General features: G+C 27.0%; 56 protein-coding genes and 1 other annotated feature (2 of these 57 only partly in view). Of the genes, 13 read left to right on the forward strand and 43 right to left on the reverse strand.

Translation table 11 applies throughout. From position 1 onward, the window contains the following. On the reverse strand, window positions 1-832 hold the 5' portion of the coding sequence (locus ACN6I1_RS14065) for a sensor histidine kinase (protein ID WP_419742251.1). The gene continues 440 nt to the left of window position 1, outside the view; 832 of the gene's 1,272 nt are visible here — the first part of the coding sequence; the start codon lies at window positions 830-832; its stop codon lies off the left edge, out of view. 74 nt (window positions 833-906) lie between these two features. After that, entirely contained in the window at window positions 907-1,701 is a 795-nt protein-coding gene (locus tag ACN6I1_RS14070; RefSeq protein WP_419742252.1) for a nitroreductase family protein, read from the reverse strand. 320 nt (window positions 1,702-2,021) lie between these two features. Here ACN6I1_RS14070 and ACN6I1_RS14075 point away from each other — a divergent pair, with 320 nt between their 5' ends. Continuing rightward, entirely contained in the window at window positions 2,022-3,251 is a 1,230-nt protein-coding gene (locus tag ACN6I1_RS14075) for an aminopeptidase (RefSeq protein WP_021428103.1), read from the forward strand. A 48-nt stretch (window positions 3,252-3,299) separates the two neighbouring features. On the opposite strand, the gene ACN6I1_RS14080 is transcribed toward ACN6I1_RS14075, so the two are convergent. Further along, window positions 3,300-4,253 (reverse strand): carbohydrate kinase family protein, encoded by a 954-nt coding sequence (locus tag ACN6I1_RS14080; protein WP_419742253.1) that lies wholly within the window; start codon window positions 4,251-4,253, stop codon window positions 3,300-3,302. Between the two features lie 315 nt (window positions 4,254-4,568). Here ACN6I1_RS14080 and ACN6I1_RS14085 point away from each other — a divergent pair, with 315 nt between their 5' ends. Next, window positions 4,569-5,294, forward strand: coding sequence for a tRNA 2-thiocytidine biosynthesis TtcA family protein (locus ACN6I1_RS14085; RefSeq protein ID WP_419742254.1), 726 nt, complete (start codon window positions 4,569-4,571; stop codon window positions 5,292-5,294). A gap of 46 nt (window positions 5,295-5,340) precedes the next feature. Here the strand turns inward: ACN6I1_RS14085 and ACN6I1_RS14090 are convergent, their stop codons facing one another. From ACN6I1_RS14090 to ACN6I1_RS14110, 5 genes are all read right to left on the reverse strand, one after another. Then, complete coding sequence (locus ACN6I1_RS14090; RefSeq protein ID WP_419742255.1) at window positions 5,341-5,967, reverse strand: YIP1 family protein; 627 nt, start codon at window positions 5,965-5,967, stop codon at window positions 5,341-5,343. 21 nt (window positions 5,968-5,988) lie between these two features. Beyond that, complete coding sequence (locus tag ACN6I1_RS14095; RefSeq protein WP_035118586.1) at window positions 5,989-7,227, reverse strand: ABC transporter permease; 1,239 nt, start codon at window positions 7,225-7,227, stop codon at window positions 5,989-5,991. A gap of 2 nt (window positions 7,228-7,229) precedes the next feature. Beyond that, window positions 7,230-7,910: an ABC transporter ATP-binding protein gene (locus tag ACN6I1_RS14100; RefSeq protein WP_220795805.1), complete on the reverse strand. Its 681-nt coding sequence runs from the start codon at window positions 7,908-7,910 to the stop codon at window positions 7,230-7,232. After that, on the reverse strand, window positions 7,903-8,952 hold the full coding sequence (locus ACN6I1_RS14105) for an efflux RND transporter periplasmic adaptor subunit (RefSeq protein WP_419742256.1): 1,050 nt from the start codon (window positions 8,950-8,952) through the stop codon (window positions 7,903-7,905). Before ACN6I1_RS14105 ends, ACN6I1_RS14100 begins: the two co-directional genes overlap by 8 nt. Window positions 8,953-9,471: 519 nt before the next feature. Continuing rightward, entirely contained in the window at window positions 9,472-10,956 is a 1,485-nt protein-coding gene (locus ACN6I1_RS14110) for a phytoene desaturase family protein (RefSeq protein WP_419742257.1), read from the reverse strand. Window positions 10,957-11,142: 186 nt separating this feature from the next. Between ACN6I1_RS14110 and ACN6I1_RS14115 the strand changes: the two genes are divergently transcribed. Beyond that, window positions 11,143-11,793 (forward strand): superoxide dismutase, encoded by a 651-nt coding sequence (locus ACN6I1_RS14115; protein ID WP_419742258.1) that lies wholly within the window; start codon window positions 11,143-11,145, stop codon window positions 11,791-11,793. A 16-nt stretch (window positions 11,794-11,809) separates the two neighbouring features. Here ACN6I1_RS14115 and ACN6I1_RS14120 read toward each other — a convergent pair whose 3' ends face one another. After that, complete coding sequence (locus ACN6I1_RS14120; RefSeq protein WP_195947978.1) at window positions 11,810-12,466, reverse strand: YitT family protein; 657 nt, start codon at window positions 12,464-12,466, stop codon at window positions 11,810-11,812. Window positions 12,467-12,719: 253 nt separating this feature from the next. Here ACN6I1_RS14120 and ACN6I1_RS14125 point away from each other — a divergent pair, with 253 nt between their 5' ends. Next, window positions 12,720-13,931: a glycine C-acetyltransferase gene (locus ACN6I1_RS14125; protein ID WP_419742259.1), complete on the forward strand. Its 1,212-nt coding sequence runs from the start codon at window positions 12,720-12,722 to the stop codon at window positions 13,929-13,931. 28 nt (window positions 13,932-13,959) lie between these two features. Continuing rightward, complete coding sequence (locus ACN6I1_RS14130) at window positions 13,960-14,934, forward strand: L-threonine 3-dehydrogenase (RefSeq protein ID WP_419742260.1); 975 nt, start codon at window positions 13,960-13,962, stop codon at window positions 14,932-14,934. A 72-nt stretch (window positions 14,935-15,006) separates the two neighbouring features. On the opposite strand, the gene ACN6I1_RS14135 is transcribed toward ACN6I1_RS14130, so the two are convergent. The 9 genes from ACN6I1_RS14135 to ACN6I1_RS14175 all read right to left on the reverse strand — a co-directional run bounded on the left by ACN6I1_RS14135 (window position 15,007) and on the right by ACN6I1_RS14175 (window position 23,121). Beyond that, complete coding sequence (locus ACN6I1_RS14135; protein WP_419742261.1) at window positions 15,007-15,621, reverse strand: DUF488 family protein; 615 nt, start codon at window positions 15,619-15,621, stop codon at window positions 15,007-15,009. A 180-nt stretch (window positions 15,622-15,801) separates the two neighbouring features. Continuing rightward, on the reverse strand, window positions 15,802-16,521 hold the full coding sequence (locus ACN6I1_RS14140) for a DeoR/GlpR family DNA-binding transcription regulator (RefSeq protein WP_419742262.1): 720 nt from the start codon (window positions 16,519-16,521) through the stop codon (window positions 15,802-15,804). 208 nt (window positions 16,522-16,729) lie between these two features. Beyond that, window positions 16,730-17,071: a zinc ribbon domain-containing protein YjdM gene (locus ACN6I1_RS14145; protein ID WP_021428057.1), complete on the reverse strand. Its 342-nt coding sequence runs from the start codon at window positions 17,069-17,071 to the stop codon at window positions 16,730-16,732. Between the two features lie 158 nt (window positions 17,072-17,229). After that, complete coding sequence (locus tag ACN6I1_RS14150) at window positions 17,230-18,003, reverse strand: sulfite exporter TauE/SafE family protein (protein WP_419742263.1); 774 nt, start codon at window positions 18,001-18,003, stop codon at window positions 17,230-17,232. An 83-nt stretch (window positions 18,004-18,086) separates the two neighbouring features. Then, on the reverse strand, window positions 18,087-19,049 hold the full coding sequence (locus ACN6I1_RS14155) for a YbgA family protein (RefSeq protein WP_419742264.1): 963 nt from the start codon (window positions 19,047-19,049) through the stop codon (window positions 18,087-18,089). A gap of 37 nt (window positions 19,050-19,086) precedes the next feature. Continuing rightward, window positions 19,087-19,779, reverse strand: a complete 693-nt coding sequence (locus ACN6I1_RS14160) for a PilZ domain-containing protein (protein WP_419742265.1) — start codon at window positions 19,777-19,779, stop codon at window positions 19,087-19,089. A gap of 114 nt (window positions 19,780-19,893) precedes the next feature. Next, a complete protein-coding gene (locus ACN6I1_RS14165; RefSeq protein WP_419742266.1) occupies window positions 19,894-21,681 on the reverse strand; it encodes a CotH kinase family protein in 1,788 nt (595 codons plus the stop codon). A 45-nt stretch (window positions 21,682-21,726) separates the two neighbouring features. Continuing rightward, window positions 21,727-22,416 carry a DUF4956 domain-containing protein gene (locus tag ACN6I1_RS14170; RefSeq protein ID WP_142729597.1) on the reverse strand — a complete coding sequence of 230 codons (690 nt, stop codon included), beginning with the start codon at window positions 22,414-22,416 and terminating at the stop codon, window positions 21,727-21,729. A gap of 18 nt (window positions 22,417-22,434) precedes the next feature. Next, window positions 22,435-23,121 (reverse strand): polyphosphate polymerase domain-containing protein, encoded by a 687-nt coding sequence (locus ACN6I1_RS14175; protein WP_419742267.1) that lies wholly within the window; start codon window positions 23,119-23,121, stop codon window positions 22,435-22,437. A gap of 177 nt (window positions 23,122-23,298) precedes the next feature. Between ACN6I1_RS14175 and ACN6I1_RS14180 the strand changes: the two genes are divergently transcribed. Next, window positions 23,299-26,604: an SdrD B-like domain-containing protein gene (locus ACN6I1_RS14180; protein ID WP_419742268.1), complete on the forward strand. Its 3,306-nt coding sequence runs from the start codon at window positions 23,299-23,301 to the stop codon at window positions 26,602-26,604. Window positions 26,605-26,739: 135 nt separating this feature from the next. Here the strand turns inward: ACN6I1_RS14180 and ACN6I1_RS14185 are convergent, their stop codons facing one another. Then, a complete protein-coding gene (locus ACN6I1_RS14185) occupies window positions 26,740-27,129 on the reverse strand; it encodes a hypothetical protein (protein ID WP_419742269.1) in 390 nt (129 codons plus the stop codon). Window positions 27,130-27,446: 317 nt separating this feature from the next. Between ACN6I1_RS14185 and ACN6I1_RS14190 the strand changes: the two genes are divergently transcribed. Continuing rightward, complete coding sequence (locus ACN6I1_RS14190) at window positions 27,447-27,962, forward strand: NAD(P)H-dependent oxidoreductase (protein WP_419742270.1); 516 nt, start codon at window positions 27,447-27,449, stop codon at window positions 27,960-27,962. 51 nt (window positions 27,963-28,013) lie between these two features. Here ACN6I1_RS14190 and ACN6I1_RS14195 read toward each other — a convergent pair whose 3' ends face one another. Then, window positions 28,014-28,460, reverse strand: a complete 447-nt coding sequence (locus ACN6I1_RS14195) for a MarR family winged helix-turn-helix transcriptional regulator (protein ID WP_150841716.1) — start codon at window positions 28,458-28,460, stop codon at window positions 28,014-28,016. 128 nt (window positions 28,461-28,588) lie between these two features. After that, a complete protein-coding gene (gene brnQ / locus ACN6I1_RS14200; RefSeq protein WP_419742271.1) occupies window positions 28,589-29,884 on the reverse strand; it encodes a branched-chain amino acid transport system II carrier protein in 1,296 nt (431 codons plus the stop codon). Window positions 29,885-30,225: 341 nt separating this feature from the next. Here brnQ and ACN6I1_RS14205 point away from each other — a divergent pair, with 341 nt between their 5' ends. Then, window positions 30,226-31,653 carry an MDR family MFS transporter gene (locus ACN6I1_RS14205; RefSeq protein WP_419742272.1) on the forward strand — a complete coding sequence of 476 codons (1,428 nt, stop codon included), beginning with the start codon at window positions 30,226-30,228 and terminating at the stop codon, window positions 31,651-31,653. 112 nt (window positions 31,654-31,765) lie between these two features. Here the strand turns inward: ACN6I1_RS14205 and ACN6I1_RS14210 are convergent, their stop codons facing one another. The 3 genes from ACN6I1_RS14210 to ACN6I1_RS14220 form a co-directional block, all read right to left on the reverse strand. Then, window positions 31,766-32,596, reverse strand: a complete 831-nt coding sequence (locus ACN6I1_RS14210) for an aldo/keto reductase (protein WP_419742273.1) — start codon at window positions 32,594-32,596, stop codon at window positions 31,766-31,768. Window positions 32,597-32,727: 131 nt separating this feature from the next. Beyond that, window positions 32,728-33,135: a bacteriohemerythrin gene (locus ACN6I1_RS14215; RefSeq protein WP_419742274.1), complete on the reverse strand. Its 408-nt coding sequence runs from the start codon at window positions 33,133-33,135 to the stop codon at window positions 32,728-32,730. 199 nt (window positions 33,136-33,334) lie between these two features. After that, entirely contained in the window at window positions 33,335-34,390 is a 1,056-nt protein-coding gene (locus ACN6I1_RS14220) for an ABC transporter substrate-binding protein (protein WP_419742275.1), read from the reverse strand. Between the two features lie 277 nt (window positions 34,391-34,667). On the opposite strand from ACN6I1_RS14220, the gene ACN6I1_RS14225 reads away from it, so the two are divergent. Beyond that, window positions 34,668-35,342, forward strand: coding sequence for a zinc-ribbon domain-containing protein (locus ACN6I1_RS14225; protein ID WP_419742276.1), 675 nt, complete (start codon window positions 34,668-34,670; stop codon window positions 35,340-35,342). 139 nt (window positions 35,343-35,481) lie between these two features. Here the strand turns inward: ACN6I1_RS14225 and ACN6I1_RS14230 are convergent, their stop codons facing one another. From ACN6I1_RS14230 to ACN6I1_RS14245, 4 genes are all read right to left on the reverse strand, one after another. Next, window positions 35,482-36,843 carry an MATE family efflux transporter gene (locus ACN6I1_RS14230; protein ID WP_419742277.1) on the reverse strand — a complete coding sequence of 454 codons (1,362 nt, stop codon included), beginning with the start codon at window positions 36,841-36,843 and terminating at the stop codon, window positions 35,482-35,484. A 16-nt stretch (window positions 36,844-36,859) separates the two neighbouring features. Then, the gene (locus ACN6I1_RS14235) at window positions 36,860-37,300 is read right to left on the reverse strand and encodes a MarR family winged helix-turn-helix transcriptional regulator (protein WP_220796676.1); all 441 of its coding nucleotides are present in this window, start codon (window positions 37,298-37,300) and stop codon (window positions 36,860-36,862) included. Between the two features lie 157 nt (window positions 37,301-37,457). Beyond that, window positions 37,458-37,814, reverse strand: coding sequence for a phage holin family protein (locus ACN6I1_RS14240; RefSeq protein ID WP_278548839.1), 357 nt, complete (start codon window positions 37,812-37,814; stop codon window positions 37,458-37,460). 231 nt (window positions 37,815-38,045) lie between these two features. Next, window positions 38,046-39,380: a WD40/YVTN/BNR-like repeat-containing protein gene (locus ACN6I1_RS14245; RefSeq protein ID WP_419742278.1), complete on the reverse strand. Its 1,335-nt coding sequence runs from the start codon at window positions 39,378-39,380 to the stop codon at window positions 38,046-38,048. Between the two features lie 371 nt (window positions 39,381-39,751). Between ACN6I1_RS14245 and ACN6I1_RS14250 the strand changes: the two genes are divergently transcribed. Beyond that, window positions 39,752-41,131, forward strand: coding sequence for a GntP family permease (locus ACN6I1_RS14250; protein ID WP_419742279.1), 1,380 nt, complete (start codon window positions 39,752-39,754; stop codon window positions 41,129-41,131). A gap of 70 nt (window positions 41,132-41,201) precedes the next feature. Here ACN6I1_RS14250 and ACN6I1_RS14255 read toward each other — a convergent pair whose 3' ends face one another. The 4 genes from ACN6I1_RS14255 to ACN6I1_RS14270 all read right to left on the reverse strand — a co-directional run bounded on the left by ACN6I1_RS14255 (window position 41,202) and on the right by ACN6I1_RS14270 (window position 45,666). Then, entirely contained in the window at window positions 41,202-41,768 is a 567-nt protein-coding gene (locus ACN6I1_RS14255; RefSeq protein WP_419742280.1) for a tryptophan transporter, read from the reverse strand. 145 nt (window positions 41,769-41,913) lie between these two features. After that, window positions 41,914-42,170, reverse strand: a binding site (T-box leader). Window positions 42,171-42,309: 139 nt separating this feature from the next. Further along, on the reverse strand, window positions 42,310-43,836 hold the full coding sequence (locus ACN6I1_RS14260) for a M4 family metallopeptidase (RefSeq protein ID WP_419742281.1): 1,527 nt from the start codon (window positions 43,834-43,836) through the stop codon (window positions 42,310-42,312). 564 nt (window positions 43,837-44,400) lie between these two features. Next, window positions 44,401-45,153, reverse strand: coding sequence for a hypothetical protein (locus tag ACN6I1_RS14265; protein ID WP_419742282.1), 753 nt, complete (start codon window positions 45,151-45,153; stop codon window positions 44,401-44,403). Between the two features lie 78 nt (window positions 45,154-45,231). Next, window positions 45,232-45,666, reverse strand: a complete 435-nt coding sequence (locus ACN6I1_RS14270) for a MarR family winged helix-turn-helix transcriptional regulator (protein WP_419742283.1) — start codon at window positions 45,664-45,666, stop codon at window positions 45,232-45,234. A 159-nt stretch (window positions 45,667-45,825) separates the two neighbouring features. Here ACN6I1_RS14270 and ACN6I1_RS14275 point away from each other — a divergent pair, with 159 nt between their 5' ends. Beyond that, the gene (locus tag ACN6I1_RS14275) at window positions 45,826-46,311 is read left to right on the forward strand and encodes a DUF2798 domain-containing protein (RefSeq protein WP_419742284.1); all 486 of its coding nucleotides are present in this window, start codon (window positions 45,826-45,828) and stop codon (window positions 46,309-46,311) included. 50 nt (window positions 46,312-46,361) lie between these two features. Here ACN6I1_RS14275 and ACN6I1_RS14280 read toward each other — a convergent pair whose 3' ends face one another. From ACN6I1_RS14280 to ACN6I1_RS14330, 11 genes are all read right to left on the reverse strand, one after another. Next, window positions 46,362-46,874, reverse strand: coding sequence for a DUF3189 family protein (locus tag ACN6I1_RS14280; protein WP_419742285.1), 513 nt, complete (start codon window positions 46,872-46,874; stop codon window positions 46,362-46,364). 152 nt (window positions 46,875-47,026) lie between these two features. Then, window positions 47,027-47,785: a nitroreductase family protein gene (locus tag ACN6I1_RS14285; RefSeq protein ID WP_419742286.1), complete on the reverse strand. Its 759-nt coding sequence runs from the start codon at window positions 47,783-47,785 to the stop codon at window positions 47,027-47,029. Between the two features lie 45 nt (window positions 47,786-47,830). After that, window positions 47,831-48,277 carry a MarR family winged helix-turn-helix transcriptional regulator gene (locus tag ACN6I1_RS14290; RefSeq protein WP_419742287.1) on the reverse strand — a complete coding sequence of 149 codons (447 nt, stop codon included), beginning with the start codon at window positions 48,275-48,277 and terminating at the stop codon, window positions 47,831-47,833. 341 nt (window positions 48,278-48,618) lie between these two features. Then, a complete protein-coding gene (locus ACN6I1_RS14295) occupies window positions 48,619-49,272 on the reverse strand; it encodes an NAD(P)H-dependent oxidoreductase (RefSeq protein ID WP_419742288.1) in 654 nt (217 codons plus the stop codon). Window positions 49,273-49,349: 77 nt separating this feature from the next. Next, the gene (locus ACN6I1_RS14300) at window positions 49,350-50,099 is read right to left on the reverse strand and encodes an MBL fold metallo-hydrolase (protein ID WP_419742289.1); all 750 of its coding nucleotides are present in this window, start codon (window positions 50,097-50,099) and stop codon (window positions 49,350-49,352) included. Between the two features lie 136 nt (window positions 50,100-50,235). Then, window positions 50,236-51,384 (reverse strand): toxic anion resistance protein, encoded by a 1,149-nt coding sequence (locus ACN6I1_RS14305; RefSeq protein WP_419742290.1) that lies wholly within the window; start codon window positions 51,382-51,384, stop codon window positions 50,236-50,238. Between the two features lie 27 nt (window positions 51,385-51,411). After that, on the reverse strand, window positions 51,412-52,557 hold the full coding sequence (locus ACN6I1_RS14310; RefSeq protein WP_419742291.1) for a 5-bromo-4-chloroindolyl phosphate hydrolysis family protein: 1,146 nt from the start codon (window positions 52,555-52,557) through the stop codon (window positions 51,412-51,414). A 244-nt stretch (window positions 52,558-52,801) separates the two neighbouring features. Then, window positions 52,802-53,377, reverse strand: coding sequence for a YdeI/OmpD-associated family protein (locus ACN6I1_RS14315; protein ID WP_419742292.1), 576 nt, complete (start codon window positions 53,375-53,377; stop codon window positions 52,802-52,804). Between the two features lie 48 nt (window positions 53,378-53,425). Further along, window positions 53,426-53,905, reverse strand: coding sequence for a 23S rRNA (pseudouridine(1915)-N(3))-methyltransferase RlmH (gene rlmH / locus ACN6I1_RS14320; protein ID WP_419742293.1), 480 nt, complete (start codon window positions 53,903-53,905; stop codon window positions 53,426-53,428). A 15-nt stretch (window positions 53,906-53,920) separates the two neighbouring features. Next, window positions 53,921-54,715, reverse strand: coding sequence for an MBL fold metallo-hydrolase (locus ACN6I1_RS14325; RefSeq protein WP_021434319.1), 795 nt, complete (start codon window positions 54,713-54,715; stop codon window positions 53,921-53,923). 86 nt (window positions 54,716-54,801) lie between these two features. After that, a complete protein-coding gene (locus tag ACN6I1_RS14330) occupies window positions 54,802-56,265 on the reverse strand; it encodes a M1 family metallopeptidase (RefSeq protein ID WP_419742294.1) in 1,464 nt (487 codons plus the stop codon). A 98-nt stretch (window positions 56,266-56,363) separates the two neighbouring features. Between ACN6I1_RS14330 and ACN6I1_RS14335 the strand changes: the two genes are divergently transcribed. Further along, window positions 56,364-57,422 carry a DnaD domain protein gene (locus tag ACN6I1_RS14335; RefSeq protein WP_257440250.1) on the forward strand — a complete coding sequence of 353 codons (1,059 nt, stop codon included), beginning with the start codon at window positions 56,364-56,366 and terminating at the stop codon, window positions 57,420-57,422. 25 nt (window positions 57,423-57,447) lie between these two features. Then, a protein-coding gene (locus tag ACN6I1_RS14340; protein ID WP_419742295.1) for an ATP-binding protein crosses the window boundary here: on the forward strand, window positions 57,448-57,671 show its start. 772 nt of this gene lie beyond the right edge of the window; the window shows 224 of its 996 coding nt (coding positions 1-224); it begins with the start codon at window positions 57,448-57,450; its stop codon lies off the right edge, out of view.

The raw sequence follows: 57,671 nt of genomic DNA on the forward strand, positions 1-57,671 counted from the left end.
ACCATGTTAAATTGAATAAATCTAGCTCCTTACTCAAGCATTCAATATGTGAATAAAAGAATTTCTTTAATCCATCTAAATCATTGGATTCTATATGCCCACACATAGATAGCATTATATTTTTATAATCATGCCTAAATTTTTTCATTTCATTAGTTGCATATTCTAATTTTTTATTATATTCATCTATTTCTTTAATTCTTTTTTGATTATTTATTAACATAATAAGAAATATAGTACATAAAAAAGTTATAAAATATATAAATGGCAATACTCCATTTCTATCCATTTCTAATCCCAATGCACAAACAACATTTGTTTGACTATTTGTTTCAAAATATATACAAATAGATAATATACTCGTTAATACTATTAATACTTGAAGTTTAAATCTATCTAATATGCTAAATTCTTCTAAATTATTTATAAATGTATTATTTAAAAATCTAGAAACCATTACAATTATTATATATGTAATAATATAATAACAAATTAAATAAATATAGTTTCCTAATTTATATATATTTACCCCAGTTAAAAATGCAATCATATTATAACAAAATATATTAACCGTTATGTATAGAACCGTGGACATAAGAGGTATTGCTATAGTTAATAATGTTTTTTTTGTTATTTTATAAACTACAATAGCATTTATAATATTTAATCCATATAATGGTGAAATTTTTAAATACCTGGCTGTTACAGACAATCCTATATATAAAATAATAAAATAAGCAGTTAATTTTATTTTATTTCTCTTAAAATCGTAAAGATTTGTGAAACTTAAATAGACCCCTATACTTGTCAAAAGCATATAAAAATGAAACATATCCCCATATACCTTTCTATTAAATTTTACAAAATTAAAGAGTAACCCTATATAAAAATAGAGTTACTCCTTAATTATACGACACTTATATAATATTCTTTTCTTAATTTGTCTTTAACGTCTAATTTTACATATTTAAAATCTATATTATGATATTTACATCCAATTTCAAAATGCTTTAAAGCTATCCCCATATTAATTTGATTCATGTTTTCATCTGAATCTTTTTTCATATATATATCAAGAGATCCATTATTTTGATAAAATCTCCATGGTTGCGAATTTTTGTATGATGGCGCTATTCTTACACATTCAATTATATTAGTCCATTTTTCGTCTACATTCTTAGCAATCTTTTTCATTGGTTTTCTATCTATATTTTCATTTTCTTTTCTAAACAATTCATTTCCATCTGGAAATCCTATAGCTATTAACATTACTGGCTTTTCATTTTCTTCTAAGTGTACAAAGTCTAATATAGACTCTTTATTAAAATTATCATCTAACCAGCTGGCTGCTAATCCCATTTCTGTTAATTTTAAAATTAACTCTTCTCCAGCAAATCCCACACTATCTAAATATTTTATTGGAGTTGGTTTTTCACCTTCCCCATCTTCTATTTCTTCTACTTCAGGAAATTGAACTGTTAAAACTATATAGTGAGGAGCAACTAGCCTATGTCTCTTTTTTATTATAAATTTCAAGCTGTCCCCTTTTAAAATAGGATGGGCCTTAATCTTTATTTCTTTATTTAAACTATCCATGTCTTCACATAAATTTCGAACTTCTTCAAACATATTTATGCTTAATCTTTTTGTAGAGTATTTTTTTATAGATTTTCTATAAAAAATAGCATCATATAACTGCAATCTAATTCCTCCTGTCTACAAATATAATAAATATTATTATATCAAAATATATAGTTTTATACTATCTTTCATTGTTCTCAAAATAGTTACATTATTTACTTTATTTTTTAAAATCAATCCGTTTTTAAAATTTAAATTTATGGGTATTTAAAAATAATATTGTTAAAATAATAAGTTTGAATAGTCTTTTATTTTAGAATAGTACAACTTTTTTAAATCGAAAAAAAAACTATAAATGTATTACCAAAATGATGTTATACTTAGGCTAAGAAAGACTTATTCTTATTTTAAATACAATTATTTTGAAAGGATGTGCCTTTATGAATTTAGAAAAAAACTTAGAAAAATATGCTGAGCTATCTGTTAAGGTAGGAGTTAATATACAACCTGGACAAACGTTATTAGTTAGATCTCCTATTGAGTGTGCTCCATTTGTAAGAAAAGTTGTAAAACAAGCTTATGACCTAGGAGCAAAGGATGTACATATAGAATGGTCAGATGAAGAGTGTACTCTTATAAAATATTTAAATGCTCCAGATGAAACTTTTAACGAGTTCCCAACTTGGGTTTCTGATCAATACGTAAAAATAGCTAAAGAAGGTGGAGCTTTCTTAACTGTTTACGCTCAAGATCCAGATTTATTAAAAGATGTAGATCCTCAAAAAGTTGCAAACTTCCAAAAGGCATCTGCTGAAGCTTTACAAGAGTGGAGATCTTATACTTTATCTGATAAATCAAAATGGAGTATAGTTTCTGTTCCTACAGCAAACTGGTCTAAAAAAGTATTCCCAGGAGTTTCTGAAGAAGAAGCTATAGATAAAATGTGGGAAGCAATATTCCATTGCACAAGAGTTGACCAAGAAGATCCAATAGAAGCTTGGAATCAACACAATAAAAACTTAAAAGTTAGAATGAGCTTCTTAAATGATAGCAAATTTAAAACTTTATACTTCAAATCTGGTAAAACAGATATAACTATGGAATTACCTGAAGGACATATATGGGCAAGTGGAGCTTCAAAAGATCCAAACGGAGTAAACTTCAACCCAAATATACCAACAGAAGAAGTATTTACTTTACCTCATAAATTTGGTGTTAATGGTGTAGTTGCAAGTACTAAACCTCTTGTTTACGGTGGAAATGTTATAAACAACTTTACATTAACATTTAAAGATGGAAAAATAGTAGACTTTACTGCTGAAGAAGGATATGACACTTTAGCTAAATTAATAGATACAGATGAAGGTTCTCACTACCTTGGAGAAGTTGCTTTAGTTCCATTTAAATCTCCTATATCAGATACAAACATAGTATTCTATAATACTTTATATGATGAAAATGCTTCTTGTCACTTCGCTATAGGTACAGCTTATAAGAGTTGTGTTGAAAACGGAGTTAACATACCACAAGAAGATTTAGATAAGCATGGTATAAACTTCAGTATAACTCATGTTGACTTCATGATAGGTTCTGCTGATATGAACATAGTTGGTGAAAAAGCTAACGGTGAAAAAGTTCAAATATTCCAAGATGGAAACTGGGCATTCTAATTAATGCATAAAAAAGGGCTATCTATTTTAGATAGTCCTTTTTTAATTCTAATATGTTTTTTCCGTCCAATTAAGTTTTTCTATATGTTCTAAAACAACATCATCGCTCATTTGTGGGTGTATAGTATCTTCATGAGCTATAGTTAAAACAGACATAGCTACTGCATATTTAACTGTATCTTTTAAACTTACGTTTCTCATGTAACCATATCCTAGCCCAGCTACAAATGAATCTCCAGCTCCTGTAACATTTACAACAGGAACATTATTTGCCTTTATAGTTCCTTCTTCAATTCCGTTATTATAATATATACCATCTTCATCTAAACTTATAAATACATTTTCTATTCCTAGGTCTATAAAGTGTTTACCAGCTTTTCTTAAATCATCTTCTGATTTTATTTCAAAACCGCACATTATTTCTGCTTCATATCTATTAGGTTTTATTGTATGGAAATATTTTATTAAATGTTTTATATGCTTAGCTTTACAAGCAGACACAGGGTCTAAAATAAATTTAGTTTGTCCTTCAAAAGTTTTTAATATATATTCAACAATTTCAGGTTTATCTGAGTCTAAAAACATATATTCAGCATTTTTTATTATTTCTGTTTTTGAATCTATAAACTCTGTTGTAAACATGTCAGTTACTTTCATATCAACTACTGCTGATTCAAGTTCTCCTTCATGATTTAAAACAGCCATATATGTAGGTGTACTTCCACCTTTAATTATTAAAGAGTCTTCCATATCGTAGTTCATAACTTTAGAATGTTCCATCATTCTTCTTCCTGTTTCATCATCACCTAATATTGATATGAACCTTGTATTTATTCCTACTCTAGCCATATTTTCTGCTATGTTTCTACATACTCCACCAAAAGAAGTTTTAACTTTTCCTGGATTTGAGTCGTTACATCTATAATTATCATTTGTAAATCCGATTATATCAAATATTGATACTCCAAAAACTAAAGCGTATGGTTGTTTATTATTTGCCATTTTTATCTTCGACCTCCCATAAGAATCACTTTCATATTTTAACATAAAAATATATGCCTTTTCTAGACAAAAAAGCACATATTTTGACGTTTTGCAATATTTTCTAAAAATTTTTTCAAATAAAATATATTAATATCGTTTTCTTAGTTTATTTATTTTTTCAATTTTATCAGTTCTCTTATATATTTTATTATCTAGTTTTGTTACTAAAAAAATACTTTTTATTTAATGCAAATTATTACAATTGTTATAAAAATTCTAGTTTGATATAATAAATTCTTAAGTACTATTATGCTTTTAGGAGGCATCCATATTATGAAAAAGTTATTAAGTAAAGCAAGACAAGCTATGAATGATTTTGATATGATACAAGATGGAGATAAAATTGCAGTTGGATTATCTGGAGGTAAAGATAGTTTAACTCTTCTTCATATTTTAAATAATTATAAAAAATTCTCACCTCAAAAATTCGAACTTATAGCTATAACATTAAACCCAGGTGGTGTTGATAATTCACCTTTATATGATTTATGTTCAAATTTAGGTATTGAATTTCATGAAGTTCAAACAAATATAAAAGAAATTATATTTGATATAAGAAAAGAAAAAAATCCATGTTCTTTATGTGCAAATTTAAGACGTGGTGCCTTAAATGATACAGCAAAAAAACTTGGATGTAATAAAGTTGCTTTAGGACATCATAAAGATGATGCTGTTGAAACTTTTGTAATGTCTATGTTCTTTGAAGGAAGAGTTAGTTGCTTTTCTCCAAAAACTTATTTAGATAGACAAGATTTAACTATAATAAGACCTATGGTCTATATTGAAGAATATATGACTAAAAAGGCAACGAAGGATTTCAATTATCCTGTAATTAAAAATCCATGTCCAGCTGATGGTCACACAAATAGACAAAATATTAAAGAACTCATACAAAAACTTAACTTAGATATTCCTAATGTTAAAAGAAATTTATTTAACTCTCTAAATAACTCAGATCAGTTGTTTATATGGGATAAAGATAAAATAAAGAATATATAGAAATCAAAAAAGCTACTCAAAATGAGTAGCTTTTATTTTTAATATTTTACATTGCAGGAGCCATTATAGTCTTTACTATAGTTCCTATTGCAAATATCAATGTTAAAATGTATAAAATCGTTGGAAGTATTTTATGTAGTTTTTTAGTTTGTAAGTAATATTTAAATATTCCATATAAGAAATATGTAGCCCATAATTTTATAAGTATATTATTTAACTGACTAGCTATTGTTTGTGCTTGTATATCACTTACAACCAATGTTGTTATTAAAGATAAAATACATAAAACCATATAAAAAGCTATAAATCTTAAATACAACAAGCTTTTAAAATATTTCTTATCTTTTATTTCTTCATTTTCAACAAATCCCATAAACATTTTACTTACAAAGTATAATATATTAACACATATTAAAGCATATATTAATGGTCCAACAATATATGACGCCCATTGAAATGCCATAAATCCGGTTTTTTCCATACCTTCAAGACCTAACTCACCTACTAAGTCAGACATCTGTGAATTTATCGCTACTCCACTTAAAATACTTACAGCTACAAGAGCTATAAACCAGTATCTTAATTTTATAGGTTCTTTACTTTCATATTCTTCCTTTGTAAAATCTTTGAAATATTCTTTTGGTTGTATTATTAATGTTTTTAAATCCCTCATATATATTCTCCTTTTTACTTTTTAATTATATATAGCCTTTATAGGATCCAGTCTAGATGCTTTATATGCAGGTATTATCCCAAATATAATCCCAACTATTACAGATGTAGCTGATGCACCTATAAATGTTTTTATAGTAACCACAGGCTTAAATGGCATGAACATACCTGCAATTTGTGATAAAACAAATCCTATTAAAATTCCTAATAGCCCCCCTATTAAAGTTACAAACATAGCTTCAAATAAAAATTGCAACATTATAGAATTAGGAGTAGCTCCTATTGCTCTTCTTATTCCTATCTCTCTTTTTCTTTCCGTAACTGAAACATACATTATATTCATTACACCTATACCTCCAACAAATAATGATATAGCTGTTATAAGAGTAATAAACATAGTTATACTTGAAATTATTTTAGTAAATGCCTCCGTTATACTTCCTGGATTGAAAACATCATATGTTCCATGTATTTCTGGATGATTTTCTTGTAACATTTCCTTAACTTGCTCTGAAACAGCATCAAAATCATATCCAGGTGATATGAAAACATCTAAAGAAGTTATTTCATTTCCCTTATTCTTGTTTTGTAATTCATTTATTCTATCAATAGATGCTTTTTGTATTAAATCTTCATTAGCTGAAAATAAGCTCTCCCCTTTTTCTTGAACTCCAATAACTTCAAACATTGTTCCATTTAAGTTTATAGCCTTCCCTACAGCTAACTTAGGATCATCAAATAGTTTTTTTGCATTTTGATATGTTAATACTATTACATCATTTTTAATGTCACTTTTCTCAAAGTATCTTCCATATTCAACTTTATCTGATTTTTGAGTCGGAATTAAGCTCATACTATCACTATCGTCATCATATGGAGTAGCTCCTATAGTTGTATGTCTATCTAAAAAATTAACCTCTCCATATAATCCATTTCCAAAACCAAAGCTTTCCTGTTCCTTTGGTTTTTCAACCTTTTCAACCCCATCTATATGTTTTAAATCATAAATATCATTTTCTATAAACGGTTCAACAGACGATAAATCTGCTTCAGGGTTTTCAGAGTAAAAACTTACAGTAACTTTATTTGCATTTACTTTTCCTGTTGTTTTAGAAACTTGCTCTTTAAGTCCATCCCCAATAGATAATACAACTACAACAGAACTTATACCTATAATAATTCCTATCATAGTTAAGAAAACCCTTAATTTATTCGCTTTTAAGCTTAGCAGAGAACTTTTGATTAAATTTTCTATACTCATATCTATCCCTCCTCAATAAAAACACCGTCTTTAAGGTATACCACTTTTGTTGCATATTTTTTTAGGTCTGGATCATGAGTAACCATAACAATAGTTTTTCCTTGTTTATTTAGTGAACTTAATATGTTCATGATTTCATTACTTGTATTAGTATCCAATGCACCTGTAGGCTCATCAGCAAATATTAATTGAGGATCATTAATAAGCGCTCGTGCAATAGAAATACGTTGTTGCTGACCTCCAGATAACTCATTTGGAAATTGCTTTATTTTATCTAATAATCCAACCATTTTTAAATTATTTTCAACTCTTTTTAATCTTTCTTTCTTTCCTAATTTATTATCATAAAGAAGAGGTAATTCTATATTTTGACAAATATTCAAATTATTTATCAAGTGAAATTGTTGAAATATAAAACCTATATTTTTGTTACGAAAATGGGATCTTTCAACTTCTGTTAAATTTGTAACATCTTTTCCATCAAAAATATATTCTCCTTCATCAAACTTATCTAAAAACCCTAAAATATTTAACAAGGTTGTCTTTCCACTCCCTGACTTACCCATTATCATTACAAAATCTCCATGCTTAATTTCCAGGCTTAACGACTTTAAAACATGCAATCTATTTTTTCCTAGTCCATAGTATTTTTGTATATTGTTAAGTTTGATAAAGCTATTCAATTTCCTGACCTTCTTTCATCTCACTATTTATAACTTCTACAATTTCATCTTTTTCTTTTAAGCCTGATGATACTATTGTTGATTTCCCTTTTTCTCCTTTTGTTTTTATATCTTGCTTAACAAGTTTATTATCTTTTATTAAATAAACATATTTTTTACTTCCTTCTGTCTTAACAGCTGAAGTAGGTATCTCTATCAATTTTTCAGTATCTTTTAATTTAACTTGAACATGATATCCATTTACTACATTTTCTTTAGAGTCTAAACTTATTGTCACTGGATAATTAGCAACCTGAGATGTTGATACTGCTCCCTCTGTTGGAACAACTTGCTCTTCTGGATCGTAGGAAATATCAAGTATTTCACCTTTTACATTTTTGTCATTTGCTAATACCAGTATATCTACATCTTGATTTAATTTTGTTTTTTCTAAATCTCTCTCTGATACTTGTGCTTTTACATATAAATCATTACTTTTTAATTTTAATAAAACTTGATTTTCACCCTCTGCTGCTTTACTTGAAACACTAACTTTTCCTGCAAATGGAGCATATTCATGTGTATATTCTTTTTTCTTAAGTTTCTCTATTTGTTTTTTATTACTTTTTATTTGGTCTTCTATAGAAGCTCCTACATTTGGATTCATGACATCTGTATTGTTTTGAATTTCATTATTTTTAGGTTCACTACTTTTATTTTTTTCTTTTTTTAAATCTGATATTTGATCTTCTAAATCTGATATTTGATTTGCTATTTCTTCATTTTTATATGTTATAAGCAAACTTCCTTTACTTACAATTTCACCATTTTTCTTGTTTATTTCATAATCTGAACCCTTACTTATGTCTTTATAGAAAATTTTAGATTTTGACGGTTCTACAACTCCACTGAAAAAAGTTTTTTTATTTTCAGGAATTATATACCTTTTAATGGCTTGCTCTTCCTTAACTTTTTTATCTTTGCTTTTATAAGCTAAGAAACCTATGGCTCCTCCCCAAATAACTACTAATGCTAACCCTATAGCTATGTGCTTTTTTTTCATTTTTCCCTCCTACTATTAACTTTACAATTTAAATCCCCATTTTTAAATCTACATAAATCTTTAAATTTCATACTACCATATACATTTTTATAAAAATCAAAAATGGACTAAAACATGGTTTTAATGGAGTAAAATGTATATTTTTGTTATTTCACTCCACTAAATAGTAATGTTAGTCCACTTTCTACTTTTATATATACTTTTATGTTAGCATTCATGTAAAGTAATTCTAATTTCTAAGGTATATTATTTAACGTTCTTAAATAGCAGTGCCGCTTATATGCTAATTTATTCAAATTAGCACTACCCTTAAATTGAAATTACTTTTTTTGTGTAGATTTTTAATCTTACTTTTAGCAAACATACTATCGTTAAAAAGTGAGATAATAAATGAGTATCTTAAGAAAAAATTTATCTTAATTGAATTCAGCGATTATCTCATACGAAGTTCTAAAATTAGAACACATAATGGTCTAATTTTAAAAATTTAATAAAAAATAGTTAGTCATATTAATATAACTAACTATTTTTTATTATCTCATCTGCAATTAATTTACTTCCTTTTACTATGACGGACGCTCCGTTACCTGGATGAGTTGAAGACCCTATAAAATATAAATTTTTAACACTTTTTGATTTTATATGTGGTCTTAAATACCCTATCTGACTAATGTTATGAGCTATACCAAATGCACACCCTTTATAGGCATTAAAATTAGTTTCCATATCCTTAGGAGTTAAGTATTTTTCGTAAATAATATTTTCTTCTATATCCTCCATCCCCTTAATTTTAGTTATCGATTGCATAACCTTATCTCTAAAATTTTTTACTAGTCTTTCATTCCATTCAATATTCTCATGCTCTAAATTAGGTACTCTAATCATTATATTTAAAATTTCCTTAGAATCTCCACATACACTATGATCTATTTTACTAGGACAATACATATAAAAAGAAGGTTTATCAGGCAAATTACCTTTAAAAGGGGCTTGTATATTTTCTTTAAAGTTTTCTCCAATATATATATTATTAACTTTTAAATTTTTATATTTTTTATTTAATCCTAAATATATGATTAACGTGGAACATGACAGTCTAAGTTTTTCAATTTTTTTATCTTTATATTTATCTTTATTCACATCTTCCTTTATTAACTTTTTTATTGCATATGGAAAATCTGCATTACATACTACGATATCTGATGAATATTTTCTATCACTAGTGCTTACCCCTTTTACTATTCCTTTATCTATTAAAATTTCATTTACGTCTTTATTTATATATATTTTTCCACCCATTTCACAAAATAATTTCTCTAAAGATTTTATATACGAATACATACCTCCCTTAATATACCAAAGTCCATATAGTTGTGATATAGCTGGAATTAAAGTATATAAATTAGAATTTTCATATGGATCTATTCCTATATACATACATTGAAACAGTAAAAAATCTCTTATTTTATTATCTTTTATATATCTAGACGTATACTTATATGAACTTGGAATTGGATTTAATTTAATTGCAGTTTTTACAGATTCAAAGTTTAAAATTTCTTTTAAATTTTCCATAGGTTTATTTAAAAAATTTTCATTTGATAAAATATATTTGCTATATGAATTTGATATGTACTTTAAATAGTCTACTCCTAAGTTACAATCTATAGATTCTAAAAATTTTATAGTTTTAGAAATATCACTATAAAATTCATAATTAGTATTATCTTGATAAAAAACTTTGTACATAGTATCTAATTTTACTAAATCTATATACTTTGAATAATCTTTATTTACATAATTGAATATCTCAATATAATTTTGAGGTGTCATGAGTATGCTAGCTGTTAAATCAAATTTATCACCCTTATTTTTAATTTGATTTATTTTTCCACCCACTGTACTTTCTTTTTCTAAAATATTAACTCTATAACCATTTTTTAATAATCTTATTCCTGTTGTTAGTCCACCTATTCCTGCTCCAATTACTATAACTTCCTTCATATTTTTCCCTCCTTACTTTACTTAATATTATTTCCATTAATTTGAACTTTATAATTATGTATTTATATATAAATTTATATTTCCCAGGAAACTTTAAATTTATTTTTTTCTAATGAGCATAATATCAATTAGGAGGTGATTTTTATTAAAACAAAAATGATTCTTTTTAGCTTTTTAGTTTTTTTTATGATGTTTTGCATTAATTCCTATGCCGATACTCCTGATAATAAAGAGTTCAAATTAGAGCCACTACCTTATTCTTATGATGCTCTTGAACCTTATATCGATAAGGAAACTATGATTTTACACCATGATAAACATCATCAGTCATATGTAGATAAGTTGAATAAAATACTTTCCACTCATCCAGAAGTTAAATATAAAAGCTTAGAACATCTTTTATCTAATCCAACTACACTTCCCCGCGATGTAAGACAAAGTATTATTAATAATGCTGGTGGAGTTTACAATCACAACTTTTTTTGGACTATAATGAGTCCTAACAAAGGTGGTCAGCCTAAGGATGAACTATTAAAAGCTATAGAAAAAGATTTTGGTTCCTTCGAATCTTTCAAAGAAAAATTTAATAAATCAGCATTAAATACCTTTGGGTCTGGGTGGACTTGGTTGGTTTCTAATGATGAAGGTGAGTTAGCTATAATGTCTACTTCAAATCAAGATTCTCCTATTACATCAGGAATAAAACCTATAATAGCTATAGATCTTTGGGAGCATTCATATTATCTTAAATACAAAAATGAACGTAATAAGTATATAGAAAATTGGTGGAATGTAGTTAATTGGGAACAAGCAAATAAAAACTATTTATCTAAATAAAAAGAAGTAGCATTAATTATGCTACTTCTTCTAATTTTTCTTCATTCTCTTGTTCTTTAATATTTTTCTTTTTCTCTATTTTTTCTATTACTCTATCTATCAATAATCCATTTAAAACTATAACTAACATAGAATATATTCCTTTTTTAAGTCCAAAAGTGAATCCTCCCATTATAGCAACAAATAAATCCACTATTAAAAGTGATATTCCTATATTAAATGTAGTATATTTATTTAATATCTTAGCTAAAATGTCTGTACCTCCAGTAGATGCGTTCGTTGCAAAAACCATAGCTAGACCTATAGCTGTTACTAATGTCCCTACTATTACAGCCGCTAGTAAATTTGTAGTTAAAGCTGTTGAGTTTAAAATTTTATCCATAAAATCTATTACTACAGACAACATAAAACTTGCATATATTGTTTTTAATCCAAAATCTCCACCTATTAAAATAAATGATATTGCAAACAGTATTAAATTACCTATAAATATTATAATCCCCATAGATACACTAGGTACGTAATGATTTATTATAAGAGCTAAACCACTAAGTCCTCCTCCAGCTATATCATTAGGTGCAAAAAAGTACTGTATCCCAATAGCAACTAAGATTACTCCTATCGTTACAACAATATATTCTTGTAATCCTTTAATAAAATCTGATTTTTTCATGTTTAAGACCTTCCTTCGTTGTCAATGTTTTTAAACGCAATTATTAGAATATCAAATTTTTAATGTTTTTGGTAGTAAAAGTCTTAGCATTTTTGTATATTTTTTTATATTTTATAAAAAAACTCCCATTTATAATGTATGCTGTTTATTTTTGTTATTTTTTTAGAAAATTTGATTTTCGATTATCATTTACAATCTTTAATATTGAAACTTAAAATTATATTAGTACAAATTTATATTAGGGGGATAAATTATGAGTTTAGATATAAGTTCAAAAAGTAAGGCACTATCCACTTTTCTTAACGAAAATCTTAACGATTTAAAATCTAAGGGTCTATATAATAAAATCGATTCTCTTCAAAGTTCTAATGGTCCTATCATTCAAATAAATGGAAAACATCTAATCAACCTTTCATCTAACAATTATCTTGGACTAGCTACAAATAAAAATTTGATAAATGCTACCATTGAGGCTACAGAAAAATATGGAGCTGGTGCCGGTGCAGTAAGAACAATAAATGGTACTTTAGAAATCCATGATATTTTAGAAAGTACTATAGCTAAATTCAAGGGTACAGAATCATCTATAGCATTCCAATCTGGATTTAACTGCAATATGGGAGCTATTCAAGCTGTCATGGACAAAAACGATGCAATTTTATCAGATGAACTTAACCATGCATCAATAATAGATGGATGCAAACTTTCTGGATCTAAAATAATAAGATTTAAACACTCAGATATGAATGATTTAAGAGAAAAAGCTAAACAAGCTCAGGAAAGTGGATTATATAAAAAGATAATGGTTATAACTGATGGAGTTTTTTCTATGGATGGAGATATAGCTAAACTTCCTGAAATAGTTGAAATAGCTGAAGAATTTGACTTAATTACTTATGTTGATGATGCTCACGGTTCTGGAGTTACGGGAAAAGGAGCTGGAACTTGCAAGCACTTTGGTCTATCAGATAAAGTTGACTTCCAAATAGGAACACTATCTAAAGCTATAGGTGTTGTCGGAGGATATGTTGCAGGTTCTAAAGATTTAATAGATTGGTTAAAGGTGAGAGGTAGACCTTTCTTATTCTCAACATCTCTTACTCCTGGTGCTGCTGCCGCTTGTACCGAATCTATAAATATACTTATGAACGATGATACTTTAGTTCAAAAAGTTTGGGAAAATGGAAATTACCTTAAAGATGGATTAAAATCTTTAGGATTTAATATAGGAAATAGTCAAACACCTATAACTCCATGTATTATCGGAGATGAATCCAAAACTCAATTATTTAGTAAAAGGCTCCTAGAAGAAGGTGTTTATGCTAAATCAATAGTATTCCCTACTGTTCCTAAAGGCACAGGAAGGGTTAGAAATATGCCAACAGCTGCTCATACAAAAGAAATGTTAGATGATGCTTTAAGTATTTATGAAAAAGTAGGAAAAGAATTAGGAGTTATTAAATAAATTTTTTAATTTTGTAGGGGGTAATTATATGAAAAAAATTCTTATCACTGGAGCTCTTGGTCAAATAGGTTCTGAGTTAACATCAAAACTTAGAAAGGAATATGGAGTAAGCAATGTTTTAGCTACTGATGTACGTTCAATAGAAGAAAGTGAAGTTGTGAATAATGGTTTATTTGAAACTTTAGATGTTATGGATGTTGAAGCTATGGGAAAACTAGCTAAAAAACACAATGCAGATACTATAATACATCTGGCATCTTTATTATCTGCAGTAGGAGAACAAAAACCTCAATTTGCATGGAAATTAAATATGGGTGGTTTAGTAAACGCTTTAGAAGTTTCTAAAGAAACTAGTGCTACCTTATTCGCACCTAGCTCTATAGCTGCATTTGGACCTAATTCTCCAAAAGATTTAACTCCTCAGGATACTATACAAAGACCAAATACTATGTATGGAGTAACTAAGGTTTCAGGAGAATTGTTATCTGATTATTACTTCCATAAATTTGGTGTAGACACAAGAAGTGTAAGATTTCCTGGACTTATATCCTATGTAACTCCTCCTGGTGGTGGAACAACTGATTACGCAGTTGATATATACTATGAAGCTTTAAAAAATAAAAAATATGAATCATTTATAGCTGAGGGTACTAAAATGGATATGATGTATATGCCAGATGCTCTTCAAGCTGTCGTTGACCTTCTTGAAGCTGATAGTTCCAAATTGATTCACAGAAATGCATTCAATATAACAGCTATGAACTTCTCTCCTGAAGAGATAGCAGCTGAGATTAAAAAGAATATGCCTGAGTTTGAATTTAGCTATAATGTTGATCCAGTTCGCCAATCTATAGCTGAATCTTGGCCTAATTCTATAGACCCATCTTGTGCAGTTAATGAATGGGGATTCAAGTTTGAATATGATTTAAGAAAAATGACTATAGATATGCTAGAAAAATTAAGTGAGAAAGGTATCGGTAAAGAAAGGGTTCATAACGTTTAGAATATAATTAAATAAGCTGCCTCTAAATTTTTATAATAAATATTACATATGATGAGGCAGCTTATATTTTATTTACTTAATATTTTCTGTCCTATATCCAATATCCTTATTAGCTAACTTATAAGCTTGTTCTATCATATCTTGCTTGCTTTGTCCTTTTCCTATTAAACTATCTATGCTAATTTGATTTCTATCTTCAAAATACTTATTAAGCAAATCTTCCTCTATATCATCTTGAGTAACTAAAGTTCCTTCATGTAATATGTACTTAACATCTAAGCCCTCATTTTTTAAAAATCTACCTACCATAATACTTCTATGACATCTTATAGGTTCTTGCATTGCTCCTAATAATACTATTCTATATCCCATATCTATTCCGTTTTTGATTCGTTTTACTCCGCTCAAAAATATATCCTCTTTTACAACCTTATCAAAATCTGCATATCCTTCATTGTTATATGATTCCTTACTTCCTCTTTTGGCTCCAAATTCTTCACCCATATAAATATATGTATATCCATCTTTTTTTAAGGTTTCTCTAAAATATTCTTTGTTGTACTGTACATTATATTTAGAATATGGTGTTTCTCTTATATCAACAATACAGTTAATATTATAATTTTTAATCATCTCAATAAATTTTACATAAGGATAGTTTGAATGCCCAATCGCAAAAATTTCCATAACTTCATCCTCCTTAGGCATAATCTAGTAAAATACTATTTAAATATATTAGTATTTAATACATCTGCATTCGCATAATTTTTTAGTAAATTACTTCTATACTCCCAATAGATACTGATTCACACTTATTTTTTAATATATCGTCAATTTTTATACTTACTAAATTTAACACCCCTTTAATTAATCTATAACTCTATCTTCTGTAATTATAGCTGTTATTTCTTCTAAAGTTGCAAATTTATAAAACTCATCATAGTTAAATTTTTCTTTTTCCATAACTAAATATATCTTCGTTGAACATTCTATTATAGTTTTCTTTGTATCTCCATCTTCTAAATATATTGTACTTACATACCCAGTTTCTTTATTAATTCCACCTAATCCTATAAAAGCTTTATCGTATGCAAATTTTCTAATATATCTATCCGCTGCCGCCCCTACTATAGCTCCTATTTCTTTATTAAATTCTCCACCAATACAAATAACTTTTATATTATTATTCATTCTTAGTTCTATAACAATTTCTATCATGTTTGTTACAACAGTAATTGTTTTATTAGTATTGTTTAATTCTTTTGCAATTTCTAAGTTAATTGTTGAAACATCCAAAAAAACTATATCTTTATTTTCTATTAAATCAATTGCCTTTAATGCAATTAATTTTTTCTCTTGAGTATTTATATTTTTTCTTTCATCAATATTCTTGATATCTATATGGTTTTTCTGAGCAATTGCCCCTCCATATACTCTTATTAGATAACCTCTAGATTCTAACTCTTTTAAATCTTTTCTTATACAATCTTCTGTAACCTCAAATAATTTCGATAACTCTTTAACCTTTACTCTTCCATTCTTTTTAATTATACTTACAATATTTTCATATCTTTCCTCTAAAAACAAATGTTTTCACCTCTTTGTTACATTTTTATTATTTTATATTATTCATTATTATTTTTTATTGATTCTTATTTATTCTTATATTATACTAAAAATATAATATTAATGATATAAATAGCGTTATAAGTTAATTCTTAGCGTGATATTTTTATTATTATATTTATATATTAAAAAGCACTAATCTTAAAAGATTAGTGCTTTTTAATTTTAACTATGCTTTTTTAACAACGCTAGATTTTAATTTCATAGCTCCGAAACCATCTATTTTACATTCTATATCATGTCCATCTGCTGCATCTGGAACTAGACGTATACTCTTTACCTTTGTTCCTATTTTTATAGAAGATGAACTTCCTTTTACTTTAAGATCTTTAACTACTGTTACAGCATCTCCATCGTTTAATACATTTCCGTTTACATCTTTTATAACAACTTCTTTTTCAGCAGAATCTTCTGGATTCCATTCATGTGCACATTCTGGACAAACTAAAAGACTTCCATCTTGATAAGTATATTCTGAATTACATTTTGGGCAATTTGGTAAATTTTCCATATTTATTCCTCCGTTCACAATTTTATTCCTAATCATTCATAGGTATATATAATATCATAGTCTTATCATATTTACAAATTTTCATCCAATTTGACCTTAAAAAACGATATATTCGGTTATTTAACTCATAAATTCATTATATTTCTAAATATACAAATCTATTTAAAGATATTATATAAATTTAATAAAATTATCGATAAAGTTACACTATTAAAAATTTTAATTATAGATTTTTCAGAAACAGCTTTATTTATTTTATATCCAATAATGCCTCCCAATACTCCTCCTACAAGCATATATGGTAACATGTCCAAATTATAACTTGAAAACCCTGTAGTTCCTGCAATTGAAATAATTTTAGATCCTTGAGAAAAAAATATAACTAAAATTGAATTTCTAGCAGCTTCATTAGCTGTCATAGAAAATAGTATTGTAAATGCAGCTACATTTATCGGACCTCCTCCAATTCCTAAAAATGCAGATATTGCACCTAAGAATAAACCTAACAACCCAATCGCTAAAATATTATTGATTTTATAAGATTTTATATTATCTTTATTTCTCATATATAAAAATACTGATATTAACAATATTATTATAATTATACTTTGTATATTATTAATTAAACCTATATTAATATCTTTTGATAATATAAAACTCATAAGCTTTTGACCTATTATTCCTCCTACTACAGATCCACTTGCAACTACTATAGTATTTTTAGGATTTATCTTATCTTTTTTCTTTAACTGGTAGAATACAGTTACTATAGACATTATAAATATTGTTGAAGATGATAGTAAATTTATTGTTGGAAGTGCATAATCTCCTAGTGAGTCTAAGACAGGTTTAATTATTATACCTCCTCCAAGACCTGCTGAAGAACCTAATATAGTTGAAAAAAGTGCCACTAAAAAATACATAATTTGCATTTTACCTACTCCTATATAATATTTTAAATTTGTGATTCTAGTTAACTGTTTTATACCCTATATTTTAAATCACTAAATTTTAATTACTTTCCAGAGTCTTTAAGTTCTAATAAATCCGTCGGAAATGCTTCAAATATTTTCTGTCTTAATAAATATTCATTATTAAATCTTAATGACCATGATTTAATAATTGATAAAGGTACTAAAAAAGGTACTTTTTCTTCTTGATACATTTGTAATGAATCTAAGAAAAAAGATTTTTCTTCTTTTGATAATGAATCTAAAAAATATCCTAACAAATGTAATAGCATATTAACATTTCTTCCTTTGTTTGTTCTATTACTTAAAGCGCTTCTCAATATAGTTTTATATTCTAACAAGCTATCTTCTATATTTTTTTTATTAGCTTTTGCTACAATCCTACCTAATTCTTTTTGTTTCGAAGGACTATAAGCCATTAATAAATACTTATAATCACTTTGAAAATCAATTAAGCTTTTAACTGAATTTTTATTTATTACATTTTCAAAATCTAAATCCACAAAAATTCTAGTTAAAAAATGCTCTCTTATATTAAAATTACTCAGCCTTCCTTCATCTTCTATAGCAACATCCTTAAATCTTTCAATTAAATCCCCTGCAAACAATCCACTCACTTTTTTAGGTAAAGGAGCTACTTTTCCAAAATCCTTATAAATTTTACAATCTTTTATAGCACATGAAGGAGATTTGCTTTTTAAAATAACTCCATTTATCTTCTTTTCTTCTATAGAATTTAAAAAACTATTAGAAAAATCATTCATATTTAAAGTAAAATCTTCTCCTGTTTTTGAATTTAATAATAATATTTTCTCTTCTTTTTCAACTAATCTTAAAGCTTCTCTAGGACATCTAAGTCCTATTTCCATTTCTGGACATATATCAATAAAATCAACATGTTCTTTTAGTTTTTCTATAAATTTATCTTTTACCATACTTCCATCGTATCTACAATGTTCATGCTCTATACATCTACTTATTAATACTAATGGTTTTCTCTTTTCCATTTTTTATTACCCCCAAATCAAATTGTATAGTAATTATTTAAGCTCTACATTTTAAATTTGTAACACCTATATAATTTAAATGATCAAAAACAAATCTAGAAATTTCATTTTTATGTCTTGTTTTAAAATTATAAAACTTTAAGTTGTATAAGTAATTCCCACTTCCATAATTATTTCTTTTCTTTATAATTTCACTTTGTATATTATATAACTTTCCATCTATATCTATTTTTAATTCTATTATTTTATTTATGGGCATATCTTCATAAGTTTCCATAAGCATTCCACTGCAACTTAAATTTAACGTATTCGCATCATACTCAATATTTCTTAATTTCTCAGTTTTAAACTTGCAGTCTATTATTATTGGCAATCTATGATTTTTTCGTCTTTCTTTCTTTTCAATTGGAGAAATTATTAATCCTTTATAAAAATATATATCTTCTCTTATTATTTTTTCAGTAATTAATATTTTAGTTTTAAATAACTCTATTTGATTTATTAAATCTACTTGTATAGTGCTTTTATTTTCAAATCTAACAATTTCATATTGATCAGTAGGACATCTAAATATGATTTCTTTATCTTTAATGCTCTCTACATAACTTGTATAAATTCGTCCTTTATATAAAGTCCTTATACTTAAATCCATATCCTTTAATCTTTCTTCATATCTAACAATAGATTTTTCTAAATTTTTTTCTGATTTTTTACTAAATAAATTAAACATAACTTATCCCCCTAGTTCATTTCTAAATCACCCAAGTTCAGTATAATAATTTATATTTATATTGTAAATAACTTAAATAAAAAGCTAGAAGATTATACTCTCCTAGCTCTTTATTTAATATCTTTTTCTTTTATATTTAGCAATAAATATTGTTGAAATTAATAATATAATTAAGCTTATAATTGAAACCCCATAGTAAGTCCATATGTTTTGTTTATTATTTTTCATATTTGGTGGCATCATCTGCTTATTATCATTTTTATTCTCATTATTCATAGCTTCTTGAGACTTTTCTTGATTATTTTCGTCAGCTTGATCTTTTTTGTTTATATCTTTATTTTTCCCCATATTTTGTTGCCCTAATGCAGGTAAATTTAAAGTTGTTACTACATTTCCGTATTCTGTAGATGATTGTTCTCCATTTAATTGAGCCTGAACGCTCTTAGCTCTATCTTTTCCAAAAGTTAAAAGTTCAGTCACTCCAGTTTTATATTCTTCATAATTATAGAATGCTGTAGCATCTTTTTTTACATAATTACTAATTAATTTATTTATCTGAGTAACTCTATTGTTAAATGTGCCACTGCTAAAATAATTATCTGATATTTGTTTTAAATACTTATGATAAATCTCTTTATAATCATCATTTTCTAAAAGTTTACCTATAAGAGGAGCATCTTCTAAATTGCCTGTAACAGGTGAATCAATTGGGAAGTTTATAGCTTTTTCCCCATCCTTAACAGCAAAGCCTCCGAAGGACATGTTTAAATCCCATGGTAATATCTCCGATACTCCATCTTTTTCATATAGATAGTAATTATGATACATTCCTCCTGAATAACTATCTAAATTAACTAAAAATGTATTCACTGCAAAATATTTTAAAACTTCATCAACATTTAAGTAATTTTCTATATTTTCACCAGTTTTAAGACTTTCCATTAAATCAATAATGTTTTTGAAATCTTTATCTGTTGTATTTTTAAAAACTGCACTATCTCTTAAAATTGAGTAACTATCTACATCGTCATCTATATATTTTAAATCTGCACCTTGGCTATCTTTATTTCCCATCTTAGGTGCTCCACCATTATCTTCATCTTCACGTGAAACATTTTGATTTTGTACAATATTAGGAGCATCTCCATTCATATCTGGAGGTACTTCATCCATTTTAGGAATATTCCCATCCATGTTTGGAGGGTTATCACCCATTTGTGGCTTGTTTCCATCCATATCTGATTTTTGTATTTCTCCATTATTACCCTTATTGCCACCCATATTCATTGTTTCTGGCTTATATAAATTACCACTTATTTCTCCATAATTTTTCTCAATAAACCTTTCATCTATAACTTCTACACCTAAATATAATCCCCAATCAGAACCATTTATTTTTATGTCTGTATAAGAATATTCTGGAGTTGCTATGCCTAGAAAGTTATATATATCATAAGAAATAGCTTCTTTCATATAAGTAGCATCCGATATATTATTATTTAAAGCTAATTTTCTAATTCCATGATATGTTTGTCCATCAACATATTGTCCAAAATCAATTTTTATACTGTATCTATCCGTAGTACTATCATTTGCCACAGAAGTTAAACTCGAGTTGCCCTTAGGTCTTATTCCAACATTATTAAACGTTTCTCCGTTTATAGTTACATCCGCACTTTTATATTCCTCTTTTGTTGCATTTTCTAAAAGCCATTTCCAATCACTTTCTTTAATTTTTATGTCTATACTAGTTATACTATTTTTATCTAAAACATCTTCTGTATTAGAAATAGCTTCTATATCAGTTTTATTTTTTGGTATGTATATAGACACTACAATAAATACTACAGATAATATAATACTTATTACAGATATATATTTACTTTGTTTGTCGTTTATCATTTTGTTTCACCACCTTATTTGCAATAAGTTAGTCTACTATTACTTTTAAGCCATATAATCTCCATTGTAGCTTACTAAAACTACATTCGAAACTCCACTTATACACGATATTTCATTTACAAAGTTTGTTGTAATATTCTTCAACTTAACTTCAACAGTCATCTCTATTCCATTTGTTGGTGAAACAGTTTTAGACTTAACACAATACTTACTTACACTACTTCCTACTTTTTCTAATATTTTATTTTCACTATTATCACTATCACAATTTACAACTAATATGTATGGATTATCAGTTGTTTCTTTGTTTGCAAATAGAACCATTATAATCCCTATAAAAATAGCTCCTAACACAGCTAGTGGTATTAATCCCGCTCCTAATACTATTCCTTCACTAATTGACCAAAATAAAAATGCTATATCCATAGGTTCTTTTACTGCACTCCTAAAACGAACTATAGATAACGCACCAACCATACCTAATGAAAGTACGACATTAGACGTAACCCCTAATATAATTAATGTTGTAATTAATGTAAGAGCCATTAAAGACATACTAAATGTTGATGAGTACATAACTCCCTTAAATGTTTTTTTATAAACTTGCATTATAAATAACCCCAACACAAATGCAAGTGACATCGCTATTAACATATCTAAAAATGATATTGATGTCATTTTTTCAATAAAACTTGATTTAAAAATATCACTAAAATTTACTGTTTGATTAGACATTATTTTTCCTCCTAATTTTTATCCATATATTCTAGATGCTGCATATTTTGAAATAGCAGTCGCTCTACGGTTATTAGTTTGTATGATATCTTGTATTATCTCTGGTAGATATTCATCAAACTTCACTTCTAAAACTATTACATCCTTATCTATAGACCCTATAGTGGGTAAATTATTATCAAATAAATTAGTACTTTGAATTCCTGTTCTAATTTTTTTATCAAATGTTATTCTTACATTTCCCATCTTATATACATAAGCTTCTCTTGTATAATCAACTATACTTTTAGGTCTCAACAACTCTGACTTAATTTTAGAATAAAATTCAATAAATAAAGGCTTATTGCTTTTAATTAAAAAATCTATATCTCCTTTAATTAAGTTTTCACATTCTTCCTTAGTTATTAATTCGCTATCTTTAGAGCATAATCCATTAACTTTTGATTTTTTCTCTAATTTAATAAAAGAATAGTCATCGTTGTAATATCTTAACCTGAATTTTTCTCTTACACTTATTCCATTAATTTTTTCCATCAGAACTTTATCTCTAAAGTTATCAAAGTAAAGACTTCTAATTTTATATTCTCTTTTTTCATTTGAATTTTTATCTACACTCATTATTTGAGTTAGTCTATTTTTAATAGCTAAATAATCTGATGTGTTTATATAATGTTTAATTTCATGTCTAAACTTTTTTTCTTTCATAATTTCACCCCCTATCTGTTCGAAATCAATATTATATAAACAAACTTAAATTTACCTAAAACTTTATTATTCTGAAAAATTTATTCATATTTTATAGAAATATATTTTTTTAATGTCATTTATTAAATAATAATCATAGCTTATATTAAATATAAAAATTTTTAGAAGGTGGTTAAAATGGAAGGAATAAATATAAATATAGAAATTTATACCAATGAAAATAATTTTAATTTACACCCAGAAATAGCGGCTACAGTTAGTAAATCAGTCAATCCAAGTACAGTAAATTATGAAGAAACCTTTATCTATACAATAAATGCATCTTTTAGTGGATTGGGTGATTTTGGGCCTATACTTGATGCTTATATAATTGATCTTATACCTGAAGACATCGAAATTGTAACTCTTCCTCCAGTAGGTGGAATAATCAAAGATATAACTACAAATTATGTTCCTGGAACAGGAACATATATAAAATTTGATTTTGGCCCAATAACTAATCTTGGAGTTGCTTATGTATTTGACTTAGAATGTAAGTTTGCATTATCTGCACCTAATAATAGTTCTTTTGTAAATAGTGTAGATTTAACTGTTACTCAAGAATCTAAAGTAACAAATCTTTCTGCAGATTCTCCACCAGTAAATTTAGTTGCCATTGCAGATTTTCAAATTAGTAAATTAAAAAGACTTCCTACAATAGATCCTGGTCCTGGAAGTAGGCTTGTTTATGTAATAGATTTAAAAAATCTTGGAGACAGAGGCGCTTGTATAAACAATGTTGCAATTTCAGACTTATTACCAAGTGGAGTTTCAATTGATCCGTTATTCCCTCCATTTGGGGAAGACATATCCCCTGGACCATTTCAAGATCCTAAATATGATCAAACACTTAGTCCACCATTTACTAATCCTGTTGTATTCAATTTATCTGGATTAGGACCATACTGTGGTACAGATTATAGAATTACAATAACTACTTTAGTAGATGCAAACATTGCAAGTGATCAAATTGAAAATAAAGTAAATTGGTCTATAGATGGAACTGATCAAAAAGAAGTCACTTTAACTACAAATATTATAGGTGCAATATATTCTTCTTCTATAACTAAATTCGCTCCTACTTATGGAACTACAGTTGCTCCCGACAATAAAATTAGTTATGCATTAAGTTTTAGTAATAATGGAAATCAAGACTTATCAAATGTAACTGTTATCGATACAATTCCTCTGGAAGTTACTCCAAATAGATTATTTACTGGAAGATATGGTATAAGTAGCATAGACTATCTACTTACAGGAACGTTACAAATAGATTATAGTACTGACAACCAAGCTACTTGGTTGCCAATACCACCATTAACATTTGATCCAGCTATAGGCGAGTGGATTCCTCTACCTACTTCCCCTAAAATAACAAATATTAGATTTAGGTTCTCTGATTGGACTTCAGGAGTAGGTCCATTAAATTCACCTAGAATAGATGGAACTATTGATCCTGCAGCTACTGGATTAACCATAGATAATACTGCGAGTATAACTTGGACTCAAGGTCCTGGACCTTATTCTGATTCAGATACAAGATCTACAATACTAGACGGTCAGGCTTCCTTAAATTTGCGTAAATCTAGAGTAGGTACTAATGCTGCAGTTGTTCCTGGAAATATAATTACCTATAGATTAAATTTTAATTCTGGAAATTCTACAATTAATAATGCAGTTTTAACTGACTTACTTCCTGAACAAGTAGAATATGTATCACCTGTAGGAACCGTAAATTCAACTTATTATAATTACTTTAATGGAAATGGAGGGAGCTCTCAACCGCTAACATATAACGTAACTCTCACTCCAAATTATGCAGGATCAGGTAGAACACTAGTAACATTTGCTATCACATCTCCAACTGTGTTCCAACAAAATTCTAATATTTCTATAGATTTTAAAGTTAAAGTTAAAGTTGGTGCAACTGGAGTTATTTCTAATAATGGAGAAATATATGCATCAAACAATGCTGATCCTGCTATACCTTTTGTAAGCAATACAGTAAATACTAATATTTCATTTATTAATAGTTTAGCTTCTGATAAAAAAGTAAAAGGTGCTCTTGACTCTGACTATACTGAATTCCCTCAAAAAGGAAAAACTTTTAATGGAGGAACTCTAGAATATAAACTTACACTTTCAAATACAGGGAACCTTAATCTACAAGAATTAGAGGTAGTAGATATATTCCCACATATTGGAGATACCGGTGTAATATTAATTGATAATCCTAGGGGCTCTGAATTTAAAGTATTTCTTACAAATACACCAGATATAACTATAACTAGTACAGATCCTTTAATGCCAACACCTACAGTACAAATACAATATTCACAAAGTTATGATCCAGTACGATTTGGGGCAACTAATAACACTATAGGAACTGTAAATGATTGGACTTCTATAGCTCCTTATCCTATTGATCAAGTAAAATCAATAAAACTTATTATTTCTGGATCTCCTTTAAAACCAGGTCAATCAATTATTCTGTCAATAAAAGCTCAAGTTCCAGTTGGTATTCCAACTACAGTTCCTCCTTTAGTTGCTTGGAACAGTTTTGCACTTAGAGGTTCTTATATAAATCAATTTGGAGCTTTAACTAACTTTTTACCAGTTGAACCTGAAAAAGTTGGTATCACAGTAGAAAACCCTGTATTTCCTGGAAAAATTGGAGCATTTACGTGGCATGATGTACTTGAAAATGGAGTATTCCATCCGGGAATTGATAATGGAGTAAATAACGCTACAGTGTATCTTTATGATGTAGATCCTACACTAAATCCACAAGCTTTACCTATTGCAACATCTATCTCCAATAACGATACTTTAGGAAAACCTGGATACTATTTATTTTCAAATCTACCTGTGAATAAAACTTATTATGTTAAATTCATTCCTCCTGTAGGATACGAATATACTATTCAAAACTTAAATCCTGATGGAAGTAAACCTGATCCGAATAATGGAATTGTAAAGAATATCACACTTACAGATACTAATCCTTCAGTTTTAGATGTTAACGCAGGGTTTATTGATGTTCTTTATGCTCTTACAAATATAAAGCAATGCCTTTATATGATATGTTCTGATGAAATAATAGAATATGTAGATACAGATCAAACTTTTTTATATGTAAGTATAAAAGATTTTTATTTAGATAAATCAAAAGTTGTATATGAAGAATTTTTAGGTCAAATTGTACCGGGTTATTACCTTTATGTAACTTCAGTTGTAGAATTCCATATTCACTATAATGAAGATGATTTTATACAATATGATATACCTTACGAGATAAAAATATTTATACCTGAATATATTTCTGATAATACTTTTTCTATGGATAGTTGCACTGATAATATTCAATTCTATAATTGTAATTCAAACCATACATTCTTAGTAACTTTTGATTTATGTATACGTATCAACTTTGAACAAAATTAATAAAAAAGCAGTAATCTCTTAATCGAGATTACTGCTTTTTATTAAATATATACATAAAAAAGAACTATGATTTTTCTCATCATAGTTCTTAATAAGTTTAATTATAATATTTTTAATTAAACTTATACCGTTACATTATCTATAACATTTATTACATTCATGAGCTTTATACCATTTCTTACATTCATCCCATTCATGACATTCATCCCATTTATGACATTTATCATGTTTGTGGCATTTATCGCATTCATCATACTTATGGCATTTCTTACATTCGTCATGTTTATGACATTTATCACATTCATCATATTTATAGCATTTCTTACATTCGTCATGTTTATGACATTTATTGCATTCATAACATTTATCGCAATTTTCATACCCATAACATTCGTCGCAATTTTGCCATTTATAATATTTATTCCATTCATACCAATCATAGCATTTATGATATTTATCACATTCGTCCCATTTATTACATTCATAACATTTATCGCATTTATGACATTTATTTGAATAAATCATCTTTATATCTCTCCATAGTATAATATTAAGAAATTCTTATTAAAGAACCTCTAGTTTATAATATGTATCCATGTCGAAATGTGTGCTATATTGTCAAAGTTCATAACAAATTAACTAAAAAAGTTTTTAGTTCAAAATGTACTCCCTATGTAATATAGTATTTTAATAAAATTTAAAATATTAGCTCTAATTCATGTTAATATTTTTATTTTTTAAAAAATTACTTGCATAAACAAGTATTTAGTTTTATAATATCCATTATGAATTACTTGCATAAACAAGTATTAAATTTTAAAATAAGATTGGAGACATTTAAAATGAAAACATTAGTAATTATAGCTCATCCTAATATGGATGCTTCAAAAGTAAATAAAGCTTGGAAAAATCACTTAGAAAATAGTGATAATATAACAATCAATGAAATTTATAAATCTTACCCAGATGGCAAAATAGATGTAAAAAGAGAACAAGAATTAGTTAAAGCTCATGATAGAGTAGTTTTTCAATTCCCATTCCACTGGTATAACGCACCTTCTTTACTAAAACAATGGATGGATTCTGTATTTGCATTTGGTTTCTCTCATGGGCCTAATGGAAACAGTTTAAAAGGAAAAGAATTCAGATTAGTAATTTCTGCTGGAGGTCAAGAACAATCTTACCAAGCTGGTGGAGCTCAACACTTCACTATAAGTGAATTAACTAAAACATATGAAGCTATGGCAAAGTTCACTGGTATGAACTACCGACCTGCTTTTGTTCTTTTCTCAACTCATTTATTAAGCGAAGAAGATATAAATAAAAGTGCAGATCAATTGAAAGATATCTTAAACTAAATAATTATATAAAAAAAGAGAATAGTTAAAACTATTCTCTTTTTTATATAATTATTTAGAATTAATATTATTTAAATTCTCAGCTATCTTTGTTAAAAACTTCATCCCTTGTTCTATTTCTTCCTTAGAAATGCCATTAACTGCCTCTTCAAAACATTCTCTAGCTATAGACTCCACAGGTTCCTTCAAAAGTTCCCCTTTTTCAGTCAACTTAATGCGATTTATTCTTTTGTCCGAAGGACAACATTGTCTTATTATTAATTCATTTTTTATTAAAGTATTTATCAGCCTAGATGTACTTGCTTGATCTCTATTTGTAAGCTGTGCTAAGTTATATTGGCATAAATTTTCATTATCCCAAAGCATAGTTAGTATAGTAAACTGCTCAAAAGTAATATTTATGCCATTATTTTTTAGTTTTCTTACAAAATTATTCATTATAATTTTATCTGTCGCATTTATCAAAAAGGCTAATCCTTTATCTTTTCTATATTTCATGCTATCACCTTTTTTTATTAGATTATAATTTTATCCTATATATAAAAAAATATATTGTCAAGGTAAAGCTAATTATAAACAAAAAAACAAAAGAATATCTATTAAAATAGATATTCTTTTGTTTTTATTTATTGAGCTTTATTTGCTTTTTTTGATGGTATAAAGTTTCCAATTATACCTGCAATTACAACTGGTAAAATCCAGTTAAATCCTATTTTTGCAAACGGCAATTCATTTACAAACGGTACATTTATACCTTTACTACTTAAAACTGTAAGTACACTTACTATTAAAGCTACATAAGTTGCACATTTAAATGCATTATCATTTTTAATTTTATTATTAAATAGTGTCATTAATACTAATACTATTGTCGCTGGGTAAATAATTGATAGTATAGGTGCTGAGAATTTTATTATTGTACTAACTCCAAAGTTTGCTACTACTGCACTGAATATACATACTGTAATAACTATAGTTTCATATTTTACTTTTCCATTTGATAGTTTAGTAAAATATTGAGCCGTAGCTGAAACAAGCCCTATAGATGTAGTTAAACAAGCTAATGCTACAATTATTGCTAATACAATTTTACCAGGCTGACCTAATAATTGCTCTGTTATACTTACGATTAAAGCTGTTTGATTTATATCGCTTGGATTTACTCCTTTAAACTGATGAGCAACTGAAGATCCTAAATAAGTAAGTCCTCCGTATACTATAATCAAAGCTACACCTGCAACTAAACCAGCTCTTAAAGTTAATTTAATTTTATCAGATTCTTCAGTATATCCTTTTTGAACAAGTGACATTATAACAACTGCTGATAAAGCTATAGCTCCTAATGGATCCATTGTTTGATATCCTTGGCCTATACCCTCTGCAAATATCGCATCTATAGTTGCTGGTTCATTTAAACTTCCAAGAGGAGATACAATTCCTACTATAATCAAAAATATTAAAGCTACTAATAGTGCTGGTGTTAAATACTGACCTATTATATCTACAACTTTAGATGGCTTTATTGTAAGTATCAACGTTAACCCGAAAAATATTATAGAGAATAATATTGGGCTGAAACCTCCCAAGATAGGTTGTATTCCCATTTCAAATGTTGTTGCTCCTGTTCTAGGTATTGCTAAAAGTGGTCCTAAGCAAATCATAATTGCTGTTGCTAATATTATAGATAATGTTTTCCCGCTTCTTGATAAAACCCTACTTATATCTCCATCACATTTAGCAGCTGCTAATATCGCTAATAAAGCTAATCCTACATCTGCGATAATAAATCCACTGAAACCTAACATCCAGTTCTCTCCAGATACAACTCCTAAATATGGTGGAAATATTAAATTTCCTGCCCCAAAGAACATGGCGAATAAGGCAAATCCTACAACTACAGTATCTACACTTTGTTTTTTCATAAAAACCCCCTGTATTAATTTTATAGGCAATATTTAATTATTAAATTACTTAATTATATGTTAAACTTACTAAATAAATCAACTATTCTGAAAAATTTAACATAATTTTAGCATTTTGTACCACTAAGTTAAATTTGTGTTAAATTAGTTGACTACTTGTTTATTTATATTTAACAATATAAAAAATAATATTCCTAATTTGTTAAATATAATAATATTTACAGGTTTTGTGTTTAATGAAGTTTTTTTGTGTAGTATAATGTAAAGATAAAATACTCAGGTTATATAATCTATAACATGGGTATTTTATCTTTTGTAACAATTGAGAAAGGAGTTTTTTTATGAGCAAAAAAAAGCGGAATATAATTATCGCAATAATGGTTTCTATGTTTCTTGCTGCATTTGAAGGTACTGTTGTAACTACAGCCATGCCTACAATAGCAAAAAGTTTAAATGGATATAATCTTATGAGCTGGGTTTTTTCTTCATATCTTTTAACCTCAGCTGTCTCCACTCCTATTTATGGAAAAATGTCTGACCTTTATGGAAGAAAAAAAATGCTTTCTATCGGTATAGTAATATTTTTAATAGGTAGTGCCTTATGTGGATTTTCCCAAAGTATGATTCAGTTAATAGCATTTAGAGCAATACAAGGTATCGGTGCAGGTTCTATACTTACCGTAACATATACAATTGTTGGTGATGTATTTGATTTAGAGGAACGTTCTAAGGTTCAAGGATGTCTAAGCACAGTATGGGGTGTTTCTAGTCTACTTGGTCCATTTATAGGAGGATTTTTCATAGATTACTTATCTTGGCATTGGATATTTTTTATTAATATACCTTTTGGTATTTTATCTATTTTCCTTCTTAATAAAAATTTCGAGGAAAAATTATCAAATAGTAATCCTAAAATTGATTATCTCGGATCAATATTTTTAACAATATCTATAGTTTCAATATTATTAGGTGTATTTACTACATCTAGTTCAACAAAAATTATATATGCTATATTAACTATAGTTTCACTTATAATTTTCTACTTAATTGAAAAAAAATCAAAAGAACCTATTGTTCCTTTTGATATATTTTCGAAAGATACAATTTTATTAAATTTAATAGGTTTCTTTGTAGCTGTTATACTTATGGTTATAGAGGTTTACATGCCGTTATACACTCAAAATGTTATGGGCTATAGCGCAAAAATTTCTGGACTTTTAATGGCCCCAATGTCTATAACGTGGCTTTTAAGTTCTTTTATTTTAGTAAAATTATTTAAAACATTTGGAGAGAAAAAAGTTATTCTAGGTTCTATTTTAATCTTAGCAATAACATGTTATTTACTTAGATTTACCACTCCAGATACAAATTTAATTTATCTAATTCTTATAATATTTATCATGGGTGCAGGTTTTGGAGGTGTACTTAATACACTTATCATACTTATCCAAAATGCTGTTACTTATGAAAAAAGAGGAGCTGCAACATCAACAAATGCATTAATTCGTACACTTGGTCAAACAATAGGAGTTAGTGTATTTGGAGGATTAATGAACTCAAGTATATCTTCTTACTTTAAAAATTCAGATATTTCAAATGTAACTGCAGATAATATATATTCTTCTGGAGCTAGCGCTTATCAAATAATGGAAGCATTTTTTAATGGTGTCCATAATATATTCTATGCTTTAGTATTTATAGCTTTGATTTGCTTTATTGCTGGAATATTTATAAGTAAAAAATCCATATTAGAAAAAGATGATAATTAAATGTAAAATTTTATAAAATATATACAAAAAAAATGAAACTCTATATAGAGTTTCATTTTTTTGTTAATCGGATTTATATGTTGTCCCGGGAAATAATATTGTCAAAATATATTTAATCATTATATGTAGTATTTATAGGTGGTTTCGATACAGATATATCATATCCTTCATTCAGTAAATCAATTTTTCTCATATCTTCAGTAGAAATTTCAAAATCAAAAACTTCTATATTTTCTTTTATTCTATTTTCATTTGATGATTTTGGAATAGGTATAACCCCTTTTTGAATATGCCATCTCAATACTAATTGTGCTATTGTTTCATTATATTTTTCTGCTAAGTTAATCATTAAATCATTAGAAAATATTCTTCCCCTGCTTATAGGACTCCATGCAATCACTTGAATATCATGTTCTTTACAGTAGCTAATCATTTCATTTTTAACACTAAAAGGGTGCATCTCAACTTGATTTACCATTGGCATTATAGTTGCAATCTTTTTTAACTCTTCTAAGTGATTTATTTTAAAATTACAAACTCCTATAGCTTTAACTTTTCCTATAGAATATAAATATTCAAAAGCTTTCCATGTTTCATCATTTAATTTATTTGGCCAATGGATTAGATATAAGTCTATATAATCTACATCTAAATTCTTTAACGACTTATTAAAAGCTTTAATAGTACTATCATATCCATGATCTTCATTCCAAAGTTTTGTTACTAAAAATATTTCTTCTCTATCTATTTTACTCTCTTTTATGCCTTTACCTATACCTTTTTCATTCCCATAAAATGAAGCTGTATCTATCATTCTATAGCCTATTTCCAGAGCATTCTTTACTATTTCAGATGTATCTTCATCATTACCTGACTTGTATGTACCAAATCCTACAAGAGGTATCTTTACTCCATTACTTAAGTTAGTAAATTGTTTACCCATAAAATAATCCTCCCTTTTGTTATCTAAATCATTTTTTAATATTATATCACTATGTAAACTTACATAATATAAACTGATAAAATAAATGAAAAAGGAGGATATATGTTTTTAATAATACACCCTCCTTTTAATTATTTAGAATTATTTCTTATATGTGCTGCAACCTTTACATCTTCTCTTTTTATATGACTAATTATCCAATTAGCAACCTTACTATTAATTTCACCTACTAAGACAATACTTGGCCCTTCTTCTAAGAGCTTTTTCTGTATATTATCAACAGTATCGATAAAATGTTGGTGATACTTTTTATGATTATTGTAATCAGGATAATTATATTTTTTCTGTAAAACTTCTTCATGTCCAAAATGCGTTCTAGTATAAGAAGATAAAAAGTTTACTGTCTTTTCTAATTCAGCTCTACCCTTACCTTTGCTACAAGCTTCTAATAAATCATTTATTGCTTTTATTAATTCTTTATGTTCTGTATCAATTTGTATATTACCAGTTAGTAAATCATCAGTCCATTTATATGCCATTTTGTCTCCTCGCAATCCTTTGCTTATTTTGGTAATTTTTAGTAAATTATATCATTTTTTAATTTCTAAATCTATTGCCATAATCAAAATTGCTATCGAAAATATCTATTTTAAATTTATCTAAAATCAAATTTAACAATAATATAGCAAAAAAAAATAAAAAAGATCTATTTAAAGATCTTTTTTATTCTTATTTTTATTAATTATCTGATTTTATATTTACCCATGCATTATCATATATCTTTTTAACATCCATTGGAAAATCTTCATAAATTTCACATCTATCCATTATTTCTTTAGGCATATATGCATTTGGATTATTTTTTACATTGTCTGGTTGAGCTAACCTAGCTTCTTTATTTGGAGTAGTATATCCAATTTCATCAGCTATCCTCAATGCACTTTCTTTATCACTAACAAAGTTTATAAACTTCTCTGCTCCTTCAACATTCTCAGCATTTTTAGGTATACATAAACTGTCTATCCAGAAATTTGCTCCTTCTTTAGGAACTACATAAACTAAATTAGGATTCTCATCTTGAAGATTTAATCCTTCTCCTGACCATATCATATTTATATCAGACTCACCTGCTGGAATCATTGTAGTTCCATTATCAACACCATATATCGGATTTACTGTTTCTCTTTGTTTTATCAACAATTCTTTAGCTTCTTCTATTTCTTTTGGATTTTTTGAGTTTAAAGAATATCCAAGTTTTTTTAATGCAGTTCCCATAGTATCTCTATAAGTATCAAACATAAATACTTTATTTTTATATTTTTCATCCCATAAAATATCCCAACTGTCTACTTTTTCCTTAACTACATCTTTGTTATAAATAACACCTACTGTTCCAAACATGTAAGGTACTGAATATTTATTTCCTGGATCTATTTGAAGATTTAAATAATCTTTATCCATTTGAGATATGTTAGGTATATTATCTTTATTTAATTCTTGTATAAGTCCTTTTTTAATCATTCTTGGCATTAAAGCATCAGATACTAAAATAACATCGTATTTAACTCCACCTTTGCTAATTTTTTGATACATTGTTTCCATATCATCAAAGGTCTCAATATTAACCTTTATGCCATATTTTTTTTCAAATTCTTTTACTGTTTCTTTGTCTATATTTTCTCCATAATTAAGAAAACTTATTTGTTCTGATGAATCTTTGCTACATCCAACAAAAAATGCTCCAATCAATAAAATACAAATTGATAAGCTTAATAATTTAAATATTTTTTTCATACTTTAATCCTTTCCTTTAATATAAGATTATTCTAATACCCCAAACTGTAAATAGTCAATCTCATTTACTTTGTAGTTTTTAATTAAATAATATTCATATTAAATTTATAATTCCATTTTATGGTTATTTATCATTGAAAATAATAAGTTTTTGTATTATAATCTAAACTGTTTTGTTAACATAGGTCTAATAATGTTATTATCCTTTGAAATATGTTTTATAGGGGAAATTATTTAATTTTTTAGGTCGAAAATAAATTTTATAAGGAGGAGTACAATGGAAAAAAATAATGAAACTGTATTTTGTTCTAAATGTGGACATAAAAATTCGTCATCAGATAAGTTTTGTTCAAACTGTGGAAATACCTTAAAGTCTATTGAAAATTCAATAAAAGATGCTACCACAAACATTAAGGATACTATTACCAATAATGAAACTTATAAAAAATTTACTGATATAAGTGGGGATGGTTCTTTAAAAGCAGATTGGGAAAATGATGATATGATAAATTTCATTCAAAAAAATACGGAGTATTACATACCCAAATTTAAAGAAATGCAAGATTTAGAAAAAAGTACATCTTGGAATTGGGCATCATTCTTTCTTACATCAAATTGGCTATTCTATAGAAAAATGTACGGATACGGAGTGGGTCTAATAATAGCTAATATAATATTTGCTTTTATACCATTCTTAGGTTGGTTTTTAAATATAGGTACATATATTGTATGTGGTTTATATGGAAATAGCTTATATTTAAAACATGTACAAAAACAATTAAGCTCTGTTGATGGGCTTAAAGAAGATATAAAACATAGAGTATTATTATCTAAAGGTGGAACTAACTTAGTATTACCAATTGTTTTAACTTTTTTAGTTCCTATATTACTATTTATACTAGCATTTTTGGGATTAACATTATCTATAATGTCTAGTCCTTATTATTATTAGTTAATTAAAAGGGTTATGCTATAAGTTTTTATAACATAACCCTTTTAAATCTATTTATATTCTTTTATTATCTTTTTAATATTTTTCTTACATCTAATTCTACAACGCGTACCTGTCCCTGCTGTAGTGTTTTGTTTAATTAAAGTTCTTCTTTTAATTCGTAACTATTATGCTCTTTAGGCATCACCTTAAATAATAAAATAGATGAGAATGTTAGCATAATCATATCAGTTATAGGTTGAGCATAAATAAATCCTGAAAAACCAAATACTTTATTTAATATAATTAAAAGAGGCATATATAGTAATCCTTGTCTTGATATAGATAATATAAATGCTACAACAACTTTACCCATAGATTGAGCTGAAGTTGTAGATATCATCTGACCTCCTACAAAAGGAAGTGATATAATTAGAGCTCTAAGTATTATAGCTCCTTTGTTTATAACCTCAGGCTCACTTGTAAATAATCCTATTAAAGAATTAGCAAATACCCCAAATATTAAAGCTAAGCTTAATCCTATTATAGAAGTTATTATTATGCCTTTTTTAATAATTTCTTTAACCCTAGAAATATTATTACATCCATAGTTATACCCAACTAATGGTTGGCATCCAGCTGAGAATCCCATGAATACAAATGTTCCTATAGTCATTATTTTCATAGCAACTCCCATACCTGCAACAGTTAATGTTCCATAACCTACAGCTATATTGTTTACAATAACAGTTGCTACACCCATTAACATTTGATTTAGTGATGCAGGAACTCCTATTGTAAATATTTCTTTAAATATACTCTTATCATATTTAAATTTCTTTAAATTTATTTTCAAAGTAGTTTTTCCTTTTAAAAATGCATAAGTAAAATAAATTAAAGTTGATGTTTGACCTATTATAGTAGCTATTGCAGCTCCAGTTATTTCCATATTAAGCCCAAATATAAAAACTGGATCTAAAACTATATTTACAACAGTTCCTAATGTAAGACCTATTACAGATTGCATTATATTTCCTTCCGATCTTAGAAGTTGCCCTAATGCATAACTACACATTACAGGAATTGCTCCAATAAACATTATAACTATATACTTATACGTATAATTCAAAGTAGCTTCATTTGCCCCTAATCCTTTTGCAATGTTAGGAGACATAAATATACCAGCTATCATAACAATTATACTCATTATAATCAAAATACCAGTCGCTATCGATATAGTCTTATTCGCTTCTTCATAATCCTTATTTCCTAAACATCTTGATATATATGAAGATGCTCCTGATCCTACAATTCCTGCAATAGCCATAAGCATCATAAATACAGGAAGTGATATATTTGCTGCCGCTAACTGATTTGCATCATTTAACATTCCTATAAAGTAAGTATCTACTAAATTATATAAAACTTGAATCATCATACCCATAACCATAGGTATTGATAATTTTAGTATAGCTTTTGAAACTTTTTCATCTCTTAAAAGTCTAATTTTTTTATCTTCCATTTTATCCTCCTATTTGTCACTTTCTTCTATTTTTTATACAAAATCTTGATAGTGTACTTAAAGCTTCATTTATTTCTTTTCTTTCTTCATCTTCCATACTGTCAAACATATCATTTATACTTTTATATAAATTCTCTTCTAACTCAACTGCAATTTGTTCACCTTTTTGAGTTAACTCTAAATTAGTAAATCTCTTATCTTTTTTTGATTTAACTTTTACTACATATCCGTTATCAATTAAAATATCCACGGATGTTGTAAATGCCCCTTTTTGAATTCCTATAAATTCATTAATCTTACTCATTTGTTTGTGTTCATGTTTATGAACAAACAGTAAAATTTTTGCATGTGTTTCATTAAGATTAGAATCTAATGCTTTGATTGCCGAGTATTTAAATACATTTTTTGTAAAATGGTGTATAATCATTAAGTTTTCTATAAAATTCAAATTTTTCATAAGCTCTCCCCTTTATTAGTTTTAAATAAAACTATATTACTTTTTATTATATACCACCATAAACAAGGTTCAAACAAAAAGTTTTATTTAAAACTATTTATATTAAAATAAAAAGCACTAACTACGTTAGTTAGTGCTTTTTATTTTAATATGTGATTTACATAGCTTTCGCAGGGAATATAGCATCTAAAATTCCTATAACTACAGCTGCTATTAAAGCACCTATAATAGATACGCCCATATTAGGTACTAAAAATTGAGCTGCATATATTATTATTGCTGCTATTAAAAATCCTTTTATTCCTTTTCCAAAAGGAGATGCATCTACTCCCATAAACATTTCTACTAAATAGTCTAATACTGAAATTACAACAGCTGCTAATAAAAATGACCATATACCCTGTATTGTAAATCCTGGTGTTACAAATGATGTTATAACTAAAATAACTGCAACTAATAGAAATCTTCCTATCCATCTCATTATACTATTATCATTACCATTTTCATGTACCATAAAAGTCACTCCTTAAAATAAAGTAATTTTTTATTTATTTTTACAAATAATAAAGTAGATATAAATAATTAAATTTATACTATTTTTACTTTTCTACTTTATAGTCATATATTAACCACTCTATTTTAAAATATCCCTTATATAATTTTTATCTTTCAAATTTTAATTTTTTTTGCATAAAAAACGTACTTATTAATAAGTACGTTTTTCTTAAATTCATAATTTAATTTTTTAATGTAGATTTACAAATTCCCAAGTTTCACCTTGATTTTTTGATTTGTAAAGAGCTTCAGTATCTCCTTTATAATCACCATCTGGGCCTTGTCCAATTGACATATATAAAACTCCATCCTTCTCATAAGGTATACCTGGCATATCAAATGGCTTTATAACACCTCCATTATCTAGTGTTACTTCCTCTATAGGATATTCTACAGGTTTAAAGGATGCACCTCCATCATCTGTACGATATAATGATCCTTCGGTACCAGAAGGTCTTATCGTAGTTATAAATCCAATATTATCATTTATAAACTTAATTCCTCCGACACTTCCAATTGTGTCATTAAAAGGATCTTCATTTATAACTTCCCATATTTTGCCTGAATCTGTAGTCTTGCTAAGTGAATATAAACTACTTCCTAATGCTTTATCTACTAAATTAGCTTTATAGCCTACTTCTTTCGTTAGATAAAATTCTTCTTTACTTTTATCTGCTCCTCCATATTCCTGCTCATAATCTTCTGGCTGAGGAAGTAAACATGATTTACTCCAACTTGAATTGTTTACTAAATTATATCTAGCAGGAGTTATGCCTTCGTTACCTGGAGTAAATAAAGATACAGTGTATCCCACAATTTTAGAATCTGTTTGCTCAATACCTGATAATTCTCCCTTTTCATTGATATTGATAATTCCATCAGAATTATATCCCCAATTTCTTTTTCCATAGTAAACTAATCCATAACTATCTTGATTCCACTTATCAACAGTTTCCTTAACCGGAATAACTTTAACTGTTTCGATTAATGGGTTTAATAATTTATCATAGTTATATTTAGGATTAGCATAACCATTTAAAATTAATGTAATATCCTTAGACTTATTTTTATCATAGCTTATTAAATAACTTTTTTCTTTCCCTTTATCATCTTTTCCATATATAAATGTATCAAAAGATGTAATTGTTCCATCTGGTTTAAATTTTAATGAAAAGTTATCTGACATATACAATTCTTTTGGCAACTTATATTTTTTATTAATGTCTTCAAATATGCCTCCAACACCATCTTCATATATATTATTATTTTCAAATTTTACTTTTCTTTCACTTTTTAATCGTTCTATAACCCAAGATAACTTTCCTCCATAATTTACTGAGCTCTTGTATATTTTAACTCCGTAAAATGATGTTATAGTTAAAATAATTATAATAAAAATGTATTTAAATTTAATTGTTTTACTGTATTTATAGTATTTGTTTTTTGTGACTTTAAATATAGTAAATAAAACTATACATATTATCAATAATAGGCTTATAAAAAAGATATAAATATTATTATTCATTCTTCCATACATACATAACGAAGATAATTCATAACAAAACGCCCAATATAAAAGTATCAATATTGGATTTGTTATCAAAGAAATAAGTATTTTTTTAAAATTTTCCCTAAATATAATAATCACCCCTAGTCAAAATTTGTAAATTGTTTATATATCTTGCATATAAATTATAGCACTATATTTTCCTTATTTTATGACATGAGCTTAATAGAGTATAAAAGTTGCTTTTTAGATTAATTTTCAAAACTAGAAATCATTATCATTATTATTAATGTTTTATATATTTTTTACCGGGTAAAATAAATAGGTATTCATATACCTTATAAAATAACGAAAGGAGATTGTCATAATTTTTATGACATTGATTAATAATGTTTAGCATCTTAGGATTAATTTTATCATTGATAATTATAATGTACCTTGCTTATAAAGGGTACTCAACAATAATAACGGCCCCAATAGTTTCTCTATTAACAATAATTCTTACTACAGGATTTGATAGCCATCTAATGGCAAATTATACAGAAGTATATATGGTTGGGTTTGCAAATTTTATAAAAAACTACTTCCCTCTTTTTATGACCGGTGCGGTTTTTGCAAAATTAATGGAGGAAGCTGGATATGCAAAATCTATAGCTCATTTTATAACTAAGAAACTCGGAAAAAATAAATCTGTATTAGCTGTTGTTTTATCTGGATCACTTCTTACATATGGAGGAGTTTCATTATTTGTTGTTGCATTTATACTTTATCCAATTGCATCTATGTTATTTAAAGAAGCTGATATTCCTAAAAGACTTATTCCTGGAACTATAGCCCTTGGTGCATTTACTTTTACAATGACAGCTATGCCCGGCTCTCCAGAAATTCAAAATGTTATACCTATGAAATACTTTGGTACAGATACATTCGCAGCCCCTATTATAGGAATTTTTGCAAGTGTCTTAATGCTAATACTTGGAATGTTATGGCTTACTAAGCGTGTTAAATCTGCTAGAAAAAATAACGAAGGTTACGGCAAACATAATGATAGTTCTATTGATGAAAATTATGAAAATTTACCTAATATATTTAAAGCTGTTACCCCTATAATTATAATTTTTATTACTAATTTGTTCTTTTCAAAAGTTTATTATGAAAATATAAATGGGGAATATTTAAGTAGTTTTAATACTACTTTAAGTAATGTTTCTGGAACTTGGAGTGTTATAATTGCAATAGTCCTAGCTGATTTATTTATAATATTAACTAACTACAAAAACATAAAAAATTTAAAATCAGTTCTAGATACAGGTGTTTCTAATTCCTTCAGACCACTTCTTAATTCAAGCGCAATTGTTGGATATGGAAGTGTTATAAAATCATTGGTAGTATTTAGTGTTATTCAAACATTTATTTTTGGTATTTCATCAAATCCAATAATATCAGAAGCTTTATCAGTAAACTTGATTTGTGGACTTACAGCTTCAGCTTCAGGAGGACTTGGAATATCGCTGGATGCACTTGCACCTACTTATTTACAAATGAGTCATGCTTTAAATATTTCTCCTGAAATTCTCCATAGAATAGCTTCTCTTTCTTCTGGTGGATTAGATACTCTACCTCATAATGGAGCTGTAATTACTACACTTGCTATTTGTGGGTTAACTCACAAAGAATCTTATAAAGATATTTTTGTCACTTCTGTAGTTATACCTATTTTAACAACCGCTATAGTTGTAATATTAATTTCTCTTAAATTTGCAGTTTAATTATATAAGAAGAGATTATTATTTTTTTAATATCTCTTCTTATATAAAAATAATTTAATGTTTTAAAAACTTATTTACTTATACTTTTTAAATCCTTATATCCTATCCTTTTTACAGAAACGCTTACTACCTTTATTAAAAACAATCCACAAATTAAATTAATTAAAACTGCAGGAACTACTGCTACTAAAAATAATGATTTGAACGTCCCAGGTAATCCTACTAAAACTAATGCAGATAATAAAAAAGTTGTTCCACTTACTAATGTTCCTATTGGTAATATTATTAAAGATATTATAAAATCTTGAGTTTTTTCTTTAAATTTTTTTATAAATGGAAACTTATACATAATAAATACTAAAGCATATATTATATTTGTTGTAATAACTTTATCTAATATATTCGGTAATTGCCCTCCTGGAAACTTTGTAGTCAATGCAGTAAAAATTCCAGTTATCACTCCACATACAAGTGAAGTTTTATAATCATCTTTATTTAAAATTATTATAGTAAATAACATTATCAATGTCATATCTGGCTGAATTGGCAAGCCGATAGTTGGTGTTATTTGATGCAATAGTAGCCCAATCGCTAATAATAGAGAGTTTAAAACTAATTTTCTTGTATTTGTTTTCATAATTATGTCCTCCTAATTTTTTAAAATAATTATTATTTTTCATTGCAAATTTCCAATGATATAAATCCCTGTCTTTTGAGATACCTGTTCACATCATATTTATCACCACCTTTAATTTTTGAAATTAAAAAACTCCGTCCTATATTAATAGGACGGAGTCTATCCGCGTTGCCACCTAATTTATGTACAAAAAATTTATTTGTACATCACTCAATTTCAGGTACTATCATACCCTATTCGCTATAACGTGCGACACACGGTAAAATCTACTCTCACATACTTGTGATTTCAATTTACTCCTCAAAGGCCCATTCACTAAATCACTTCTTGCCAAGATTCCACCATCCTCAGCTCTCTATATTGAACCTAAATTTAGCTACTATCCCTTTTCTTAGGATTTATATTAAAGTTATTTTAAATAATATTCTATACAACTTTATTTGTCAATTTATTTTTTAATAGCTACTCATATATAAATTAATATGATTTATTTATATGAGTAATATATTAAAAAGTTTACTAATTTATTTTAAGACTTAGATTATTTTACTCCAACTTGATCCCATGCAGATTTAACATCATTAGCTACTTGATCACCATAAAGGTCTTTTGCTGATTGAATTAAAGAACTTTTAGCATCTTTAAATTGTGATTGTCTTGTTAAGTATTGAGTAAGAGCTCTATAGTATATTTTCTCTGCTTTTTCTTTACCTATTTTAGTTATAGTGTTATATGCTGCTTTATTAGGTATACCACTATTTATATGAACTCCACCTCTATCATATCTTATACTATAGTTTTTATAGTCTTTCATATTTGCTGGTTGTCCATGTTTTGTAGGATCTTGTAAATCTCTTATAGCTTCACCTGGTGTTTTATATAAATCTTCTCCCATTTGCCAGTCATCACTATCTACAAAATAACCAAATACATCTGAGAATGATTCATTTAATGCTCCTGGTTGATATTGATAAACTAAATCTGCTGATGATGATGTAACCCCATGTGTTATCTCATGTGCAACAACGTCATTTGCTGCTGTAAAAGCATTTTCTGTTGTTTTATTTCCATCACCATAACTCATCTCTACGCCATTCCAGTAAGCATTACTCATACTACTTCCATCCTCTTCAGGAACATGAACATAAGAATTTATATCTGATCCTTTACCATCATAACTTTCTCTATTGTGAGTATCTTTGTAGTAGTTATAAACTTGATCTGTAAAATAGTGAGCATCTACAGCTGCTTTATCTTGATCGAAGAAGTTTTTTATATTTGTAATAATATTTCCAACTGTTGTATCACCTTTAAAAGCTTCAAAACTTTTAGTTATTATTTGACCTTTATGAGTAGTATCCACTAATTGATATTTACCATTATCTTCAGTTATTTTTAAGTTTTTAACTTGTCCATCTGAACCAATTCCAGTACCTGTTGCTTGAGTTGCTTCTTCTAAAACATTTTGTTTTTCAACTATACTACCATTTTCTGCATCTACTTTAATTAACCAATGAGCAGGCTCTGGAACAGAATATGATAAATCTAAAGCATATACAGCTCTATTAGTTTTTTCATCAACAACAATTTTAGCATCTTGGATTGTATCTTCGCCTGATAAGTTTTTAACTTCATCACGTGATTTTTCTATTGATTTAAAAGCTAACTCAATAGCTTTATCTTTATCTATTTTAGTTTCATTTTTAACTTCTAATTTACCTTGATCCAAATCACCATTTACAAAAACAACTTTTCCATCTTTATCTGTGTGTATTTTAACCTCAGCTGTATCTGCAAAATACCCATCAGCTTTAGGTTTTAGAGTATAGTGAGTAAATCCTAAGTCATCTTTTTCTTTTTTAACTAATTCATATTGATCTGCATTATCTTTTACCTTGTAATCTTCAGATACATTTTTTAATACATCTTTTAAATCTTTATCTGCTGTAACATTATAAGCTTGAGGTAATTCTTCCTTAGTTTGACTATCTGCAAAACTTACTGTAGGTGCTAAAAATCCGCAAGATAACCCTGCAATTGTTAAAATAGCTAAATTTCTTTTAAACATTAAAATCCATCTCCCTTGTTAAATTTTTAATTAATACTTTTGAAAATTTTAACCCTAACTTAAATAACATTAAATTAATGCATAAAAAATATTAGTTAAGCCTTCAGACTGTCAATTTTGAAGTTTTTGTTTTTGTAAAATTTAAGAGGAATGTTTTTAGAATACAGTTTAATATAAAAAAATAACATAAATATTGTCTATATTTATTATATAAACAACAAATTAATACTTAAAAAAATATCTATTTTTATTTATTTTATTGGTAAAAGATTGAAAATAAAAGATTTGTTTCTTTTTGAAAATCATTTTGTATACAAAATTTTGGTATTACTTTAACATAATTATGTAGTCTTTCAATATAGATATTATATACGTATAGTTAGATTGTCAACTATTTCCAGAAAAAAATATTTAGATTGCTAACTTTAATTATCTAGATTTAATCTAAAAATGGCTCATACACTTAAGTACAAGCCATTAAAATCAATTGTTAAATTTACCAAATAAAAAGTAAAAAAGTCATTATCATTTGATAACTAAACTTCTACTTTAATACTTAATTTTTTATATTAAATTAAACTCTTTTAAAACTATTTCTTTTTCTTCTCCAAACATTTCTTTCGTCCTTATAAGCGGATATCCTACTTGAAGTATAAGATCAAAGTTATTATCAATATTTTTTTTATGAGTAATTAATGCATAGCTATGACTTTCAATCACTTCTTTCACTAGTTTAACAGCACCCCAATGACTATTTTCTAATCGATGTTGGAACCCACATATAAAATCATCTACTGTATATACAAGTGCATAAACTGAAGGAGATGTGTGGAACATATCAGCTAATCTATTTTCATTTGAATCATATAAATATCCATTTTGACTTAATATGCATTGCAGTTCTTCATGATATTTAACCTTGCTTAACTCTTCTATATAGCTACTAGAAAACATATTATCACTATCGATCCTAATATGATAAATATATTTATATCCATCTATTAATTTTTCTATATAACTATCTCCATCATCTGTAAAAATTATATTTTCAGGAAGTTTTGGATATTTAGATAATGCATCAAATATTAAATTTTCACTTTCTTTTGCATATCTCACAACACATTTAAAGTCTTGATTAGTTTGATTAATCAAGCTTTTACCCGTATATTTCATAAATATATCTATTCTATAATCAATCCAATCTTTTGTTTTTGATTGTTTTTTTACATCAATAAATCTATCATCAAATTCTGGCCAAAACGGGTTTGTATCTGTATTAAAGGGTATATCTACAATCATAGCAGTTTCATTGTTCATACTTAGGCACTCCTTTTAAAAATATATTTCGCATAATATGACATTTACTAATATACTATGAACTATAGATTCTTTATGTTAATAAGCCTCAAACCAATTTTGGATTAAACAATCTTTTAATATTTGAAATTTCTCTTCACCTATAGAATTTATAATTTCATTTTGAAATTTCTCTTTTAAAATTAATGTTTCTTTACAAAACCTCAATCCTTTTTCAGTCAAATAAAGCACCTTGTCTCTAGAATTTATATCTTTATTTTCTATCATAATATATCCTCTTTCAATTAAACCTTTTGCACATTTATGAGCCCCTTGACGTGATATCCCTATTATCCTTCCAATCTGCGCCACTGTTAATTTATCTTTTTCAATCAGCGCAAGCATATATGATTCTGTATCAGTAACTCTTTCTTCTCCCATTTCAACCCAAGTTTCTATAACCATTTTTCTAAGCTTTGCATGCTTTTCACTTATTAAATCTATTATATTTAAACTCTGAAAATTTGAATTCATATTAATACTCCTTTTTTATTAAATCTATTTATATATTATATATAAATTTACAAATAAACAATATAATTTTAGTAAACTTAGTTGACATTTTTAATTCAAAGATGATATTATACTTTAGTCAACTAAGTTGACAATAAGAGAAAAAGAGAGGTATTTAAATTGTTTAAAAACAAAAAAGAACATTTTATATTTATATTGATGATATGTACAACAATGGTGTTTATTATGAGTTGCTATAATATAGCTATAATTGAAGGTTTTTCATTAAATATATTTAAACATGCAATAATGGGATTCCCTTTAGCTTTTGTATATGCACTAATAGGAGATATCTTCATAGTCGGGAGAATTGTAAAATTTATTTCAAGTAAAATATTAAACCCAAGTGATAGTATGGCAAAAGTAGGACTATGTATGTCATTTTTTACAGGATGCGGTATGGTTATTTGGATGTCATTATTCGGAGTAGCTACTAATATAGGATTATCTTCAAATTTCATTTATGCTTATATTATTGCTATGTTTACAAATTTTATATTTGCAATACCTTTAAACTTACTAATTGTATCGCCTTTAATGAGATTTTTATTCTTTAAGCTATTTCCTCCTATTACACATATTGATAATCAAAGAAAAGCTGTCTAAAAATTAAGTTAATATAAAAATAGCCTTAACCCTTTAAATTTGGATTAACGCTATTTTTTCTTAACATATTTATTATCTAAAATAATTACAGTTTCTTTATCTTCATTTGCTATACTCTTTGTATCATTTACAAGTTGTATAACATCTTTATATGATTTTTTTACTCCCTTTATAAGTAAAGGAACTCCTATAAAATCAATTTTTAGCCATCTAGAGAATAACCCTCCAAGTGTCATTGGTAATGGAACTGTTGGTGAAGTGTTAGAAAATATTATTTTTTCGTCTAATAAATTTTGTTTATGTAGCATAGATGCTAAATTATATAATCCAGGAATTAAAATCTTAGAACGCCCTCTTCCCATAGCATAAACTTCATTTCCATCTTTATCACTTCCATAATGAAAAAGTTCTCCACGATTTCCATATACAAGCTTATTAAAGTTAGGCAAATTCAATATTTCCTCCTTAGTTGGTTCTCTATTCTCATCTAACATTTCCAAGTGATATGCAACTGCGATTATAGAAGAATGAGTTCCTCCGTAACAATTATATATGTATATCATTAAAACCACCTATTTTCTCATTGTTTGCTTTTTCAATAAAAGTAGTATATGCATTATATGTAAATATTAAACAACCTTTTAAAAACAAAAACCTCTCATTTTATATATAAATACGAGAGGTTTTTATCTATTTTAATTTTTTAGTTTTAATCTTATTTATAAATTTTTTCACCATTTATATAATTCCAATTACCATTATGATTTTGGCTCTTTGAACCTAACTCAAAGTGTAACATAGATATTCCTAAATCAATATCTTCATATCCATACTTATCTGATACTTTATAAGCTTTTACTTCATTATCTAAAAAAGAATATCCTACTGGCTGCTTATTTAATGCAGAAGGCGATTTTATTACAAACTCAATTCCTTGCTTTATCCAACTTGGTAATAACTCAGTATCTTTTTCTAGTAATACTTGATCAAATGATTTTTTACTTTTATTCATTTTAGAAATTAATTTTTCTCTTATACTCTTATCTTCTAAAACTTCACCCACTGCTATCACACAAATTAGCTCTTCATCTTGATTTATATCTATATATTTTTTACATTCATTTTTATCGTAAGTTCCACCTATCCAACAAGTTCCTAAATTCATATAAGTTGATTCTAGTACTAACATTTCTCCATAATATCCAACTTTAGTTTTATAATTATCTATATTTTTATTTCCTACTAAAGCTATACATGAATTTAATCCTTTTATTATTCCATATGATGCTGAAAATCCTTTGAATAACTTTGAACAATCTTCTATAAATTGAAAATTAAATCCAGTTTCTTTATTTATTTTACAAATTAATTCTTTTATTTTACTTATATCTTTTGTTTTTAATTGCTTATTTATATATGCTCTTCTTGAGGTTCTATAGTTTACAGCATCTATCCAATTTTTATTAAATTCCATTTTAATCACCTCTGTATAAGTAATATAATACTTATTTATATCTATCTATTTAATATATTTTTCTATACAATCTAATTTTTTTACTAATCCATCAAACTCATGAAGATATTTTATATAGTCCTCTTCTTTTAAATTAAGATTTTCTGCTATTCTTCTTGGAATATCTTTTGCCTTTCCTTCAATTTCTAATCCTTTTTTAGTAACAACTATATAAATTTTTCTATCATCGTTTTCATATTTAACTTTTTCTAAATATCCGTTGCTTTCCAATTTATTTAAAATAGGAGTCAATGTACCAGTCTTCATTTTTAACTTAGAACTTATTTCTTTAAAAGGTAATTTTTTATGTTCCCACAGAACCATCATAGTTAGATACTGTGGATATGTTAAATCTATCTCTTTTAATAAAGGTCCATATATTCTAACTATACTCTTAGACACTGAGTATATTTTAAAACAAAGTTGATTTTCTAATTTTAAATTTTCGTGCATGTACATCCTCCTAAAAAACTATACTATTTTTTATTTTTATAACTTCATCACTCTCTTTTCTTTTAGTGAAGCTATACTTTTAAAACTGTAAATTGATAAATATACAGTCTTATTTTATAAATTATGATACTTATATATTCTGCCTCAACTGGCACTCCTGTATCCACTAGTATAACTTCTTTTCCAGTATGTATCAAATAATTTTATAATACTGATTCGTAATATTTTTATAAATTTTCAATGCATTACTTTCAACTTTTGTTCTTAAATTTATATAAAAACAAGTAAGCTAGATGAAGTATTTTTTAATCCATCTAGCTTTATTATTTTTATAAAATATATTATTTTACCCAATCAACTACTTGATCCATTGATTGTCTTAATTTTTCTTCTGGATTATTAACTCTATATCCAAATGCAGCACATAATACAATATTGAACTTGTCTGTGTCTAATAATCCTCTATCCACTAGTATTTTTTCTACTTTATTGTGATCTATACCACCAATAGCACAAGAGTCTATTCCTTGCATAGCTGCTACACTCATCATATTAGCTAACGCAATATGAACTTGTTCTGAAGAATAATTTTCTAAATCTTTATCATCTCTAAATCTAATTTCCTCTATAGATTTCATTATACCTTTATATTTATTAGCAATATCTTCTGGTAAATGTTTAATATCTTTTAATAAATAATCTATATAGTTTGAATCAAATCTTAATTCTTTCGCAGTTCTACCTAAATATACTACTAAATGGCTACATGTTGGCATTTGTGTTTTTCCACCCCAACAAACTTCTCCTAATTCATTTTTTAATTCTTGATTTTCTATAACTAAGAATTTCCAAGGTTCGATTCCCATAGAACTTGGTGAAAGTCTTCCTGCTTCAAGTATTACTTCAAATTCATCTTGAGTTATTTTCTTATTAGTATCAAATTCTTTACATGCGTGTCTAAAATTTAAAACATCTAGTATCTCTTTTTTATTCATTTTAATGCCTCCTATTTTATACCTTATATAGTTTTCTATCCTCTATATGATTCTTGACTCTATCTATATATACCTCTCTAAAGTTCCATAACTTTATTTTCTTTTAATGATATTAAAGCTTCAGGTGTATGAGTTGATAAATATACAGTCTTATTTTCTTTTACAAATTCTCTAACATTATTTAAAGTTTGTTTTGCTAAATCTTTATCTTCAAATACTACTGATAATGCATTTTGTCTAAGTGCTTCATCTGTATAAGTTACATCACCCTGGAACATATAATGTAATCCTTCAAACTCTGCTACTACTATAGAATTCCCTTTTGTATGTCCATACGCAGGTAGCATGAATATGTTGTCAGTAATTTTTTGACTTTCTTTAAAGTTTTTGTACTCTCCATCTTCAAAGTTAACTCTTACTATATTGTTACCCTTTAAGTCCATTGCTTGAGCTTCTATTTCTGATATATATATTTTAGAATCATCAAATAATCTAAGTTCTCCTGTATGGTCTTGATGTTTATGTGTAACTATAACTTTATCTATATCTTTTGGTTCATATCCTGCTTTTTTTAATGCATCTACAAAATTATTAACTTTTTCACCAGTGTATATCATTTGTTCAGGTTTTGGTTCTACATCTTTTGTTTCAACAGGCACTCCTGTATCCACTAATATAACTTCTTTTCCAGTATCTATTAAATAATTTTGTAAGCTTGATTCGTAATTTTTATTTGGATCTATTTTTTCTTTTTCAACTGATCCTCCAAATGCAAGTGCTTCTTTCATAAATCCGTTTTTATAAAATTCTAATGCTATTATTTTCATTTTTAAATTTCTCCATTCCTTTTTATCGCATGCGATTAATCTTATACGATTATTATATCCGCATTTTTTTAATATGTCAATTATAATTTTCCACAAAAAAATAAAACCGCATCACTTACTTGTGATACGGCTTATATTAATATTTAAATTCTATAAGTTTATTTTTTAATTGATTTTCAATACTTATTAATTCTGCTTCTGCTTCTCTACGTTTTTGACGTCCTTCTGTTTGTATATTAAGTATTTCATCAAGAGTTGAAATTAACGACTCATTTGTAGCTCTAAGAGTTTCAATATCAACAATTCCTCTTTCAGATTCTTTTGCAGTCTCTATAGTTGAAGTTTTTAATATTTCTGCATTTTTTCGTAAAAGTTCATTTGTCATATCTGTTACTTCTCTCTGAACTCTTGCAGCATTAGCAGCATGAGCAACCCCAAGCGCTAAAACCATTTGATTCTTCCAAAGTGGAATAGTATTTATAATTGTAGATTGTATTTTTTCAGACATTAATGAATCATTATTTTGAATTAAACGAATTTGAGGAGCCATTTGTAAAGAAATCATTTTAGTTAATTCTAAATCATGAATTTTCTTTTCAAATCTATTACAAAGAGCAACAAAATCATTTAATTCCTGAGCATCCTGAGGATTACCACTAGTTCTTGCTTTTTCCTGTAATTTAGGAAGTTCTTCTTTTTCTAGTTTTTGAAGCTTCTTTTTACCCGCTAATATATACATATAAAGCTCTTTAAAATATGCTTTATTTATTTCATACATCTTATCTAACATAGCAATATCTTTTAAAAGCTGTATTTGATGAGCTTCAAGAATATTGCACATTTTCCCTATATTGTTGTCTACATTCTCATATTTTATTTTCATGTAGGAAATCTTATCTTTACCTTTTTTAAAGAAACCTAAAATTCCTTTTTTCTCTTCAGATTCTTCAAAAGTCTTTAATTCATGAACTACACTAGATAATATCTCTCCAATTTCACCTAAATCTTTAGTCTTTACATTATTTAATGCTGACTGTGAAAAATCAGAAATTTTCTTTTGAGCACCCGCTCCATATTGTAAAATAGAATTTGAGTTATTTATCTGTATTTTATCTACAAATTGGTCAACCATTTTTTGTTCTTCTTCTGTAAGTTGCATTTCATCAACTATTTTCTCTTCTATTTTTTCTTCTTTTACTTTTAAATCAATCACTTCCTCTTGAAATGGTTCAAAAGTTAATTCTGGCTTTATATCAATAGATTCTTCTTTAAATTCATCACTCATTCTTAATGCCTCCCTTTTATTTAAAACCTACTTTTTAAAATCCTCTTCTACTAATCCCTCTTGTTTGAATAATGTTTTAAGAACAGAAATATCTGTAGAAACATCTAAAACAACATCTTCAAATAAATCATCTAGTAAGTTTTCAAAAGCGCTATTAATAAGATCAATACTTTTTTCAATTTCATTTTTAGCATTCTCTATATTCTCGCCTTGGACTACTTGATTATTTATATCTTTATATGAATTAATTAATTTTATAGTAATAGGAAGATAATGATTTATAAATTTATTAACTTCTTGTATCTTGTTAGGATTCTTTTCAACCTGACTAAGGATTTGGGTTGCAATATTTCTTAACTTATCTAATTTAACAGCTATTTCTTCTTTACAAAGATCATTTCTTACATTTTTTATTTGCTCAATATAACTTCTTCCTATTTTAATTGTACATTCTATTTCTTCTTTCTCTGAATCATAGATTTCTTCGTTTAATTTTTCATTATTACTTTCTTTAGCTATTTGTTGATTTTTTAAATTTAAATAATCATTATAAACTTCATCATTTATCATGAAGTAAATTTTTTCTTCATCTATGTGTCCTTCTAAAAACATACCTTTATCTATCATTTTGCTTAATTCTTTAACGACAAAGCTATCTTTCTCTTTTGCAAATCTTGCTAAATCACTAATTAAAAAATAACTATTGTTGCCAATAAATCTTACATACTTCTTAAAACGCTTTACTCTTTTTCTTAATGTTATTCCCCTTAATAACAACCCTAAACTTATTACAGAGAATAAGAGTGCAACTCCAAAAATAATATTGCTGCCTGTAATAACAACACCACTAAATAGTATCTTAAATATTAAAAAGGTTGCCACTGATGAACCATAAACTAAGCTTCCACTTACTCCTAAAAATATGTAAATTATTCCTGATATACTTCCAGCTGGTTTTTTACTAATATATGTTGATATATCATTTTTAGGTTTTTTATTTAAATTCATGTACTTTTCACTATATCCATTGAATTTTGATTTAAATTGATTTAATGTATCCTCAGTTTTATCTGTAATATCCTTTTTAACATTAGCAAAATCTATTGCTTTAAGTGTATTGCTAACTGTAGACATAATTTGATCTTCTAAATCAGAAAAATCTTTTTTACTCATTATCTTGCCTCCAGGTTATTTTAATTGTAATTAACATAAATATATATATACTATTATGTTAATATTTTAAGTTTATTATATCTTATAATTTAGCTAATTGTAACTGCTAAGTTAAAAGGAAAATAATACATATACTAAATATATTCTTACTTATAAAAATAGCCTTAGGCAATTTATATAAATGCCTAAGGCTAAAATTTTACTTACTTGTTATATGATTCTTCGTATATTACTTACTCTATTTTTAATAATCTAATAACCTACCATTATCATTCCAATCACCGTACATTACACCGTCTCTAGTCTTGTCTATAAATTTTTTTAATCTTCTATCGTATACTTCTCTTTGCTTTTTATATGATTGAATATTATCTATCCTTATCCTTTTATATAATTCAGGTAACTTATTAAAATTATCCCATGCAATAGAATCCTCTTTTATTGAATTTATTACATCTTCATCTATGTCAAATGATTTTATTGATATATCAGGTAAAATAGATCTTCCTGATTCTGTCATCAGTCCTATTTTTTCAAGTCTTCTACATCTTTCCTTATTTAATTCAGTCCATGAACTATTTTTACGACGTGGAGATATGCGTTGAGCAGTAATTCCTTCTTCTATTTTCTTACATGTACTATCTATCCAACCAAAACACATAGCTTCTTCAACTAAATCTAAATATATAAATTCGCCATTAATTTTAGCTTTTCCTCTGTTAACAATTACCCAACATTCCTTTTCTATTTTATGATTTTCATTTAACCAAGCTCTTAGTTCTTCTCTATTTTTTACATTCAATAAATTGTTTAACTCCATAGTATCTCCTCAAAGTCATAATAATACTTAAAATTCTTCTACACTCCGTTATTTATGGTACGGTTCATTATTATTTATTCTATATGCTCTATAAACTTGTTCTAATAATATTAACTTCATCATTTGATGAGGAAATGTCATCTTAGAAAAAGATAATTTATAATCCGCTCTTTTTAAAACTTCATCTGCTAGTCCTAATGATCCACCTATTATAAAAGTAATATGGCTATTCCCTCTAACAGCTAATTTACTCATAGTATCTGCTAATTCTTCAGATGATAAATTCTTTCCATCTATAGCTAAAGCTATAACATAACTATTACTTTTTACCTTTGATAAAATCTTTTGACCTTCTTTATTTTTTACAATTTCCATGTCCTTTTCGCTTAAACTTTCTGGACACTTTTCATCATCTAACTCTACCATATCAAGCTTACAATACTTAGATAATCTCTTTTTAAATTCATCTATTCCTAGTTTTAAATACTTCTCTTTAAGCTTTCCAACGCTTATTATAGTTATATTCATAAATGTCTCCTGTTTCTATAGTCTATATATATCTGATGCATCTTCTCTTAAAAGAACATCTAACTTAAGATCTTGTCCAACTATCATGTTGTTTTGTAATAAAATTCCCTTAGTTGTTTCATACGCTAATTCTGGAAAATTATTTTCTTTGCTTAAATGTGCAAGTAGTATAGATTCTGTTCCTTGGTTAATTAGTTCCACGCAAAACTTAGCTGCTTCTTCATTTGATAAATGTCCTGTTTCAGACATAACCCTCTTTTTTAAAGCATATGGGTAAGAACCCATCATAAGCATGTTTGGATCATAATTAGATTCCAATACTATTAATTTAGATTTATATAAATGTTTCTTTAAATTTTCTGTTATACACCCTATATCTGTTGCAATAGATATTTTTTCTTGTTTATCATTATAAAAATTATATCCCACAGAATCCGCAGAGTCATGAGATGTTGAAAATGGTCTTATTATTAAGTCATCTAATGAGTAAGTTTTATCATTTTCAAAAACTTTCATATTTTTATCTTTTATATCACCTATTTTATCCTTCATTGCACACCATGTTTTTACATTAGCAAATATAGGTATATCAAATTTCCTTGATAATATTCCAGCCCCTTTTATATGGTCTGAATGTTCATGTGTTATAAATATACCCTTTAGTTCATTTGCATCTATATCTAAATCTTTTAAATTAGTTGTTATTCTCTTTCCGCTAAGGCCTGCATCAACTAGAACCTTGGTGTTCTTACATCCAATATAATGACAATTTCCACTACTTCCACTTCCTATAGAACTGTATTCTATCATGTGGCACCTCTTTCTTTTACAATCATAAATTATATTATACCAAAAAAATAGAGCCTTAAAAAACTTTTTAAGACTCTACCTAAATTTTACTTACATTTCTTTATTATGTTGTCTATATCTACTCCATTTTTTCTCCATAACTCCATAAATTGGGATCCATTTGCATTTTTAAACTTATAAGTTTCATAGTATTCCTTTAATACTTTAAAAAATACTTTATCTCCTACTTCTTCTCTTATATTATGGAATACTACTGCACCTTTAGTATATACGTTTAAACTATAATCCATTGAATTTTTATATTTACTTGAAGGCTTAAACATATCTTGACTAGAGTAAGATTTTGATTGCTTTTCCATAGTGCTCATTAATCTTGTAGCTGTTTCTTTACCATATTTTTTTTCAAAATAAAGTACTGTAGAATATTCAGTTAAAGCTTCATCTAACCAAGGTTCATTAACTTCATCATTTCCAACTACACTATACCACCATTGATGTGCTGTTTCATGAGCTATTACATATTCTAATAAAAATTTATTTTTAGAATTATATAAGCTTTTATCTATCATAGATAAAGTTGGATACTCCATCCCCCCTATGTAAAAGTCACTTGCTATAACAGAATATGTATCATATGGATATTTACCAAACATATCACTGAATATTTCTATAGAATCTTTTGCTATTGTTGTAGATAAATCAGAGAATTTTTTATCTAAATTATAAGTTAATATTTCTGTATCTTTTGTATAATCTTTTTTAACATTAAATTTATCACTTAAAACAAAAGCAAAATCTCTTACTTTATTTGCTTCTATATTGTACATGGATTTTTTATCACTTGATTTTGATTCTATCACCTTTCCAGTAGTCCCAAATTTATATTTAGATGGAGCTAAAAGAGTAACTTTATAATTACTTACATCACTATAAAATGGATCACCTATACTTTCATAGCTTTTTGTATTCCACCCTCTATCATCATACACACAAGCTATAGGGAACCAATTTGTAACGTTTATAGTATCATTTCCATATCCAAATCTACCAACTGAATTAGGGATCTTTACATTAAATTTCATATCTATAGATACAGATTCATTTTGCTTTAACGGTTTGTCCAAGCGTACCTCTAATATGTCTTCTTTATTACCATCAATATTAAATTTAACTTTTTCTCCACCGATTAATATATTTTGAATATCTATGTAACCTTCATTAAATCCATTTGGATATGCTTGTTTCATTTGAGATTTTTCAAATGGAGCAAATTCTTCTTTTGAAAATGCATTTGGGTATATGTGAAAATAAATACTCTTTAATTCATTTTTAGTATTATTAACGTATTGTACATTTTGGTTGCACATCAAACGCTTACTTTCATCATCTAATATTACATCCATCTTATAAGAGCTTCTATTCTCTGTTTTTATATTTGAAACAGGCTTATCAGCTTCTTTATTAAAATAAAATAGCCCTCCTAGAAAAATAATACCTATGATCATAAAAGATATAATTTTTCTATTTTTCCTTCTAAAATCAATAATCAATTTTAAATCCCCCTTTGTAGTTAAATGAATATTTTTTTTAATTCTCTACATCATAATTTGTAATAGATTTTATGTTATAATCAATCTGAGGTGATAAAATGTTCTTTAAAGAAGTCAACGAAATAGATTTAGGACAAACTACTATTGATAACATATTTATAGATATATTTATGCCAATGGCTAATGGATTATACGTACAAGTTTATCTTTTAGGCTATAGATATGCATGTGATGAGACTTCTAACCCTAAGTTTAATAATAATTCTATTGCAAAAAATTTAAATGTACCATTATCTGATGTATTGGCAGCTTGGGATTTTTGGGAAGACAAGAATTTAATAAAAAAACATAAAAATGATGGGCTAGATGATTTTAGTTTTTCAATAGAGTTTTTAGATTTGAAAAAAATATATATTGATAATATACTAAACGCAAATAATTCAGTTAAATCTGATGTTAATACTATCGTTAGCATAAATGATAATCCTGAAATTAGAAAAATGTTTAATTCTATAAATCAAATTATAGGTAGACATCTTCAATCTAATGAAAAGATTACAATTATGGATATGATAGATAAATATAATATGAGCACAGAAATGATAGTATGCGCTTATGAACACGTTAAAGAACAAACTGGAGTTGCTAAACCTGTTAGCTATGTAGAAGGTATAATTAGAAATTGGTATGATGCTAGTCTTTATACTGTTGAAGATGTTAAAAATAGCTTTGCTCAAAGAAGTAAGCGATTTATGATGTATAAAACAGTATTTAATGAACTAGGCTTTTCTAGACAAGCTACAAAAGCTGAAAAAGAAATTATGGATGTATGGTTTGATAAATATAACTTTGATATAGAACTTATTTTAGAAGCATGTTCTAAGTCTAAAAATATTTCTAATCCTTCTATCGCTTATATTAACGGAATTGTTAAGAGTTGGAATGATAAAAATATTAAAACGTTAGAAGACTTAAAAGCGTCAGAAGAAGAATTTAAGAAACAGTCAGAAACTAAAAAAGTTAATTCCAAATCTTCTAATGCTGCTCCTAAACAAGTTAAAACTAGATTCCATAATATAAATCAGACTTTTACCAAATATAGTCCTGATGAATTAGAAAAAATACTTCAAGAAAGCCAAAAAGGCAAATTTAGATAAATAATTTTAGGTAGGTGATTAATATATGAAAGAATCAACATTGAGAGATATTCTTACTTCTTATGAGCGAAAAAGAGATCAATCTGAACGTGATTTACAAGAAAGAAAAAAGAAAGTTTACTCTAGAATACCTGAAATTAAACAAATAGATGAGGAAATAGGTAAGATAGGATTAAAACTTGCTAAATTAATTCTTTTAAATCCTAAAGATAAAGAATCTATATTAAATGAAACTAAAGCTCAAATGAA

Origin of the sequence: Paraclostridium dentum (genome assembly GCF_048568265.1) — a bacterium.
GTDB lineage: Bacteria > Bacillota > Clostridia > Peptostreptococcales > Peptostreptococcaceae > Paraclostridium > Paraclostridium dentum.

What these genes read in the sequence shown, in the direction of transcription:
- ACN6I1_RS14075 (WP_021428103.1), top strand. Translation starts at nt 2,022, where the DNA reads ATGAATTTAGAAAAAAACTTAGAAAAATATGCTGAGCTATCTGTTAAG.
- ACN6I1_RS14080 (WP_419742253.1), bottom strand. Translation starts at nt 4,253, where the DNA reads ATGGCAAATAATAAACAACCATACGCTTTAGTTTTTGGAGTATCAATA.
- ACN6I1_RS14085 (WP_419742254.1), top strand. Translation starts at nt 4,569, where the DNA reads ATGAAAAAGTTATTAAGTAAAGCAAGACAAGCTATGAATGATTTTGAT.
- ACN6I1_RS14090 (WP_419742255.1), bottom strand. Translation starts at nt 5,967, where the DNA reads ATGAGGGATTTAAAAACATTAATAATACAACCAAAAGAATATTTCAAA.
- ACN6I1_RS14095 (WP_035118586.1), bottom strand. Translation starts at nt 7,227, where the DNA reads ATGAGTATAGAAAATTTAATCAAAAGTTCTCTGCTAAGCTTAAAAGCG.
- ACN6I1_RS14105 (WP_419742256.1), bottom strand. Translation starts at nt 8,952, where the DNA reads ATGAAAAAAAAGCACATAGCTATAGGGTTAGCATTAGTAGTTATTTGG.
- ACN6I1_RS14110 (WP_419742257.1), bottom strand. Translation starts at nt 10,956, where the DNA reads ATGAAGGAAGTTATAGTAATTGGAGCAGGAATAGGTGGACTAACAACA.
- ACN6I1_RS14115 (WP_419742258.1), top strand. Translation starts at nt 11,143, where the DNA reads ATGATGTTTTGCATTAATTCCTATGCCGATACTCCTGATAATAAAGAG.
- ACN6I1_RS14120 (WP_195947978.1), bottom strand. Translation starts at nt 12,466, where the DNA reads ATGAAAAAATCAGATTTTATTAAAGGATTACAAGAATATATTGTTGTA.
- ACN6I1_RS14125 (WP_419742259.1), top strand. Translation starts at nt 12,720, where the DNA reads ATGAGTTTAGATATAAGTTCAAAAAGTAAGGCACTATCCACTTTTCTT.
- ACN6I1_RS14130 (WP_419742260.1), top strand. Translation starts at nt 13,960, where the DNA reads ATGAAAAAAATTCTTATCACTGGAGCTCTTGGTCAAATAGGTTCTGAG.
- ACN6I1_RS14135 (WP_419742261.1), bottom strand. Translation starts at nt 15,621, where the DNA reads ATGGAAATTTTTGCGATTGGGCATTCAAACTATCCTTATGTAAAATTT.
- ACN6I1_RS14145 (WP_021428057.1), bottom strand. Translation starts at nt 17,071, where the DNA reads ATGGAAAATTTACCAAATTGCCCAAAATGTAATTCAGAATATACTTAT.
- ACN6I1_RS14150 (WP_419742263.1), bottom strand. Translation starts at nt 18,003, where the DNA reads ATGCAAATTATGTATTTTTTAGTGGCACTTTTTTCAACTATATTAGGT.
- ACN6I1_RS14155 (WP_419742264.1), bottom strand. Translation starts at nt 19,049, where the DNA reads ATGGAAAAGAGAAAACCATTAGTATTAATAAGTAGATGTATAGAGCAT.
- ACN6I1_RS14160 (WP_419742265.1), bottom strand. Translation starts at nt 19,779, where the DNA reads ATGTTTAATTTATTTAGTAAAAAATCAGAAAAAAATTTAGAAAAATCT.
- ACN6I1_RS14165 (WP_419742266.1), bottom strand. Translation starts at nt 21,681, where the DNA reads ATGATAAACGACAAACAAAGTAAATATATATCTGTAATAAGTATTATA.
- ACN6I1_RS14170 (WP_142729597.1), bottom strand. Translation starts at nt 22,416, where the DNA reads ATGTCTAATCAAACAGTAAATTTTAGTGATATTTTTAAATCAAGTTTT.
- ACN6I1_RS14175 (WP_419742267.1), bottom strand. Translation starts at nt 23,121, where the DNA reads ATGAAAGAAAAAAAGTTTAGACATGAAATTAAACATTATATAAACACA.
- ACN6I1_RS14180 (WP_419742268.1), top strand. Translation starts at nt 23,299, where the DNA reads ATGGAAGGAATAAATATAAATATAGAAATTTATACCAATGAAAATAAT.
- ACN6I1_RS14185 (WP_419742269.1), bottom strand. Translation starts at nt 27,129, where the DNA reads ATGATTTATTCAAATAAATGTCATAAATGCGATAAATGTTATGAATGT.
- ACN6I1_RS14190 (WP_419742270.1), top strand. Translation starts at nt 27,447, where the DNA reads ATGAAAACATTAGTAATTATAGCTCATCCTAATATGGATGCTTCAAAA.
- ACN6I1_RS14195 (WP_150841716.1), bottom strand. Translation starts at nt 28,460, where the DNA reads ATGAAATATAGAAAAGATAAAGGATTAGCCTTTTTGATAAATGCGACA.
- brnQ (WP_419742271.1), bottom strand. Translation starts at nt 29,884, where the DNA reads ATGAAAAAACAAAGTGTAGATACTGTAGTTGTAGGATTTGCCTTATTC.
- ACN6I1_RS14205 (WP_419742272.1), top strand. Translation starts at nt 30,226, where the DNA reads ATGAGCAAAAAAAAGCGGAATATAATTATCGCAATAATGGTTTCTATG.
- ACN6I1_RS14210 (WP_419742273.1), bottom strand. Translation starts at nt 32,596, where the DNA reads ATGGGTAAACAATTTACTAACTTAAGTAATGGAGTAAAGATACCTCTT.
- ACN6I1_RS14215 (WP_419742274.1), bottom strand. Translation starts at nt 33,135, where the DNA reads ATGGCATATAAATGGACTGATGATTTACTAACTGGTAATATACAAATT.
- ACN6I1_RS14220 (WP_419742275.1), bottom strand. Translation starts at nt 34,390, where the DNA reads ATGAAAAAAATATTTAAATTATTAAGCTTATCAATTTGTATTTTATTG.
- ACN6I1_RS14225 (WP_419742276.1), top strand. Translation starts at nt 34,668, where the DNA reads ATGGAAAAAAATAATGAAACTGTATTTTGTTCTAAATGTGGACATAAA.
- ACN6I1_RS14230 (WP_419742277.1), bottom strand. Translation starts at nt 36,843, where the DNA reads ATGGAAGATAAAAAAATTAGACTTTTAAGAGATGAAAAAGTTTCAAAA.
- ACN6I1_RS14235 (WP_220796676.1), bottom strand. Translation starts at nt 37,300, where the DNA reads ATGAAAAATTTGAATTTTATAGAAAACTTAATGATTATACACCATTTT.
- ACN6I1_RS14240 (WP_278548839.1), bottom strand. Translation starts at nt 37,814, where the DNA reads ATGGTACATGAAAATGGTAATGATAATAGTATAATGAGATGGATAGGA.
- ACN6I1_RS14245 (WP_419742278.1), bottom strand. Translation starts at nt 39,380, where the DNA reads ATGAATAATAATATTTATATCTTTTTTATAAGCCTATTATTGATAATA.
- ACN6I1_RS14250 (WP_419742279.1), top strand. Translation starts at nt 39,752, where the DNA reads ATGTTTAGCATCTTAGGATTAATTTTATCATTGATAATTATAATGTAC.
- ACN6I1_RS14255 (WP_419742280.1), bottom strand. Translation starts at nt 41,768, where the DNA reads ATGAAAACAAATACAAGAAAATTAGTTTTAAACTCTCTATTATTAGCG.
- ACN6I1_RS14260 (WP_419742281.1), bottom strand. Translation starts at nt 43,836, where the DNA reads ATGTTTAAAAGAAATTTAGCTATTTTAACAATTGCAGGGTTATCTTGC.
- ACN6I1_RS14265 (WP_419742282.1), bottom strand. Translation starts at nt 45,153, where the DNA reads ATGAACAATGAAACTGCTATGATTGTAGATATACCCTTTAATACAGAT.
- ACN6I1_RS14270 (WP_419742283.1), bottom strand. Translation starts at nt 45,666, where the DNA reads ATGAATTCAAATTTTCAGAGTTTAAATATAATAGATTTAATAAGTGAA.
- ACN6I1_RS14280 (WP_419742285.1), bottom strand. Translation starts at nt 46,874, where the DNA reads ATGATATACATATATAATTGTTACGGAGGAACTCATTCTTCTATAATC.
- ACN6I1_RS14285 (WP_419742286.1), bottom strand. Translation starts at nt 47,785, where the DNA reads ATGGAATTTAATAAAAATTGGATAGATGCTGTAAACTATAGAACCTCA.
- ACN6I1_RS14290 (WP_419742287.1), bottom strand. Translation starts at nt 48,277, where the DNA reads ATGCACGAAAATTTAAAATTAGAAAATCAACTTTGTTTTAAAATATAC.
- ACN6I1_RS14295 (WP_419742288.1), bottom strand. Translation starts at nt 49,272, where the DNA reads ATGAATAAAAAAGAGATACTAGATGTTTTAAATTTTAGACACGCATGT.
- ACN6I1_RS14300 (WP_419742289.1), bottom strand. Translation starts at nt 50,099, where the DNA reads ATGAAAATAATAGCATTAGAATTTTATAAAAACGGATTTATGAAAGAA.
- ACN6I1_RS14305 (WP_419742290.1), bottom strand. Translation starts at nt 51,384, where the DNA reads ATGAGTGATGAATTTAAAGAAGAATCTATTGATATAAAGCCAGAATTA.
- ACN6I1_RS14310 (WP_419742291.1), bottom strand. Translation starts at nt 52,557, where the DNA reads ATGAGTAAAAAAGATTTTTCTGATTTAGAAGATCAAATTATGTCTACA.
- ACN6I1_RS14315 (WP_419742292.1), bottom strand. Translation starts at nt 53,377, where the DNA reads ATGGAGTTAAACAATTTATTGAATGTAAAAAATAGAGAAGAACTAAGA.
- rlmH (WP_419742293.1), bottom strand. Translation starts at nt 53,905, where the DNA reads ATGAATATAACTATAATAAGCGTTGGAAAGCTTAAAGAGAAGTATTTA.
- ACN6I1_RS14325 (WP_021434319.1), bottom strand. Translation starts at nt 54,715, where the DNA reads ATGATAGAATACAGTTCTATAGGAAGTGGAAGTAGTGGAAATTGTCAT.
- ACN6I1_RS14335 (WP_257440250.1), top strand. Translation starts at nt 56,364, where the DNA reads ATGTTCTTTAAAGAAGTCAACGAAATAGATTTAGGACAAACTACTATT.